Source organism: Mediterranea massiliensis (assembly GCF_900128475.1).
In the GTDB taxonomy this organism is placed as follows: Bacteria; Bacteroidota; Bacteroidia; order Bacteroidales; family Bacteroidaceae; genus Bacteroides; species Bacteroides massiliensis_E.
In genome coordinates, this window is sequence record NZ_LT635835.1 from 57,672 (window position 1) to 113,117 (window position 55,446).

A 55,446-nucleotide genomic window follows, 5' to 3' on the forward strand; every position below is an offset into this window, starting at 1 on the left:
ACTATAATGAAGCCAAAGCGATGGGTATGTCCGTCCGGGAGCATGAGCGGGGCGTGCCTTTCCTTTTCTACAACTGGAACAGATATGTCAACCGGAACAATCCGGAAGAGATCATCAGCCGCACAGCCTATCTCGGACTGGACGAACAGGACAGGAAACATTACAAAGGCGTGCATAACCGGGAAGTGCGCACCCTCTTCAACATAGACCAGACCACCCTGCAGGATGTGGACAGACCATCCTATGAAGCCGCACTGAGGCAATACGGCGGTGTGGCGGAAAGGGGCTATACGGAAGCGGACAACCGGAAGCTGCATATCCGCTTCAATGATTTTCTGCTGAAGATGAAAGACAGCCTTGTCCCCGTCCGTTACGACGGCAGCGGAATGCCCCATTACGAAACGGACAAGGATGCCGTCTATATGCCCCGGCAGCGGAATTTCGACCACTATCACGATTATATACAGGAAACCCTTCGGCAGATTGTCAGCGCCACCGGTCACCAGCAGCGTCTGGCACGTGAAGGCATGGTGATGAAAAACGGCATGGCACCCTCGGAGGACGCATTGAAACAGGAACGGCTGATTGTGGAAGTGGCTTCCGGCATCAAGATGCTGGAACTCGGCCTGCCGGCAAGACTGTCGGAAGAGAGTCTGAAGACGGTGGAATACTGGAACAGGGAACTTCAGGAGAATCCGCTCATGATGGCCGCCATCGAAAGCGACGTGAATAACGCCCTTGAAGTGATACGCAAGGCGGAACGCGGCGAGAAGATTGAATACGCCACCATCCGCAACCGGAAACAGACATCAGACATGAGGGCGGAACTTCCGAAACACCATGCCATAGCGGACGAAATAGCCCGACATCCGGACAAGGACAAGAAAACCATCATTGTGGTCAGGGACAACGCCGCGAAAACGGCGGATGTGGTTCTGCCGGCCGGTGCTTCGACGGAAGTGGACAACGAGGTGCCGGGAATGAACAAGAGCCGCATCGAAAGAGCCTTGCGTAAAGAGGGCTTCGAGCAGATACGGTTTTTCAATCCGGACGGGGCATTGGGATTCAGGCCCGACGACAGCTATTTCTCCGGCAAGGAGGTATCTCTGGCCCGGCTGAAAAACTGGGAGATACAGGAACTGTCCACGTTGGATGTAGCTCCTGCGGTGAAGCAGGCCTGCGAGGTAAGTTTCGACCGGGTGCAGATGATACAGGACGACAAGAACCGCTGGGCACTCTACATCAAGCCGGAGAACGAGAACGGTTACAGCGTCTATCCGGACAAGGAGGACGTGAACCGTTTTTTCTCCACCCTCAAACAGGCGATGAACAACATTGACAAAGTGCGCATGGAACTGGCACACAAGTATTACGCCCTTGCGGAAACAAAACCCGACCTGAAGGTTGACCTGTTCAGTTGCGGGGAGAAGGATATAGACATGAGCCGGATCCAGCGCGTCAGTGTGTTCAAGACGAAGCAGGACGGCATCCTGTGCGCGGCGACCATCGACGGGCGAAGGCCGGAACCGAGAAGCGTCACGCAACAGCAATGGCAGCGGATGTGGCTTGCCGAGGACAGGGACGATTACAAGCTGAACCTGGCAGCCGCTCTCTTTGCCGATGTGCTGCGCAAAGGACAGGCACGGGACAATTCCGTGGAAACAGCGGCATCAGCCGAAAGGCAGCCGGAACAGAGTGAACAGGAAGAACAGAAAACAGGAATGAAACGATGAAGATTTATAAGAAATGAGCAAAAATCAAGAATACGCAGAGAAATATGCCGGATACGCGATGGAACAGATGCGGCGGTACGGTATTCCCGCCTCCGTGACGCTGGCACAAGGCATACTGGAAAGCAGCAACGGCCAGAGCCAACTGGCACAGAACGAGAACAACCATTTCGGCATCAAGGCCACGCCGTCATGGATTGCCGAAGGAGGCCGGTATGCCCTGTATTCAGACGACCGTCCGAACGAAAAGTTCTGCAGCTATGACTCCGTAGGCGACTCCTACGAACACCACTCCCGTTTCCTGAAAGAAAACAGCCGCTATGCCGCCTGCTTCAATCTGTCGCCGGATGACTACAAGGGGTGGACGGAAGGCATCGCCCGGGCCGGATATGCCACGGGAAGCGGCTATGCCGCCAACCTGCAGAAAATCATCGAGCAGAACGGCCTTGACAGATATGACCGTCAGGTCATGCAGGAAATGGCGGCACAGGGACGGCATTTCGGCGTGGAGGAAAACCCTTTGGGAAAATCTGAAAACACGGCCTATTCCTTTCCGGTCGAAAGGAAGGATTTCCTTTTTGTCACCACCCCGTTCGGTGTGGACGACCGCACGGCCAACGGTGGCGAGAAAGTCCACAAGGGGCTGGACATCCGGTGTGCCGGGGATGCTGTCCTCGCCACGGAAAACGGAGGCAAGGTCGTCTCCGTGAAAGGAAGCGGTAGCGGGCAGTCCGTGACCGTGGAATACAGCCGGAAAGACGGCAGCAAGGTGCAGTGTACCTATATGCACCTCGGCGAAGTCTCCGTCAAGGCCGGGGATACAGTCAAGTCCGGGCAGCAGCTCGGAAAGACGGGCGGCGAACATCTGCATTTCGGGGTAAAAAACATCTATGCGGACGGCACGCAGCGGGACATCGACCCGGCGGCGTACCTCGCAGAGATCGCCCAGAAAGGCAGCATCCGGCAGCAGGTGCTGCACAACGGCAACGACTTGCTCGCCAGATACAGGAGTACGGAAAGCACCAGGGACGGAAAACCGCTCACCACCGAAGGATGGATGAAAAAACTGCTCTCCTCGGAGGACAGCGGCGTGGGCCTGTCCGGATGCAGCGATCCTGTCGTGGAGATGGCCATGACCGCCTTCACCTCCCTGATGCTGCTGGCCGTGCAGATTGACAACAAGGAAGAGGAAAGGCAGAAAGCGGAAGTGTCCGCTGCGATGGACAGTGGGAGAATCGACCTCAAATCCCTGTTGCCGGGTATGAAAAGCTGCACCCTGACCATCAACGAAAACGGCAAGGCCGTGCTTCATGCCGACAACGGAAACATGCAGATGTCGAGGGAGCTTTCCTCTGCCGAACTCAGCCGCCTGTCGGCCACGCTGAACAACTGTTCTCTCTCCGAAGAGACCAAGCGTATGCGCGTGAGTGGACTGCTCAACACGGTCATCCTCTCCGAGACGGCTTCCCGCAACTTCGAGATGGGAATGGAACAACTGCAGGGACAGACAGAAGGACTGAAAAGATAGCAATGAAAATATGAAAAGCGTGATGATGCAATTATGTGTTTATGTACTCGGATTGTCCTCGTGCGTGCTGCATACCGTCATGTACCTTAAGCTGTTCGGATGGGTGGCGGCGTTTGTCATCATCGGGATACAGGTGCTGCTTGCCGCATGGATAATCTACATCCGTATCAGGGCACCCGATTAGCAAAGGGAATTTCCGGTTCAACTTCAACAAGGCCGTTTCCGCTTTCCGGTGGAAATGTCACACATCAAAAAAAGACAAGCGATGATAAAATGCAATGTTACCCTATGCGGCACGATCAGCCGCGACGCCTCCGTCCGCACAGGCAAGGACGGCAAGGAGTTCGTAAGTTTTCCTCTCCAGGTCTCCATCCCCGGAAAGAACGGGAATGAGGGGAACATGGAAGTCAGTGTCAGCAAAGACGGCGGACAGGACACCGTCCATGAATACCGGTACGGCTCCCGTGCCAAGGTCACGGGCACCCTTTTGCTGAAACGCAGGGGCGAGAAGCTCTATTTCAACCTGTCGGCAGATTCCGTGGATCTTTCCGATGCCGGGAACACGGATTCCGTCAAGGGGCAGATGGTCTTCCGTGGAAAGACCGGCAAGCACATAGAGGAACGCAAGGACAAGACCGGCAAGCCGTACCTGATGTTCTCCGCGTTCAGCACGGAGAAGGTCAATGACGGGTTCGAGTACCAATGGGTGCGCTTCTTCTGTTTCGGCAAGGAAAAGGAGGAGTGGCTGCAGCCGGGTGTCAAGGTGGACGCGAAAGGAGAAATGTCCCTCTCCCTATACGACGGCAAGCCGGACATCTCCTGCCGTGTGGAAGAACTCAACCAGTATGTGCCGGAGGCCGGCAACGATAACAGATGACGGATATGGCCGGTTACAGACGACAGAACGCGGACGGGCCGAACAGCGAGGAAAAGGCTCTCGACCTGTTCGCCGAGATGATGATTGAAAAGATAGAAAGCATCAATGAGGACTGGCGCAAGCCCTGGTTCACGGAAGGCGCATTGCAGTGGCCGCGCAACCTGTCCGGACGCGAATACAACGGCATGAACGCCTTCATGTTGATGCTGCACTGCGAGAAAGAGGGATACAAAATACCCCGCTTCTGTACCTTCGACTGCGTGCAGCGGATGAACAAGCCGGGAAAGGACGGACAGGAACTGCCGAGGGTCTCCGTGCTGCGCGGCGAGAAATCCTTCCCGGTGATGCTCACCACTTTCACCTGCATACACAAGGAGACGAAGGAGAAAATCAAGTATGACGACTACAAGAATCTCTCCGAGGATGAGAAGAAGGAGTACAATGTCTATCCGAGGATGCAGGTTTTCAGGGTGTTCAACGTACAGCAGACCAACCTGCGGGAAGCGCGTCCGGAATTGTGGGAAAAGCTGGAAAAGGAAAACGGCCGTCCTGAAGTCAAGGCAGGCGAACAGTTCGACTTCGAGCCGGTGGACCGGATGATAAGCGAGAACCTGTGGATCTGTCCCATACGGCCCATGCATCAGGATAGTGCGTACTATTCCATTACGAAGAATGAAATCGTAGTGCCGGAAAAGAGGCAGTTCAAGGACGGGGAAGCGTTCTACGGCACCCTGTTCCACGAGATGACCCATTCCACCGGTGCGAAAGGCGTGCTCGACCGCCTCGAACCGACAGCCTTCGGTTCAAAGGAATATGCCAGGGAGGAACTGGTGGCCGAACTCGGCAGCGCATTGGTCTCACAGCGTTACGGCATGACCAAACACATCAAGGAAGACAGCTGCGCCTACCTCAAATCATGGCTCGACTCATTGAAAGAGTCCCCGCAGTTCATCAAGACAACCCTGATGGATGTAAAAAAGGCATCCTCTATAATCACGCAGAAGGTGGACAGGATTGCAAGGGGACTGGACGAAGACAATACGGAACGGATAGCAAACGGGACCTCTCCAAAGGGAAAGACATTCTATGCGTCCGTGGCTTACCTGCAAACCACCGATGACAGGAGCCAACTTGACGAACTGAGGGAAAAAGGAGACTATGAGGGGCTGCTGGCCTGCGCCAAGGAATATTATGACGGGAACGGCATGGATGAACAATACACCTACCAGACTCCCTTGCAGCATAGGGGTGATGACCTGCTTGTCGAAGACAAGGATTTTGCCGTCGTGTATAACGGGAGCGTGGGCGGCACCTATGAGGTGATGCTGAAATACTCGGAGCAGGAGGTACGCGACCACATCAACCGCTACGGCATTGACCGTGCGAGCGTGGATGTGAAAGAGCTTGCCAAGGATATGGTCGTTGAACAGTTTGCCAAACTGACGCATCAGAGAATGCCGGTATTCGAAATGCCGAACGGGGATATTCTGTATGCAGCGTACAACAGGGAGAAGGATGCGCTCGATGTGGGAGGTGTATGCAATGCGGGTCTTGCCGTGCGGCACAGCTTCCCATACGACTACAATTCGACGCTCGATGCCAACCTGCAGGCCGTAAACGAGAAGCTGAACGAACTCGACGAATACAGGGAGGAGCTACAAGAGGCAGAATATGGCGGCGGAATGCGGCGATAGACAAAAAGGAACACGGGGCCGGTGTGGATGCCAGCCCCGTGTCTTTGTCAGCTTTGTTGAAAATACTCCTGCCAATTTTCTTCATCAACGGTCAGTCTGCCCTTTTCCCAATCGTATTCTACTTCCGGCATATTAGCATAAGGGAAATACACGGTATAGCCTATCTGACCGTAAGAACTGTGCAAGGGTATAACACAAATCTCGTGGCCATAATAAGGCTGCGGCGTACAGTATTTCCGCCAGTCGAAACGACCTGCCGCAATATTGCAGCAAAGTAACTTTAGAGTCACTGTTTTTTTCCAACCTTGAAAATTGTTTTTACTTCTTCTTTCCATAATAATCTAATGAGCTATGTTATAATAAATTTCGGGTTCGCTTGATACATTATAAATCCAACTGCCGCACCGCACCAGAAGTGCATTCTTACCGTAGTACAGCCTTTTCATTCCGGCAATGCTCCCGGACTTGTGGAAATTAGGGAAACGGCTTATACCTATTCTCTCACCATCCCGCCTGTAAAGTGTCTTTGTTCTCATGTCAAAGCTGTTTTTAATGAGTTATAAAAATCTGTGAAAAGTCTTTTCGCCTCTTCCATCTCATCCACAATGTCCTTGATATGGTAAGGTGCACCACACTTGCCGTGCCCGTCATGGCCAATCCACCGATAGGCTTCATAGTCGGGGTCAAAGTCCTCGCAATACCGCTCCACATCCCCAAGAAACCCGCCAAATTTGTTTCCTGTCAGCTCGGCGCAAAATCCGTAATCCAGTCCATGCTTTGTGTAATAGCGGAAATCGAATACTACAGTGTCTTCTTCCTCGTCTGTGCTTACTGTCCAGCCGAAATCGAAGGCGATGCTTTTGATTAGTTCTACTGTTGTCATAGCTTTGTTTTTTATTTTCCCTTTGTTCCGAGTCTTCCGACCCGCCGCAGGGATTGTTTTTATGTGCGGTTTCCACGGCGAAGACAAGGATGGCAGGCAAGGAATCAGCGGTGAAATTTTATGAAAAGCCGCTATCTGTGATTACGGAAAGTTTCCGTCAAATTTTATCCTGATAGGCAATGCGGTCCTTGACCGGCTATCCGTTCGCCGTACCTTTGCCGCATAAAAACAGCCTGTGGGGGTGTTGGCGGTACATGGAAATGAGCTTTATCCATTATAAAAGGAGGGAGACCATGACCTATGGGCATGTTATAACAGGCTCGGCCAGTCCCGTTGTGAGGCAGCCACCACCGGCTGGGATACCGCCTCTGCCGATGATGGCTGTCTTGTCATTCAAATCATATCTTATTTACAATGTCCTCCAGATATTCAATCCGCCTATATACGGCGGATGCTTCAGGATAGCATTCCGTCAATTCCGCCCATTCGAGGGTCTTATGCAGTTCGTCAAAAGTCAGTCTCAATTCTGCAAGTCCCTCCCGTAATTTCCGTTTTAAATCAATTCTTTCCTGTTCGTTCATAATCTTTTAATTTAGAGTCAGAAATGATAATCAATGACGCCTCCGATGTAGAGCAGCGTGCCGGGTTCATACCCACAAACCTCGCGCATAAACTCGTAAGACTGTTCGGCATAGGATTGCGCACCCTCCGTATCCGTGTAAAACCAATAAGCTGTTTCAAGCGGGTTCTTCAAGTATTTTTCAAGCTGATAGACCGGGCCAATCCAATCCTGTACAGTGTCGGGAGTAACGGCTTCCACCTTGTTACGCAAACCTGCGACAAATTCTTCCTTCCACTTTTCCACCCCACCGATGTAGCGGATTGTATCTTCATCGACAAGCTCGAACATCCCTTTGGGCAGGATATGGTTTACCAATACGTCAATGTGGTACTTGCGCTCCTCCTCGTCAATTTTATCGCAATAGTCAAAATAACTGTTATCGCCCTGCATAAGCGTGTCCTCGTTCAGATAGCATTCCTTGTCCACCTTTGTCGTTGTGATTTGAAAAATTTTGCTGTGCATAATCTTGAAATTTAATTTGTTGAACATTCTTTTTTCTTCCCTTTTCTCGAAAGCCTTCTTCGGCTTCCTTGTCGGGAAAGATTTTACATGCAAGACAGACAGCGTGTAAAGAACAGGAAAGGCAAGGAAACCGTCAGGGATTTAACGGAATACCCAACCCTGCGGGGAACTGAAAGTTCATCTTCGATTTGGGAAGGCTGCCGCTCAATCCGTGAACCGGTTAGCGTAGCGGTACTTGACGGCTGGACGGACGCTGTACCTTTGCATGGGAAAATCACTCCGGCGGGGAATGCCGAAGCGGAGGAACGGTCGATGGCCCATGATAAAAGCGGACAGAAATCGCGGAATAAAAAGGCAGGACGGCAGGGACATACAAAAGGTTGCAGTGCCTTCCAAGGCATCCGGTTAAAACAGGGAGCAGGAACCGGAAAAAGGATTGTGATGACATGAAAAATCCCCCGAACTGACTTGCAGCCCGGGAGATATGCCCCTTTACCCGAGTCAACTTATCACCTCAAACTCATGCAGGTAGCAGAAAGCATCTTCGTACTTCTCACTCCATTCTGCATCAAGAGCTTCGACATCCTTTGCCGACCTTATTGGTTTCCCAGTCTCTTTCTCAATCCACTTGAACGCATCTTCCTGATTCTCGAAGTATTCGCTGATGTACTCTTCTTCGGGCGTACAGGCATCAAAAAAATACCTGTCGGGGAAATAGACACCCGAAATGTCGTTCGTTTCATAAATTCCCATGCCCGGCTCTTCCGCCTGAAAATAATAGTAAAGTGACGGATATTTTTCCCTCACAAGGTCAAACACCTCATTGCAGGGAGACCACGCCGTTTCGGTGTATAACCTTATCACTTCGCCGTCCATTTCAAGGCAGCTCCACTCACCACGACAGCTTACATCGTTCCAATCCTTGCCCAGGGCATCTACAAGGCATCCAAGCCATGTAGTCCCGAAGCCATTTTCCACTGAAGGCTTTTCCATGTTTTCCAATCCTTTCATTAATTCATAGAGGCTCTTGATTTCATTTGCATCGCCCTCTATTGCGTATGCACTACTGCACCAGTTTGGCATAACTCTAAATTTTTATTCGTTAAACTTTCTTTTTCCTCCCTCTTCTCGAAAGCCTTCTTCGGCTTCCTTGTCGGGAAAGATTTTACATGCAGGACAGACAGCGTGTAAAGAACAGGTAAGGCAAGGAAACTGTCAGGGATTTAACGGAATACCCAACCCTGCGGGGAACCGGCGGTTCATCTTCGATTTGGGAAGGCTGCCGCTCAATCCGTGAACCGGTTAGCGTAGCGGTACTTGACGGCTGGACGGACGCTGTACTTTTGCATGGGAAAATCACTCCGGCAGGGAATGCCAGAAAGCGGAGAGAGTGGCTATGAGGCAGATTAAAAGCGGACAGAACTTGCGGAGTATAAAAGTAAGCGTGATTACTGGATACAAAAGGATATCATACAAATACCCTTTTGGATAGGGAGATGAGTTCATACCTTAAGTGATGATACATCGCGGATAAAGTATTATCTCCCAAACACCACATATTGCTGAGTTTATACTTTATCTCGATTATTTTAGCAGATAAAGTATAAACTTATTCGTAAAAAGTTTGGCTATTACATTCAGATTAAGTACTTTTGCCCCAAATACAGAGTATCATGCAGGACAAACTGATTTCACGAAAGAAAGAATGTGAGGATTTACAACGTTGTCTGGATTCAGACCGTTCGGAATTTGTCATTATAAGCGGCCGCCGTCGTATAGGTAAGACATATCTTATAGACAAATTCTTCAACTACAAATACGATTTTACGTTCGTGGGTGAGCATAAGACTTCAGCAACGATTCAGATAAAGAACTTCATGCGGGCACTTCACCGCCAGTCCAAGAAACGCCAACCGAAAGCGGAGACATGGTATGATGCCTTCAATGCGCTTGAAGATTATCTTGAAACATTGCCCTCTGACAGAAAGAAGGTTATTTTCATTGATGAAATGCCGTGGATGGATACACAACGCTCGAACTTCGTCAGTGCATTGGAGAATTTTTGGAACGGATGGTGCAACAGGCGCACAGACATCATGCTTATCGCCACCGGTTCGGCGACATCATGGATGGCAGACAAAATAGTAGGAAATCAAGGCGGTCTCCATGCAAGAGTCACCTGCAACCTGCACCTGCCACCGTTCAATCTGCACGAAACGGAAGAATACCTGAGACAAAGGAACTGTCAATGGGACAGATACCAGATATTACAATGCTACATGATATTAGGAGGCGTACCATACTACTTGAGCCTTCTGAACATGTCAGATAGCCTTGTTCAGAATATAGACCGGCTGTTTTTCACCGAAGGAGCATTGCTGAGAAATGAGTTCGATGAACTATACAACGCCCTTTTTGCCAATGCGGACACTTATATATCTGTAGTCAAACTATTGTCAGAAAACAAGTCTGGGATGTTAAGGGAGGACATAGCCAAAGCCACCGGCTTGGAAGGTGCGTTTCTCAGCAAAATATTGAAGAATCTGGAGCGTTGCGATTTTATCACCCGGTTGTCACAATATGGGCAAAAAGTCCGAAACAACATATTCCGGCTTACGGATTTCTACACGCTCTTCTATTATAAGTTCATTGAAAACAACAACACCAAAGACGACAGGTGGTGGAGCAACAACATGAGTTCACGCAGTGTATCCGCATGGATGGGGCTGAGTTTTGAATTGGTGTGCCTGAATCACCATAAACAGATTAAAGGAGCACTTGGGATTGCCGGAGTGGGAACCGCCATATCCACATGGCGGAGCACGGCCGATCCTGAAAAAGGGATTCCCGGCTTTCAGATTGATCTGATAATCGAACGAGCAGACAGGATTATCCACTTGTGCGAAATGAAATTCAGCACGGACCAATATGGCATCACCGACAGCTATGAAAAAAAACTGAGGGAACGTATGGGACTGTTCCGAATGGCGACAAAAAACAAGAAATCGCTTGTTATCACTTTTGTGACGACATACGGTGTAGTAGGTGGAAAGCATAAAAGTATTGTCCATAGTGAGGTAACTATGGATGATCTTTTTCAGGCATAAGCGATAGTCAGAAGTAGATTCTAATAAAAAAGTGAGAGCCAATCCATCACGGACAGGCTCGCACAAAAAATGAAAAAGCAGTTTCCATTTATGAACAAAAAGACTACTTATCTGAAATAAAGTTCTACTTTCGTGTGTCTGTTGGCTTCGTTCGGCACATAATACGATATGCCGCCCTCGTATGTTCTGGTAATGCTTTCTGCCGATAAGCCACGCTTGATGAGTTCACCGGCAATGTAATCGGCTCTGGCTGTGCTCAACGCATTGTTGATAGAAGCTGTGCCGGTTGCGCTATCTGCCGCTCCCGTGACTTTTACGGACAGTCCATACTTCTTGGCTACATGAGCGAGCGCGTCAAGATTGACCTTTTGCAGAGAGTCCGTAAGGCGGGCTGCATTAAGGTCGAAGAAGAAATAGACCGGAGAACCTATACATTCGTCTCCATGCTGCATGAGGGCGAAATAACCGGCTGCGGAAACAGTGTCCGGGCGGTTGGTTGCCGCATTCCGTTTTCCGGGCAGGCTGTCCGTTCCCACTTTGCAGATGCTGTCCGTATTCATGCCCTGAATACTGTCTGTACCCGTTTCTGTTACAAGGGGCGAGTTGCCGTCCCAATGACGGTTCTTCAACCGGGCTCGGAGGGAGTTCAGTCCGCTGTAATTGTTTACGGGAAACCTCCTGTCATCGGCTTCCATGTCTTCAAACAGATGTCCGTAAGTGTCAAGCAGCCCTTCTATTTCGAGAATCTTCTTCAGCTCGTCCAAAGTCCTTCTTTCCTTGTCCAGCTTTCCGGCATATTGCCTGTTCCGTTCTGTCAGGGTGTTCGCATAGCCGGTCAGCCACTCGTTGCGTCTTTCATACGGGCGATGGTCAACAGCACGTTTCCAGCCGACCTTGCCGATGCTGAAAGAGAATCCCGCCGTCAGCGAGAGCATGTGGTCTCCGAGACGGTTCGCTTTCCCGTATCCATCGAAGTCCTGGAATGTGGTCGTCCCGGAAAGTTCCATCAGGACGCTTACTCTCCTGGATATGCGGTACTGGCCCTGTATGCCGTATGATATGGCAAGAGGGTTGTGTCCGTTGTCCGCATTGTGCAGCAGTCCGAGACCCGCATACGGGGAAAGCCCCCAGCGAACCTCGTCTTGTTTTGCATACCTGTTTCCGAGCAGATTCCACATCAGATCCGCATGGACATGATGATATTCCTGTGTGGACAGTTGACTGTCCTTGAAATGCAGCCCGCTGTAATTGACACGGACGCCGACCGACGGTGTGAACCATTTGCCCACACCTATAGTGTACGAAGGCTTGAGTCTCCCGAAAAGGTCTTCACAGCCGAGCGGCGTGCCGAGAAACGCCGATGCCCCTCCGGACAGGCTGACAAACCAGTTGCCGCTTTTGCGTGTCGGGACTACCACTCCGTCAAGATAAGAGGGCTGCATCGGGCGTAGCATTTCAATGCCGTTACTGAAACTTTCATATCGGACAGTATCGCTGTCCGACGGTGCAGCATTCGCATGGTTGTGCAGCGAACAAAGTGCCGCAAAGAACAAAATGATATGTTTCGTCATAATCTGATACTTTATTGGTTGATTCTTTTGATTTATGGGTCAGGGATGCCGGTCAACGCTTGGGCTTCCTGCCGATTGCAGGCTTCATCATGCGACTTGCCATCCTCATGCAGCGGAGAGCCCATGCACGGTTGTCCTCGTCTTCGTCCCGTCCCCATTTGAGGTCGCTCTTGCTTCCGCCTCCGCCATGTGTTTCGGCAAAGGTGGTGGCATCATCGACCATGCCCAGGAATAGCAAGGTGGCGCAGTGCATGACCTCTTTCCCTTGTTCCGCTATGGACTGTACAAGAGTGCCGTCAAACATCTGCCGTTCCGGCCCGGTCATCCGTGCCGAAAGGTCACGGAACTCATTCACCATATTTTCCAGCATCGCATCCTTGAGCAGACTGTCCACTTTGGAATGGACATCACGGGAGTATTTGTAGGCTTCTTCCTTGAGATGTTCTGTCCTCTCCTGAATGGCATCCATGTTCTCTTTGAGGTCGGACAGCTGTCGGTCAGCCAGCTTCAGCTTATCCTGTTTGTCTGCCAGTTTAAGCTGGATATAGGCAAGCTCCTTTTTCAGCTTGTCCGTCTCGGCGGATATGGCATCGGCATCGCCCTTGTGCTCTTTCAGTTCGTCTTCAAGAACAGCGAGCCTTGCTTCCTTCTCCGCCTGCTTCTTCTGGAGATTTTCCACCATAGAGGTCAATCCTTTGACCCTGCGTTCTGCCAGCCTGATGTCCGACCGGAGGTCCGAAAGGACTTCCTTATGACGGGCAATCTGCTCCTCGATGGTCGTACATTCCTCCGACAGCATACGGCGGTATTCCTCGGTCGTTCTGTGACGAGCGCCGGACTCTGAGACGCTGCTGCCTCTGGCAAGTCCCCACTTCCTGTTCACCTCGGCAAAGTCGCTGTGCAGCTGCTTCATTCTCGCGCTGTACTCGTATTTGTCCTTTCCGGCAAATATCTCCTTGTATGCAAACTTGCCGTCCTTTATTGGCAGTAGCGTACAATGTATATGGGGATTCTGTTCATCGAGATGTGCAACAAACGCCGCTATATTCTGCTCGCCATACTTGTCACAGATGAATCTATAGGCATCCTTTGCCCACTGCTCAATTTCCGGCTTTCTGACGATCCGGCTGTTGTCCGCTCCTTGCTCGAAATCTACATCCTGCTTTCCAAAGGCAAGCTGCCGCATCAGCTCGCGGGAGCCGCCGAGGATAATGTTGACCACCGTCCTGTACTTGGGCTCCACCAGTCCTTCGTTCGGGTCCTTAATACCCCGCAGACGGAGACTGTCGGCCATCCTATCCGGAATGCTCCGGCTTTTGTCCACAGGACGCACCTTGCCGTTTACTATCTCAAAGTTCAGATGTTCCCTTGTCGGGTCGTAGTTACCTTTCTTCATGGCATATTCCGCCGCCTTCTCACTGCGGTTACGCAGATGTTCGTTGCTTTGGGCGGTGGTGATTCCTTTGGAGACCTGAACGTCGAGAACCTGTTTTGCATTTGCCATACTGCTTCTTCTGTTGCATTGGATAATCTTTCATGTCCCAGCTTGCTGCCTGCCTGGACATCTCTCCCAATGGCTCCTGTCATTGGGGTATTAGGCTCCCCATCCCTTTGTTTGGTGGCAGACGGGCAAGCCCGGATGCCTGTTATAAACGGCAGGACGGCTACGCCGGCTGAAGGACGGATTATCCGTGGTTATACAATGGGGTTCGACAGTCCGCACCTGCGGATTTCTCCAGGGCTTTCGCCGCAGCCGACAGGAACGGGTCGTGAAGGTCGTCAAGGAGCAGCTGACGGTCGTCGTCGTGGTCGATGTCCTTTTCTTTCCCTGAGTTCAGAATTTGCTCTGCAAGGGTCTTTGACAGGTCAATGAATGACGGCCAGCTTGCTCCCAGATCAAAACAGAAGTATTGCATGAGCTTCATGCTTTCTTCCGGCTTCGACCGGCGCAACACTTTCCGCAGGGCAGCAAGGACGATGCACTCCACAGCGGTGGTGTGGATTTCCAGCACTCGCGCGTTCATTCTCTCCGGCAACTTCTGCAAGGTGACACGGCAGTCGTCTTCCGGCAGTTCATACTTGAGTCCGGCATCGGTGATGGCCTGGTGTACAATCTGACCACACGCAATACCAGCGTCATCGGAAGTGATGCTGCCGTTTATCCATTCGGACAGGATTCCGTTCAGTTGACGGACAATGCCTGCGGTTCCCTGTACAATATCGGGTACGGCATGGCTGCCATCATGCAGGTGCATGGTGATGACCATGCTTTTCGGCAGTTTCGTCCTTTCCAGCTGTCCGAATGATTCCAGCGTATCCAGAAAGGAACGGACAGTGGCCCTGTGCCACCGCCATTCGGTTGCGAGGTCTGAAACGGTCACATGGCACTGCCTCGGCCTGAGCTCGAAATCCTGATTTCTTAAAAAAGGGGAAACAAAGCCTGCCAGCGACTTGTCCAACAGGTCGCAATAGGCTTCCGTCCTTGTCTTGCGTTCACCGACCTTTTCCTTGAGGAAGTCGAACAGACCGATACATGTCGATATGGTTGCGGTCATTTCTTCTTTATTCTTCATCTTCATTCTGTTTTTTGTGATTGACTATTGTGCGGATAAGATAAGGCCGCTTCTGTCCGCATTATCATGGCAGCCTCGCGTGATGATTGCAATGGTAGATGTCGGACATCTCATCCGGATGTTCCGACAGGTAAAGTCTCTTGTCCCTATCCTCCCATTCGGCCAGAACTCTGCCGGAGGGATAGAACAGGGCTGCCAGAAGGATATATGAGACGGTAACGGACAGGGTGAACAACTGCGGCACGATACATACAGCCAGTGCGAAGACGCCGCAGGCGACAAATGCCTTCGGACGGTCGAGCAGCTTGCGGAGCCATCTGTCCGTCCTCCTGGCGGAGAACATGGCGGCACATACGATGGCAGACAATACCGTGCCGAACTGTCCGGGATGTCCGGTCGTATAGACATAATGGAAAAGGAGCAACAGGACCACAAGCACCTGCGTGTAGAATTTGCGGGCCTGGGCATTGTCTGTCATGGCACGGTAGAATGCTGCCATGAAGGAACGGCGGCTCCTGTACAACGCCATCGGCAGAATGACAAGCAGTGCTATGAATACAAATTGTAATAGAAGGCTGGTCATAGGTAGGATGGCTTTGATGTCAAATGTATGGGCTGTTCAAGCAGCTCCAAACGTACAATGCCGTGTGTGGCCAACAGTATGATGGCTTCTGCATCTGGAGCCGTGAGATACATGGCGGCTTTCTTGATTCGCTGACGGAACTGCCTGTCCTGCTTGCGCAATGTGGCCAACGCCCTGTCCAAATCGTGTTCGGGAATGTTCCACACGGTGCCTTCGGCACAGCCTCCGTTCGGCTTGAATGCCCGTAGGACCAGCGTGCGGGAAACGAGGTAGTCTGTCCTGTCGCTCCTTGCGATGACGTGCTCCCTGTAAAGGCTGGCATCGGCCACCTCAATCCATGTCCTGTGTGCATTGATCCAGTACACCATCTGTCGGTACAATGTATTTCTCATATAAAATCCATCAATAAGTCTTCCTTGTTCCTCCTGTATTTCAATGTGCCACTTTTCGAATGCAGTTTGAGATCAAGGCAAAGGTCGCCGTACATCAGATCGAGCGAATCGTAAATAGTGGCGAAAACGCAGCTGACCCTGCCATCGGCATCGGTCTTGGCGTTCATCTTGAACATCTGCCCGAATGCGGGATTGGAGTACGCACAGGTACTGTGCCCGTACTGCTCCGTCGGCATCGGGATATGGTGGTACAGCGTAATCAGTTCCATGTCGTCCTCGAACATGTCCATTACCTCTTCCAACTCGTAGGTGTCGCGTAGAGGAAATGTAAGCAGTACATAGTCTCCGTAGAACTGCGGTTCCTCCATTGTCGTCACATCGAGAAGCTGCGGCAACTGCAACGGGACGAAAGAAAGGAAATCGTTCAGAAAATGTCGTAGCATATTCATGTCTGTTTGTGTTTCGTTCATAATGTCCGGATGTATATCCCCATCAGCGTGCCGGGCAGTTCCGCCAGTCCGTTATTGTCCGACTGCAGAACATCTCCCAGCCGGGTAAAAGCCGCAGGCGTCTGTTCCGCAATGTGGCGCAACTTCTCTTTTTCGTATCCGGAAAGCAAGGCCATACAAATGCCGTCCATCGAGATGTAGGGCTGCAGTATCATGCACGCATATCCGAATGCCTGCGCCTTGGATTTTACTTTGTCCTCGCGGATGTCATCAAGGCAGGCAACCGCATTCTGTATAATCCGGCGGTTGGTACGCATGGCCATGTATATCATCGCATCCCGGTAGGATATTTCCTTTTTCTCCGCAGCGAGGAAAACCAACGAACAGCACCGTTCCGTGTCTTTTGTCAAATCCGACACATCCTCTTCGGTCTGACCGTCAAGGTGCGCAAGAAAGGTGCGGAACATGACATCCTCGTCCCTGATGAATGTTTTCAAGTCGGTAAGATTGTGTATTCCGCCCTGCAATGTCCCGGCAAGCAACCGGCGGTACGCCGAACGAATGCCGTTGCCGTCAATGGCAAGGGGCGGGATACTGTCAAGAGAACAGAAGAACGGCCTTATACTGTCTGCCGCATCCGTTAGTTCCTTGTCGCCGCAATAGGGAGAAGTCCTTTCCATGAGCGTGAACACGTCCTGATAGGAACGCGGTGCTGACCCTGCCAGACGGGTGAACTCCGTGTGGAGAGAATCGTGAACCTCGTTGCATTTACCGTACAGGTCGGAATGGGGATTGCCGGAAGTGTCCTGTGTCGCATAGAAAAAGACGGAATCCTTGAGGGACTGCCACCGGTTGATACTAATTGCCAGCTCTTCCGTCGAGAGGCTGTCCATGTTTCTGATTTCACTTAGGAACTTTCCGTATGTTCCGGCAGGATCTTCTTTCATTGACGATTCGGCACTGCCATTTCCGTTACTACAAGATACGGACAGGAACATGGCTACCGATGCGGCAACCAACCCGGCCAAAAGAGACCTTGATTTTGAATATGATTTTGTATCTATCATCTTGCAATTTCAGACTAAAAACGACACAAAACTATACAATATTTGCCATAAAACGCGATATAAAACCGCATTTTGATAATTATTTTTATTCATATTCAACAGTATGATTTCCAATGAAAACAAGTGAAAGAAAAAGTAAGTTCAGAATACGATTTTTAGAATAAATATATCGGAGTATGATTTCAGACAAACAAAAAACATTATCTTTGCATCGGTTATTATTTTCAGCATAAGACAATGGCAAAAGTTGGATACATATTCAAGGCTAATCACTATGACTCATACGAGGCCGATAAGGAATGGATGTTGAAATTCGGCTGTGTACAGGTGATTGAGGAAGAGACTGACCATGAGCTGATGCGTCCGCAATGGAAACAGCTCATGAATGCCCTTGACCGGGGCGACGAGCTTGTGGTATCGAAGTTCAGTAACGCGGTTCGCGGAGTGCGGGAACTTGCCTTCTGCATAGAGATGTGCAGAATCAAGGTCGTGCGCCTGATTTCCATTCATGACCGAATTGACAGCTGTAATGAACTGTTCAAGGAAACTACGGCGGCGGAGGTTCTTGAAATGATTGGAGCCCTTCCGGAAGAAATAGCCGCATTGCGGAAGTCTTCCAGCCATATCATGCTGTTCCAAAAGAACATCAAATCTCCGGCCAAGACGGTGAAGGCTTTATCCCGGACTGAACGGGAAAGAACCATCGTGGATATGTACAATGCCGGTTATTCTATGGACGACATTGCCAATGTAAGCGGATTCAGCAGCATGAGTTCGATATTCCGTATTTTGAACAAATACAATGTCAATTTGAACAGAGGACGGACCAAAGGACCGAGACGGAAAAAGGGAACAGAAGAAACGGAGTGAAATTAAAGTTTTAACAATGGATAAAGAGATAGTTACAGAGCGACTTATATTGCGTCCCTGGCAAGAGTCGGATGCAGAATCCTTATATAAATACGCCCGGGATCCCGAAATCGGCCCTATTGCGGGCTGGCCTCCTCATACTTCTGTGGAAGACAGCCTGAATGTGATCCGGACTGTGTTTTCCGCTCCGGAGACCTATGCTGTGGTCCTGAAAGAGACAGGCGAGCCTGTCGGGAGCGCAGGAATCATGGACGGAGAAGGTCTGCACACTCAAATGCAGGCAGGCGAGGCTGAAATAGGCTACTGGATAGGCAGGCCGTTCTGGGGACAGGGTCTTATACCAGAGGCCGTGCGCCGCCTGCTGCGAAGGTGTTTTGAGGATTTGGGAATGACCGCCGTCTGGTGCGGGTATTATGACGGCAATACGAAATCCTGCCGGGTGATGGAGAAATGCGGTTTCCGTTTCCATCATACGGAAGAAGGCAAGACCTCCCCGCTTGGCGATGTCCGCACGGAGCATTTCATGCGGATGACGAAGGAGGAATGGGAAAAATAATAAAAGAATATGAACGTCCTAAAATCTCTTCCCGTCTGGCTCTGTTTTATTCCCGTAGCCATCCTCAATGGCGGGCTGAGGGAATATGTATTGGTGGAAGCTATCGGAGAGGAATGGGCATTGCCTGTCAGCGGAATCATTTTAAGCGTGTGTATTTTCCTGATAACTTGGATGCTATTGCCTCGAATGATAAAAGCCTTTACCTCCAAAGATGGCTGGTTGATTGGGGTAGGCTGGGCATTGTTGACGATTGCTTTTGAATTTGCCGCAGGACTGGCGGGAGGCAGTACCGTTTCGGAACTTTTAGCCGCTTACAATCCGTTGTCCGGCAATTTATGGCTGTTGGTTCTGGCGACTACTTTATTATCACCAATCGTGATGAAGAAATGCAGATTAGCTTAAAAAGAAATAGATATGAAAGACGAAATAATTCAATTCCTGAAGGAAAATATCATTGGCAAGAATTTGTTTACGGATGATGTAGTCTATCAACTTGACAACGGAAAGTTAGAAGGCGTGTATAGCGACAAGATAGTGTTTTCCGATTTGGCAAAAACCGAAAACGGCTTCGGCTTCAATATGACCACAGTCACGCATGAACTGATTTATAATATAGATGGGAAAGGCTCAAGAATGACCGTTGCCAAAGATTATACCGGAACGAGTGTGTTTCGCTATGAATTGGCTATGCGGAAAAGCACCAATCAACTGACCGGCTATATGCGTTGTATCTCAACAACAGTCCAAAATCAGACGATGGAAGCCGTGGTCTGCGGAATATTCGATGTGAACTTTGACGGCAAAGAACTGAAATGGCAAGAAAACCAGTTGTTGTATAGAGACAACCCTATAGGAGATGACAACTATAAGCCTGTTGCGTTCGATGCCAAAGTCCGTTTCCACCTTGATAAGGGGAAAGCCGTGTTTGAATATATTCCTACGCTTTGGGAGGTAAATCCGGACACGTTAGCGAAAAGTTTGTCTAAAGACGATTACCCTGCTTATATATCAAAAGAAAGATAACAGTTTGACTACTTAAAATAGCAATTTATGGATTTGGCTGATTGGTTCAAAGGTTTTGAGAAAGGAATTGCCAAACTTGCAGCGGAACAAAGGGAGCAATTCTTTTCGGAATGCGGAAAGCATTGCGTACAGTGCGGAACGCTTCAGGTTTATAAAGACCTGTATGAACAGGCAAAAGGAAATATGGACGATTTTTTCTCTAAGGCCAATGAATTGCCGGGTGTAAGATGCGAAACGATAGAGAAAGGTTCTGTTTATAACCTGTATTTCCTGGAATGCACCTGTGGGCTTCATAAACAAGGTTATGTTTCAACACCTTTGCTCTGTGAGTGCTCCAGGCAAAGCATCCTTTACGTCCTGCATTCATTATGGAAAGACAGGACTTTTCGGGTAACTATTTGTGAATCCATCTTACGGGGAGACCAACATTGCAAAATGCAAATTGAAACAATAGACGACAATGGAAATTCATAATTTATTGGATGCCAAATCAAGAGCCGAACTGCGTGAATGGCTATTACAAAACCATAAAACAGAAAAAGAATGCTGGGTAGTTGTGAAACGTGGCAGACCTACAGATGACAATACTTTCTGGTATATTGATGCTGTAGAAGAAGCCCTATGCTTCGGCTGGATAGACAGTACAACTAAGAAAATAGCAGATGATGTAACAGCCCAGAAACTTTGTCCCAGAAAACCGAGAAGCAATTGGTCCGAGCTTAACAAGGAAAGATGCCGTAGGATGGAGCGGTTAGGACTGATGACTGATGCCGGAAGAGCCGTTCTGCCGGATATGTCACCTAATGGTTTTATCATTGACAAGGATATATTGCAGAGACTACAATCCGATCCGGTAGTGTGGAATAACTTCTGCCAATTCCCTGACTTATATAAGCGAATCAGGATTGATACTATCCAAATCAAGAAGAATCAGCCCGAACTTTTTGAAAGTCGCCTGAACAAATTCATAGAAAATACCCGAAAAGGACTTCTCTACGGAGAATGGAATGATAACGGAAGATTATAAAAAATACAGAAATAGTATCAATCCATTTCTATTTTTACTACTTTTGTATTTGGATATTAAAAACAAAGATTGTTCAACCCGTATGAAATGGCAAGTGTGCATATAGCTGCGCTCAACGGATAGCATTTTAATCAAGCTATTCAGCAACGGACAGGCTTATAACAGGTTTGTCCTTTTTTGTTTTGCCATTATTCCAAATTTATAACCATGCGATGTGTCATGCCGCCTTATGCAGCGGGACTTGTCGCACCATGTCAAGTTGAACAATGAACTATACATATAAACATATTTGGCTCATCAACTTTCCTGTAATGATGAGCATCCTTATCGAACAACTTATCAATATCACTGATGCCATTTTCCTGGGGCATGTGGGAGAAATAGAATTGGGCGCATCCGCCCTTGCCGGGATTTGGTATCTGGCTGTCTATATGCTCGGCTTCGGTTTCAGTCTGGGCTTGCAGGTCGTTATCGCACGGCGCAACGGCGAACAACACTATTCCGAAACAGGGAAGACGTTCTTTCAAGGATTGTTTTTCCTGTCGGGACTTGCTGTCCTTTTGTGTTTGTTCTCCAAGCTGTTTTCCCCGATGATTCTAAGTAGGCTGATAACTTCTGCGGAAGTCTATCATGCCGTGATTGATTATTTGGACGGACGAATATGGGGACTGCTGTTCTCCTTTCCGTTCCTTGCCTTACGCTCGTTTCTGGTCGGCATTACCCGTACAAAAGCCTTGAACGTGGCGGCCCTGACAGCCGTATTGGTGAACATTCCGGGCAACTGGCTGCTCATATTCCATTGGGACATGGGGATAGCGGGTGCAGCCGTCGCATCGTCTTTTGCCGAAGCGTGTTCATTGGCTGTGCTGACAATTCATGTCTTACGGAAAATGGACAGACGGCTTTATGGTTTGTATTGGAACTTTGATAAAGGTTTGTTACATCATGTTTGTCGTGTGTCCGTATGGAGCATGTTCCATTCGTTTATCGGAGTGGCCTCGTGGCTTGCTTTCTTCGTAGCTGTCGAGCATTTGGGAGAAATGGAACTGGCAGCTACCAATGTCATACGCAGTGTCTCGACGGTGTTCTTTGTCATCGTCAATTCGCTGGCGGCTACTACCGGTTCGCTGGTAAGCAATTTGTTGGGAGCCGGACAAAAGAGACAGGTTATCCCGCTATGTAACTGTGTTGTCCGTTTGGGATATGCCATCGGCTTTCCGCTGGTCATCCTTGCCGTGATTTTCTATCGTCCGATTATCGGTATTTATACGGAAAGCACAGCTCTGATGCAGATTGCCCATTTGCCGTTTGTAGTCATGTTGCTGAACTACATCTTTGCCTTGCCCGGCTATGTCTATATGAACAGCGTAACAGGTACGGGGGCGACACGCATGACGTTTATCTTCCAACTGATAACTATCGTGGCTTATCAAATTTATTTGTGGAGCATAAGCAGTTTCAGCACGTCATTGTCCGTTTATTGGACAGCAGAATATCTGTATGTGATATTACTCGGCTTGCTTTCTGTCATTTATCTGAAATATAAACACTATTAAAAACAGAACGTCATAATGAAAAAGATATATCCACGCGCAGGCGACACGCAGACCGTGTACCTGAATGCCGTCGTGAAAGACCCGTCTATCGAGGTGGGAGACTATACCATCTATAATGATTTTGTGTCCGACCCGTTGCTTTTCGAGCAAAATAATGTGCTTTACCATTACCCTATCAACCACGAGCGGCTGATAATCGGCAAGTTCTGTTCCATTGCCTGCGGCGCGAAATTCCTGTTCAACTGTGCCAACCATACCTTAAAATCCCTATCCACTTACACCTTCCCGCTCTTTTATAAAGACTGGGATTTGGAGAAATCGGACGTGGCAACGGCTTGGGACAACAAAGGTGACATCGTGATAGGCAACGATGTGTGGATAGGCTATGAAGCGGTGATTATGGCTGGTGTTCACATCGGCAATGGGGCAATCATAGCCGCCCGTGCCGTTGTTACGAAAGACGTGCCGCCCTATACGATAGTCGGCGGTGTTCCTGCCCGACCGATAAGGAAGCGTTTCGATGAAGAAGTGATACAGGAACTTGAAACGCTGCAATGGTGGAATTGGTCTGCCGAGAAGATACGGAGATGCTTGGCTTATATCGGGAATGGTGATGTGAACGGATTGCTTCAAATGCAAGGTGGTAAGTAGGAGCTGAATTACTACAACCTTGTTGAAAAGCCTTCAGACGGGAATGACTTCTATTGTGTGATTATATAATTATATAGTTATATAATTATATATATAATGAATTCAATCACCTTATATTCATTCTTGTACAATTTCACTATATGACATTCTTCATATTTGATATACAAATAGATACGAAATAGATACAACTATATAATTATATAAATATATAAAATCATAAATATATAATTATTAACTGTCTTTCCTTTGCTGTGAGCCGATAATTTTGTATCTTTGTAGGTGAATTATATAGCATAAATTCGCATGGGCATGAAAAACAAGATTGTCATATTCAGCAACATCAAAGGAGGCGTTGGCAAGACGACCCTCTGTGCCTTGTTTGCAAATCATCTTATAGAGCATGGCTTCCCCTCATTTGTGATAGATGCGGACCTTCAGGCATCGCTGTTCCGTCACCGCCAACGTGAAAAGGACGCCGCACCGGACGCGCAGATTCCGTGGAACGTGGAGATGCTTGACACGTCCGACCATAAGCGGCTCGTGCAGGTAATGGGCAAACTGAAAGAAGTGCCGGGTATCGTACTGATAGACTGTCCGGGAAACCTGAACGACCGCAACCTGGCATACATCTACCAATCAGCGGATACGGCAATAGTACCCATATCATTCGACGCGGACACTGTGGACGCCACAGGCATATTCGTCAAGGCTTTGAAGTCTGTGTCATCAGCCGGCCTGATTTTCATCCCCAACCGAATCAACGCGGCCGAGAGGAAGGCGGAAGAGATACGGCAACGGGAACAGACCATCGGGTATCTCGGGCTGATCGGCACCGTTACACCGATGGTGAGGCAGAGCGTGGCCATAAAGAGATATTCCACGCTGTACCCATTGGAGAAAAACCAGACGGAACTGCTTGAACCGGCTTTCAATAAAATCATCGAGGAACTTGAACTTAAAAAATAAAGGCTATGGCAAAGAACAGCAGACCGGAAATAGACAACCCGCTTGCGAACATGGGACTGGACGACATCGTGCGGGGCATAACGACACCAGGCAAGGATAAAGAACCCGTCGTGGATGCGAACGGCGACCCTGCCGCAGAAAGGGAGACAAAACGCCGCAAGAGAGGCAAGAAAGCCTTTGAGGAAAACCTCGCAAAATATACCGGCATAAGCGAGCAGGGATTTGCCATCTGGCTTCCCAAAGAGGTAAAGAAACGGCTTGAACTAATCCGCCTCAATGCACACCGTAATATTCCTTTGAGGTCGCTTGCAGCCGCAATAATAATGACTTACATTGAGGAGAATGAGGAGAGCCTCAATGAGTTATAGAATTGATATTGTTATAATATATAATTATATAAAATCATAATTATATAAGTGCATAATTATATGGTTATATAAAAAGAGAAGAGTATGGAAATTCTGGTGATTATAGCCGTGTTCTGGGTAGTAGGCAAAATCCTTAAAGGGCTGTGGGGCGGATTCAGGAAGTCTGATTACCGGAGAGACCGATAACCCGTTGGCAAGACAGACATGCAGGACACATGCAGGACACAGGCAGGACATACATAGCTATTGACCTGAAGTCGTTCTACGCCTCGGTCGAGTGTGTGGAACGTGGGCTTGACCCGCTCACGACCAATCTCGTCGTGGCCGACAGGAGCCGGACGGAAAAGACCATCTGCCTTGCCGTCAGTCCTTCGCTAAAAGCATACGGCATTCCCGGCCGGGCCCGGCTGTTCGAGGTTGAGCAGAAATTAAGGGAAGTCAATGCCGGGCGCAGAAGAAACTCAAGGGGATACAGGCTGACAGGAAAATCTGTGTCGGACATTGATCTGAAAGCTCATCCGGACTGGGAGGTGGACTATATCGCCGCTACGCCCCGCATGGCTTATTACATCGAGCACAGCACGCGCATCTACAAGATATATCTCAACTATATTGCCCCGGAGGACATCCATGTATATTCAATAGACGAAGTGTTCATGGACGTAACGGATTATCTGTCCACCTACGGAGTCACGGCGCACGAATTGGCAAGAAGAATGATCGGCGATGTACTGCGGCAGACTGGCATCACGGCAACCGCAGGGATTGGCACCAATCTGTACCTCTGCAAAGTAGCAATGGACATCGAGGCCAAGCATATCCCAGCGGACAAGGACGGTGTGCGCATAGCGGAACTGGATGAGATGACATACCGCAGGAAGCTGTGGACGCACCGACCGCTGACGGATTTCTGGCGTGTGGGAAAAGGCATAGCCAGCAAACTGGAGCAATACGGCATCTACACGATGGGAGACATCGCAAGGCAGTCCGTCAGGAACGAGGAGGTGCTGTATCAGCTGTTTGGCGTCAATGCAGAGCTGCTGATAGACCATGCCTGGGGATGGGAGCCTTGCACGATGGAATTTATAAAAGCCTATAAGCCGGCAACGAACTCGTTCAGCAGCGGGCAGGTGCTCCAGGAGCCATACACGGTACGGAAAGCCCGTGTGGTAGTCCGGGAAATGGCGGAAAGCGCCGCTCTCGACCTGCTTGACAAAAGGATGGTTACAGACCAGCTCGTGCTGACCATCGGCTATGATACAGCCAGTCTGTCCAATGAAGATGCACGGACAACATATAAGGGTGAAGTAAAGACCGACTACTATGGCCGGAAAGTCCCGAAGCACGCACATGGCACGGCCAACCTTGAAAGCCCGACATCATCCGCCCGGCTCATATCAGAAGCCGTCATGGAACTTTTCGACCGGATTGTCAATCCCAAGCTGCTGGTGAGACGCATCAACCTGACCACGAACCATGTCGTCGATGAAGAAACGGCAGCCAAGAATCCGTCTCCGGTGCAGTATGACCTGTTCACAGACTATGAAGCGCTGGAAAGGAAACAGAGGGAAGAAAAGGAAAGGCTTGCCAAGGAGCGCCAAATACAGACGGCCATTCTGAACATCAAGAAACAGTTCGGTAAGAACGCCATTCTGAAAGGACTGAATTATGAAGAGGGCGCCACTGCCAAGGAACGTAATGAACAGATAGGAGGGCACAAAGCATGAATCACCCATACGACGACATCATCAACCTGCCGCACCATGTTTCCGAAAGACATCCGCAGATGTCCATGTATAACCGTGCTGCCCAGTTTGCTCCCTTTGCCGCATTGACCGGACATGATTCGGCCATCACAGAGGCCGCAAGGCTGACGGAGGCGGAAGAGGAACTGTCCGAAAGTGATGCTGAAGTGCTGAACAGGAAGCTGGCTTATCTGCAATCATTGGATGAAAAGCCGACTATTAGTGTTACTTATTTTGTGCCTGATGATAAGAAAGAGGGTGGAAGTTATCATACGGCGACCGGGATTGTCAAGAGTGTAGAGCCGGACAAAGGGGTTCTACAGTTCGAGGATGGCACGGGTATTCCTGTCATCCGTATTAAAGACATTGATGGGGAATGTTTTTTGACCGAATAGAAAATGTATTGTCAAATTATAAACGTGCAATGTTGCAATAAAAAACAGTAAAATGGATTACATAGACAAATATTCGATAAGTGTATGTACGAAAAAGCAGATTACGGCACAGGAGGTGTACGACATGATTTTCTCCGACTATCCTCCTCTTGTAAGGTTGCTTTTCAATATCCGGAATAAAATTGTAAAAAGGTTCGGGCTGAAAGCCAGTAACGGCTTTAACGACCTTATAACGGAAAACTCCACCAATCACATACAAATTGAAAAAGACGACAGGCATCTATTTCTTGAAATCAAGATTGAGTGTGGCGAGCTGGTAAAATCGGAGCAGGCAATCAGTATCTGCACATCCGTTAAATTTCACAATGCTTTGGGACGGATATACTTCTTTTTCATAAAACCTTTTCATAAATTATTATGCCGCATGGCATTGAATAAAATAAAAATGTCAGAAGTGAATGTCGGTGGCCGATAAAAAAGGAGTTGGGATAGACCTCAGCAAATGCCGCAGCCGCCACCATCAGGACGGCTGCAGCTACTTTTCGCATCAGGCGACAGGCTCAAGCATTCTCTTTTGATAGTCGATAATTTCATCCATTGTCAGCCATTGCGGTTTCTCATCCTCCTTGAAACTGTCATGCAACAGTATCATGTACTCGATTTGTCGCTGTTCATCGCCAGCCCACAGGCGTTTTGGATTCCTGTTGCCATAGTTCAGATAATACTCGCAATCTGACTGCATTCGGGACAGGAGCATATAGCGAAACTTCTTGTCATGCTGTAAAACTTCTTCTTTTGTCATATCTTTTCTATTTTAATATCTGTTTAATCCGTTACTTCAAAAAAATAATTCAACTCGTCATCTTTCAGATTTTCGACCGCGTATAGGTCTGCCTGCTTCCATAGGTCATTGTAAAGTGCTGCGACTTCGGGGTGGCTCTTGTGATGCTGCCAAATCTTGTGATTGAGAACCAATACCAATTCGGTCAGAAACTTGTAGTTCTCATTCCACTCCTTGAAAGCACGGTTGTATGTGTCCCGGATAGCCGAAAGCCCAAATCGGTCGGCTATTGTGAAATCTTCCCAAAAGGTTGTCTGTACCGTGTAGCCGTTCTCGCTCATAAATTCTCTGAATGTCATAATGCTTCAATTTTAAGTTTGATTTTTTTCCCTCTGATACAATCCTGTACCGGAAGGCTGTTTATTTTTCTGCCCGAGGATTGGCGACCAGTCCAAGAACAAGGATGCTGCGAAAAATACGCTCGCCAGCGGAGACGGTGAGGAAGATTTTTCGCCAGCAAACAAGGAGGTCCTTGAGCGGACTGACAGGCGGCAATCGAAATTTGCAGAAACAATAGACGGCTTACGGTCCGGATTATAGAGGTAGGTGTACAGAGAATAATAGAAAAGGGAAAGATATATAAAGGTTAGTCCGGATGAGTCAGAACAGGTTGCCCGGCCCGCAAAAGGGTCTTTCATGCAGAATGAAAGGAATATGCCGCAACACATCCCATAGACGGCTGCGGCATTCATTGCCATGTTTGTCATTCTCACGCGGACTTTTTACGGTTTCTGGTCTTCCAGCCGTAAACATCGGCGACATACGGATAGAGGGAGCGGGTTCTCCGGCGAAAGCCTTCCTCGTCGATTTCCCCACTGTAGATTTTGGCGGCAATGCGTTCCGCTTCGTCCCTGTCTTTGGCTATACGGTACAAAACATAGTTTGTTCCGTCATGGTGAATCATGCGCCCCCGAATGTTGTAACCATCACCGTACCACTCGGCTTCATCACATTGGGAGTGCAATATGTCGGCGATATTGCTGCCCAGTATTTGGTAGCCTTGCCTCCGGCCATACCACAGCCCTAAATCGGCAAACACCATGATAACGCCGTCAATGTGCTTGTTCAAGTTATGCCGTTCGTCATCCAAATAGCCGTACACCTCGTCCGCCCATTCTTCTTCACTGACAATGTAAGTGTTGTCATCTTGCACCTCACGCTGAAATTCCTGGTATCTTTCTCTTGCATTATCATCCAACCTGTCCTCGCTCGACCAAATAATCTGTTTCATGTCTTTTAATTTTATAAGTTAATATTCTTCCTGTGCGGCTCAATTTTAACGAAGTCCCTATAGACACATTCGTGCTCTTTCCGGCAAAGCAAGCCGTTGGGTAGAATGTCATTGCCGTATACACAAACATGCACCGCTATTCTACTCTCTGTGTCAAGTAGTTGGCAAAACTCTTTCCAGTGTTCAAATTGCGCTTTCGCCATTTCAACCAGAGTCTTTTTCCCTATATTGCCGACCCCATTTTCTTCCAACTGACACAGAACTTCTGCGTTTTCATTGTCGATGATTGCTTTTACCCATCCTTTGAAGCTGTAAATTCTCTCCATTTGATATGATTTTAATTGTTTGTTTTTCTTCCCTCTCTTCAGAGGTTTCGCCTCTTCCGACGGGATTTGATTTTATGTGCAGGATACAAGCCGGAAAGGAGGGAACAAGGCAAGGAGGAAGCGGACAGTCCATGACGATTGCATTTGTGTTCAAGAAGTATTGACGAGCCTGCGAGTTGATGGTTGTTAACCACAAATGTAGCCGCGCCTTGACGGTTCCCGCCCGGCTTAACTTTGCACAGGAAAATCAATGGACGGCGGGACCGGCATGGATACAGTATAAAAGGAACAGGCTCGAGGAGAATAACAATGAGCATAAGAAAAGCGACCCGAAGGCCGCTTTTGACCGGGAAGCAGGAGGTTATTTTTTGCCCCGTTTCGGTTTCGCTGCCGGCTCCGCAGGGGCTTCCTCCTTTTCCGCTGCCGGGTAGAACTTGACGGCTACCATCGTGATGCTATTATGCTCGATGCCGTCTTTGTCTGTCCATCTTTCGGGCTTGAAATAGCCCTCCACGGTAAGCAGGGTGCCTTTGGCCAGGTAGTCGAAAGACCCTTTGTTCTCGTTTTTGCGCCACGCCTCAAAATTCAGGAAAGCGGACACCCGGCTGGTCTGATCGCCGGACTTCTCCTGACGGCCTACGGCCAGGGAGAAACGTGCTACACTTGCGCTGGTGAAACTGCGGATTTCAGCGTCCTTACCTACGAAACCTGTCACTGTGAATGTGTTCTCAATCTTTTTCATAATTCAATGCTTTTAGAAGTTAAACAAATCAATTTTACGATGCCCAAAAAAGTAGGTGTCGCAAAGGGATGCACCAAGGACTGCCAGCAAATACTCTTTATTTTTGGTCCCCCAAAACCGCAGGCCCGATAAAGGAAGATTTGTACAGCTGTGCATTGGTCAAGGCTTGTCAAGCCGCTCCCGACCGCATACTATCTTTGCGGCGGAAAATGATTGTGACTTCGGCCAAAAGCAGTAGTGAAAAAGTAGAACACGAAGCGACGGGCTTCGGAAGGACGTGTCCGCAAGGCGCAAGCAGGCATATTCTCCCCGTAGTGCCGGCATGAAGTCGGCAGGCCAGCCACACCCGCTTGACATTGAAGCGGCAAAAAGGAGTCAATGGCGGGCCAAAAAGCCCTGCGTGGAGGGCCATGACCGGAAGTTCAACAGCCGGCTTTGCGCAAAGCATCCGTCAGGCGTCTGTTCCGGCTGCAATGGGAAGCAGGAGGCAGGCAGGAAAGCGGGCAGGAATGCCCCCTGCGGGCAAAAGCATGAGGGTCGCTCCGCAGCGAATGGAATGTGCAATAAAAGGGTGTGGTGCAGCCAAAAGAAAATAAAAAAGGAATCCCTGCCCCCGGAAAATAGCCATGATAAAAAAAGTATCGAAGGTACATATTCTCAATACGGCGTATTGAGAATATGACCTTGAATAATCCAGAAAATGCAATCTATACATATACAGCAAGGTCAGAAACGGGCAATCATGATGCGATGCTCGAAGACCTTGTTTTTATCGCTCGGTTTCCTCTGGCATAGCCACAGATGATGTGCCTCATAACCGAATATGAAATACTCGTCAAGCCTGGTCTCTTTCTTTAGACGTTCCATACTTGTGCGAAGTTCAGCTTCATTACACGAAAAGAGAATCGTATTCATAATTCTAAAATACAGGTTTATCACTTCCTCGCAATAGGGACAGAAGATATGTTCTATCGTTACATTCATGACAATCTATTTTGATTAAGCCTTTTCAGGAGCATTGTTTATAATAACTTTTCCAACAGAGTTATATACCTCGATTGTCGGACTGCCACCGTTTTCATCGGGGGACATACATTCCGATGTATCGGGTAACGCACGCCATTCGTCGTAGCACAAACGGCTGTCAATGATATTCGAAACATCTTCACATTTCCATGAACGGACAATGGCTTCCGCATCTTCGTAGCTTTCAGCTTCCACAGTGAAATAATCACGTTCCCAGGCTGTAACCTTACAGTCTTGATAAAACTGATATTTTCCCATATACCTGTCTTAATTTAATTCTACAATGTCATCTATTCTGCCGTACAATATTGACCTTAATGCAGTCTTGTCAATGGCATAATACTCACAGATGAACCCATGTTGTTTCACAAAATACCGCTTAAGGACATCCGAGAAATCGAAGTGATAGCCATTTAAGGCAATTCCTCGCTTGAAATAAACGCTTTCCTTCACGCTGCGGGTTATCCAATTTTTATCTTCACGGCTCAACTTGCCTCCATTATTGAGGCTCTCACGAAGTTTGTACGCACGGCTATTCCGCAATGTCTCCAGTGCAGGCACTTCCCACTGGACAAATTTGTTTGCTATCGGTGTCATAAGTATATTCTTATTATTCATAAATGATTACTTCATCTCGGTATTCGGATATTTCTTTTCCGCTGGTTAGGGAGACAATGATTCTGTCCCCATAGTCGCCGACAACAGTTCCCTCTGTATAACCCTTGTACGGGGTAAGCAAGGTGCAGCTCTTACCTATAATGTCGGACTGTTCTTCATTCTCGTACATAAACCTGTCTTTATTTGATGTTCCAAACTCCATTTGAAAACGTCCTGAAGCTCACATACTCATTCGCAAGCTCATAAGAATGTATGCGAATGTAAATTCGCTTAGGTGCTTCCAGCAAGGCAATCAATTCATCCATTTCTTTTTGAGGACATTCCCATTTAGAGTAAAATTCACTCTCGACACATTGTCCATGTCTCGCAATGTTGCTATCACAGAAATTCTCTTCTATGAACTGCTCAATCGTAATAAGGTCTTTTTCGTTCTCTGTCTGTGCAAAGAAATTGTTTGTTGCGTAATTTGCCATAATCTCAATATTTTAAGTTTTTTTCTTCCCTCTGGTAGCATCCGCTACTTTCGGGCTTGATAAAATTTTGGCGCAACAAAAGGTGTCATGGAACATTCCGGCAAGGTTTCGCAGCAAAATACAACCTCAGTGAAACCGAGGTGGAGATTTTGGTGAGAATCGGCAGACTTGACCTTGTGAACAATGGGGCATGACATATACCTTCGCGACATAATTCTTATCAGGAAGGTCGAAAGTCGGTGTGCGGAGTATCGGAAGATGCTTCCCGTATAAAAGAGGGGTGCAGCGAAAAAATAAAAAGGGGGGAAGAGAGTTTTTCGGTGATTTGATCAAGGCATCGAAATTCAGTTTAGTTTGGTTTATTAGCTCTATATATAGGCTAAATTAAACTAAACTGTATTTAGGCAGGAAAATGTGACTGCCTATTGATGAAAAATTGTATCTTTGCATTATCCTGTCGCCATTGAACCATATAATGTGTTTTTTCTTTTGGCTGCAAAATTAGATATTGGGAAAGTCAGACGATTTTGCAAGGGGATATTTGAGCCAGAAGTCTACTTGTTGAGACACTCAAATGTTACCAAGTGCAAAGAATGAAATCAAATGAAAAGAAAAAAACACAGAATTATAAAAAAAGACAGTTTTGTTTCTAATTTGTTCCTTAAAAGCAATATGGATTTTGTATAGTGCTGATTTTGAATATATTACAAAGGATGTATAGAAATTTCCCAGATTCATGTCATCCCGCACTCGATGCGGGATCCATTACGTACACAGTGTCATGCGCTGGGTGAGAGACAGGCCGGACGCACCGGGGTGCGTCCCTACATTCAGACATCTGCTTTTTCCTCTTCCCCTTGCATGCCGGATGGTGCAGAAAAAAATCTTGATATTGGCCACGTTGCGATATTGGATAGAGAAGGTATGTCACAACCAAATTGTCTGAAGCTCTCCTTCTTCAGGAAAGTCGTTTTCCCCGTTATTTCACAGGCAATTTGAATCTGCTTTTTATCAGGATGTTGCTTTGTGCCAGCTTCTTGTATTGCGGCGATAGCGGTAAGATTTTGCATCTTCCCGAAGGTATCCAGTAGAATGTGTTGTCAGACTCCAATGCATTCAAGGCTGGAGCTTTCGTATTCAGCCAGTTCTTCAGCCAATTCGCTTTGCTGATCATTTCACTTACATTGCTTGTGTCAGCCGAATGTATTTCAACAAAGTATGCTTTTTTGTCATATCCTATGGCATAGTCCCATCGTGCGTCTTCAGGATAAGCGTCACGCGTGCAGGCATCGATGTCCACACTTCCTTCCAGTAGTAGGGTATTCTCTGTATCTATCAGCCCCCTTTCTCCATCCTTCAGTGCCTGTAGTCCGGCCCGATATCCTCCACTTATTTCCGGTGTACTCTCTACCGCTTTCTTGAAGGCATTGCTTCCCGTGTTCTTTCTTCTTCTTCTATTGTACCCCATAGCGACTGACGATTTCCGATGATTTTCCGGCAAAACTGGAGAGGCCTCCCCATTCCGACACATCCGTGTCTTCGCTCAGTGCGTCCAGCGTAGATATGTCCGCAAAGGTCACTCCTTTGGTCGTTGAATGTTTGGCCGAATAGAATGTTCTTATATCTTTTTCTTTCAATTTATCAAACAGATTGGCTGCAGTTGAGTAGATGGATATGTTGAACATTTTGCTCATGGCTGTTTTGAAATCTTCTTCTTCCAGTCCCCGCAGGTTGTTGAAGGCCCATACGAATTCCGGGAATATCGTCGAGTGCGTCGATACGATTACCTTGTATCCGTTCTTCATCAGCTCGATGATTTCCAGCAATACCGATTGGATGGCCCGTGGATGCAGTCCCATTTCAGGCTCTTCAATGATTACCCATTCATAATCCTCTTTTTTTACCACCTGTGTAGGAGGTCCCGACAGACAGTAGATACCCAGCAGCAACGGCATGAATTCCTTTTGTCCTGCACTCCAGGCCATGAAGGGTATTCTCAAGTTGTCTATCTCCAGTTTCATTTTTCGTTGGTCTCCAGTTTTGTCGACAACCACCTTACCATTATGGAAGATGGTTTGGTTGATAGAATTTTTTACCGCTCCCTTCAATCTGTTTCTCATGGGGAAGATAGTATCCGGATTGCCCAATCCTCCTTGCATGAATACTCTTAGAGTTTCGCTGAATCTACGTAATACATACGGATTTGAAGTATCATATTCCATAAAGTTCTTGGGGCGTCCGTCAGCGATGCTCAATATCCTTTGGGCTGGTACGTAGAATACAGATTCTTTGGGCATTTCCGAAGCTTTCTGTCTTGATAATGTTTTCAGCAACTCTTGGGGTGAAAAGTTTTCATTGCCCCAATATATTTCAGTTTCCTCTTTGAACAGCTTCGACAATCCTTCTCCGAAGTATCCTTCCAGAATGTTGGTTGCATCTTTTTTGTTCAGTATATAGTTGTAGTTCCGGAGGGTTGAGATGATGTGCTGTCTGTCAATGATCAGTTTCAGCAGTTCCAACGACAGGCTTTTCCCGCTGGCCTGAGGTCCGATGAGGAAAGTCAGGTCACCGAAATCTATCTGTGCGTCCTTGATCGGTCCGAAGTTGCGTATCGTCAGTTCCATGATAAAGCAGATTGGTTATTCCTATTGGCAAAAATACTTAAAAGGTTCGGGATAGTCAAATGAATGCCCTTATTTTTCATTTGACTATCCCGAACCACCTAAAAAGTATTGGGAAATTACTTCCTCCTGCCTCCCGCACCGTGGCAGGGATGAAATATCTGATATTTAATATTTTATATTTTATATTTGATATTTGATATTTAATATTTCATATTTTATATTTGATTTCAGTCCCTCTGGAACAAATCCCTCGTATACACCTTCTCCCTCACATCGTCCAGGCAGGCGTCGTAGCGGTTCGCGATGATGGCGTGCGACTGCCGCTTGAAGGCCTCCAGGTCGTTCACCACCAGCGAGCCGAAGAACGTCGTCCCGTCCTCCAGCGTCGGTTCGTAGATGATTACCGTCGCCCCCTTCGCCTTGATGCGCTTCATCACCCCCTGTATCGAGCTTTGGCGGAAGTTGTCACTGTTCGATTTCATCGTCAGGCGGAACACCCCGATGGTGCACGGCTGCTCCTTCTTCGGGTCAAAGTCCCCCCGGTTGTAGTAGTCATAATACCCCGCCTTGTGCAGCACCTGGTCCGCGATGAAGTCCTTGCGCGTGCGGTTGCTCTCCACGATGGCGTGAATCAGGTTCTCCGGCACGTCCTGGTAGTTGGCCAGCAGCTGCTTCGTGTCCTTGGGCAGGCAGTATCCCCCGTAGCCGAAGCTCGGGTTGTTGTAGTGCGTCCCGATGCGTGGGTCCAGGCAGATGCCGTCGATGATGGCCTTCGTGTCCAGTCCCTTCACCTCCGCATACGTGTCCAGCTCGTTGAAGTAGCTCACGCGCAGCGCCAGGTACGTGTTCGCGAAGAGCTTCACCGCCTCCGCCTCCTTCATCCCCATGAAGAGCGTCGGGATGTTCTCCTTGATGGCCCCCTCCTGCAGCAGCGCCGCAAACTCCCGTGCCTTCTCCTCCAGGTGCTCCCCGGCAACGGCGCGGATGGCCTCGTTCTCCTCGTCGCGTCCCTCTATCTGCTTCGGATAGCCCACGATGATGCGGCTCGGATATAGGTTGTCATACAGCGCCTTGCTCTCCCTGAGGAATTCCGGCGAGAACAGCAGATTGAACCGCTTCCCTTGCAGGGCCGGTGTCTCCTTGAACACCTGCGCATACTTCACGTACAGGCTCCGGCAGTATCCCACCGGTATCGTGCTCTTGATCACCATCGTCGCGTCCGGGTTCACCTCCAGCACCAGGTCTATCACCTCCTCCACGTGGCTCGTGTCGAAGTAGTTCTTCACCGGGTCATAGTTCGTCGGTGCCGCTATCACCACGAAGTCCGCGTCGCCGTACGCCTTCCGTCCGTCCAGTGTTGCCGTCAGGTTCAGTTCCTTTTCTGCCAGATACTTCTCGATGTACTCGTCCTGTATCGGGCTGATTCGCCGGTTTATCTTCTCCACCTTTTCGGGGATCACGTCCACCGCCGTCACCGGGTGATGCTGTGCCAGCAGCGTCGCGATCGACAGTCCCACGTAGCCCGTTCCGGCTACTGCAATCTTATAGTCCTTCATATCAGTATTACAATAGTTTCAGAATAGAATCCAAATTAAATTTTCCTTGTTCCGCATTACGGTTCACTTTGACATGAAATGTTGGGAGCTCGTCAAAGAATAAATGATCCTTGATGGGCAATTTGTATAATTGGGAATACATTCGATTGACGGGGAAGTTAGCCGGTTCCATTTTGGAGAATTTCAGGCATTGCCTTTCAAATCTGGACAAAGCTCCCCGTTTCGTATTCATCTTTTTCTGAATGAGTGTTAGTCTTTCAGTTTCGATGGGATGTGATACAATAATGCCACATGTTTTGTATCGGTCGTATGGCATTTCGTCCAGGGTGGACAATAGGAACATCGTGCGGAAGTAGCTTGCTGATAATTGCTTTTCTGCTTTGGAAATGTTTCCTTCCGTATATCCCGATTTCAGTTCAACGAATACGATGAATCTTTCTTCTCTGCGTTCAATGACCAGTACGGCATCACAACCATGTTTTAATGGGGGCATTCCTCTTTCCGTATCAGCATCATCCTTATATAGGAAATCTGTTTTGTTGAATATATCTTTGTGTATGCTCATGAGCTGTCCGTGATATTCAAATACGATTTCTTTTACAGACGCGCCTGCCTCTTGCTCCTTGACACAGAAAGTCCCTCCATCGTATTTTAACAGGAACCATCGGGTATCGAAAACCTTAGTCAGTTTGTCATACAAAATCATCTTTCTGTATCTTCTAAAAGGTCATTCCATTCAATTTGTTCCTGTACCGCTTTCACAAAGGTTGCGAAGGGAATTCCATTTTCACTGTTCATTCTTTCCACCTTGATTGTCTGTCCGGCATCATCGGCATGAAAATAATACGCGCCTACCAGAGATCCGTCCAATGTCAGGTTCCTGTCCCATCCGTTTTTTTCGCAAAAACTCTCAAAAGTTTCCGGTATGTTCCGTTTCACCTTATCCAGTCTGATCAGCTGGTTCAGTCTGGCCAGGAAATAGTCGCTGTGCGTTGTGATTTGCATCAATGCGCCTTCGTTGATACAGCTGGCCAGTAAGTCAGCAATACTATATTGCATTTCCGGGTGTGCATGAGCTTCCGGTTCTTCGATACACATGGAGTCCTTGCTTAGATCGTTAGTCTGCATCCAAAGGATTACCGGACTTAATTCTCTGATGGATGAAGCGGCTGCGCTCAGGGGCAATTCCGTCTGTTCGTTTATTTTAAGTACAAGACCTTCCTTCTTGTTGTTCACCTCTCCATTGATCATCTCCCTTATTTTCACCGTTTTGGCATCTGTCGCCTGCCTGATCGTCTTTTGCATGTCCTTCATCCGTCGGTTGTTGATCAGGTCGAAATCCTTCAGAAAGATGTCATACATACCTATTTTGCTCGACTGCGCCTGCGTAGAATAGCTTTCATTCAGGAGCGAGGCTCGTCCCGGCGGCAACAGATAGGCGTGACTGATTTCCCTGCCCAATAACTTCTTGCATAAATATTTGGACGTTAAAAAGCAAATTTCCTGTATTTTATCTTTTGATTGGAGAACGTATATATAATGATCTTCATTGTTTATGCTGACCATCGCTAAGTCCAGCCCTTTGGGTACCTCTTTTACGATACCCGAAACATCCTGTGTATATCTCACAGCAAATTCATTTTCCGTACATTCTGTAGGGTTAAATTGAATGCGGCAAGGGATATCCGGATAGTTCAGCAGATACACGAAGAACCTCCTGACATCTTCCTCCATCCATGCTTTCAGTTCGCTTATCGTAAAAGAAAAGTTAAATTCCTTTAGTCTCTCTGTATCCTCTGTTATTTTAGTCCGGATAAAGTCCTTTAACCTGTCGCCGGAAAACAGGTTGAAGATATAGTAAGTCAGGAAGTTCGTGTAACTTTTCCCTAAATTGGAAGCTCCTGTGAAAATCATGACAGGTGCCAATGTGATATCAGCGTCTGTGATGGGGCCAAGTTCTTCGATATGTATTCTAAAATCCTTCATTGTTCGTCTTTGTAATGTATATAGTTATAGCAAAGATAAGATAAACAATCTGAAGTACAAAGTAAACAGAAATATTTTAGGCCTTATCCCTTCGTTGCCACATTCCACAGGAACAGCATGTTTCCTATGACGTATCGCCTCCACATCCTCCGTGGTTCCTTTATCAGCCGGTACAGCCATTCCAGGCTATGCTCCTGCCACCACAGCGGCGCCCGTTCCATCGTCCCCGCGAAGAAGTCGAACACCGCCCCGATGGTCCCGCAGTGACAGTGGATGTCCAGCTCCTTCCAGTGGCTGTACGCCCATTTCTCCTGCTTCGGTGCCGTCATCCCTATCCACAGCAGGTCCGGCTGTACCTGGTTGATGGCGTCCACGATGGCCCGGTTCTCCTCTTTGCTGAATGCCGGCTTGTAGGGTGGCGAGTACGTCTCGATGCGGATGTTCGGATACACCTTTGCCGCCTTCTCCCGTATCAGGGCCAGCACCTTCTCGCTGCTCCCCATGAAGAAGCACGTGCCCCCCCGTCGGTTCAGTCGTTCCATTTCGTACGTGAAGAGGTCCCATCCCGCGATGCGTTCCTGTGGCTGGCATTTCGCCTTCAGCCAGCGGCACGCCATCACGATGCTTGCCCCGTCCGGTATCAGCGCATCCCCCTTCATCAGCGCTTCCGCAAATAGCGAATCTTTCAGTGCCGTGTTATACGAGTGCGCGTTGATGGTGTTGATGAGGAGCTTGCCTTCCGGCAGGCGTTCCAGTTCTTGGCGGTTGGTGATGATTTGTATGTCTTTCAGTCTCAGTTTTGTCTGCACGATATTTGTATTTCGTGTCATTGATTATTGGGCTTTATTGATAATGATTATCAATTCATTAAACAAATGATCCTTTTCTGCCAGGAAGCGTGCAAGAGTATTCTGTGAATTTGCGTTAAGAGAAAATTGTGCATTATTTCTGAATGCGTTTACAAAATTCTCATCATACGTAATCATAATATTCAAGTCCAGTTGATATGGCAGAAGAAAATCTCTGTTTACACAATTATTAAACTGGGCATTTGTCAGACTTATCAAGTCTGTAACTCTTGCACTGAGTAGCCGTAGCTGCCTTTTCACATCACGAGGTCTGTATTCGCCATTGATGGTTTTTTTTATCATCTCTCTGTAAAGCCCCCGGATATCGACAATTTCATTTATCAGGTGGTCCTTTATAGAACGTAAATTATCGATTTTTTTCTGTATGGAGTTCACTACCCATATTGCAACTCCGGCTCCGGCGATGATCCCAATGAAATCAATAACCACAGAAACAATGGCAATTATATCTGTACAATTCATCCGTTTCTATAGTTGTCAGTTCCACACTCTACATTCTAACTTCCCATTCACGAGCCTGTACCATGCAGGATGTTTTGCTGTTTGCTTGGGTGGTTGATTGTTTTTCCTTCTTTGTTCCCATTCCGGATAGGTACGGGTTTCCAGCATCGTTTTCCACTGTGATTCTCTCTCTGACACGATTGTCACTAACCGCCTCACATTTTCCTCTCCAAAGTCATACACAAGATTTCCCAATGCTTCGTCCAGGAAGGAGGGAGCATATCCATCCTTGCTGCCGTCAAGCACAAGAACCAATTGTTCATTCTGTTCGAAGGCTTTTTTAAAAGCCTCATTCAACTTCTTGTGATAAAAATCCTCGCCAGAGTAATCACTGGTTTCACAATGGCGTATACCCGTATAAGGAGAATAATCTTTTGATATATTAAAAATCATAAAACATTTATTTTATACACGTTTCATCTATTTCAAATAGATATAAAGTACCCATGAAAGCCGTTTTGCTATCCGCAAAAGTAAGTTTTTTGCCGCTATTATCAAACGCCAGACACACATTATTTGTCACCACCGATAATTTTTTGATGATTCCCTCTTCGCTTGCTTTCTTAATACTTGGAAGTCCTTTGTTCCTGTTTGTGTCGTGTGAAGCCGATTCATATTTTCTGTCAAAAGCCCTTTCCAGTATCTGCCAATCCTCTTTCTGTGTAAAAAAATCCTTCAGTTTTTCAGCGTATTTTCTGTACAGAGTGTTTAGAATCCCTTGTCCCAAGTCCACAGCCACTAATATCACTTTTCCTTCTTCAAATTTCGCGGCCATACTCCATTGGCGTTTGTATGCATCTCCCCATTCTACAGAGTTTCCGCATATTTCTTTTAGCAAAGTTATCAAGTTCAAGTTTTCTTCTTCTTTCCTTGACAGATGCGCCGATATGTGTAGTGCCAGGTTACTGATATTCTTCAGATCCTCCAATCGCAATCTCTCCTGTCCTCGTTCCAAGGACATGAATTCCGTTTTGCTCTGCAGCGTGTAGAGGTGGCTGAACTCATCATATTTTTGATTGAGGAATCCGGAATCAATCAAATACTTGCGACAATCGTTGTCTTTCGGAAAATTTCCATTCACGTGTATTTTCTCACAACGAAGTTCCTCGCAGATAGCTGCCAATGTCATCACTGCGGCAAAATCAATCTGTGCCACATGCTTTAGGTTGATTGTCATCATCCTTCGGTTGTTCCGCAGATGATAGTTACGTTTTGTTCGGATTTTCTGGAAGAAGTCTGCACACTCTGCCGTATTGTTCAGAAAACGAAAGTCTGCTGGAGCCTTCATGGCATCATGGTAAAACCGCTCCATCTTTCGTAGCCTTTTTCTCTGCATGTTTCGGTATGCTTCCCTTTTCGGCGCAGACATTCGCCGCAACACGTGCAAAGAACGTTGCTTGTTGAATCTTTTGTATTTTTGTGTCGAGTAGAGCTTTTTCATTTTTATATTTGATATTTGCCCTCAGTCCCTCTGGAACAAATCCCTCGTATACACCTTCTCCCTCACGTCGTCCAGGCAGGCGTCGTAGCGGTTGGCGATGATGGCCTGTGCCTGCTGCTTGAAAGCCTCCAGGTTGTTCACCACCTTCGAGCCGAAGAACGAAGAGCCGTCCTCCAGCGTCGGTTCGTAGATGATGACCTCCGCCCCTTTGGCCTTCACGCGCTTCATCACCCCCTGTATCGAGCTTTGGCGGAAGTTGTCACTGTTCGATTTCATGGTCAGGCGGAACACCCCGATGATGCATGGCTGCTCCTTCTGCGGGTCGAAAGTCCCACGTAGCCCGTTCCGGCTACCGCTATTCTGTAACCCTGTTAGGAGCTACATTTTTCCTTTAGGACATTCCACAGAAACAGCATGTTCCCGATGATATACCGTCTCCACATCCTCCGTGGCTCCTTTATCAGCCGGTACAGCCATTCCAGACTGTGCTCCTGCCACCACAGCGGCGCCCGTTCCATTGTTCCGGCAAAGAAGTCGAACACCGCCCCGATGGTTCCGCAGTGGCAGTGGATGTCCAGTTCCTCCCAGTGGCTGTACGCCCATTTCTCCTGCTTCGGCGCCGTCATCCCTATCCACAGCAAGTCCGGGTTGGCCTGGTTGATGGCGTTGACGATGGCCCGGTTCTCCTCCTCGCTGAATGCCGGCTTGTAGGGTGGCGAGTACGTCTCGATGTGGATGTTCGGATACACCTTTGCCCCCTTCTCCCGTATCAGGCCCAGCACCTTCTCGCTGCTCCCCATGAAGAAGCACGTGCCCCCTCGCCGGTTCAGCCGTTCCATTTCGTACGCGAAGAGGTCCCATCCCGCGATGCGTTCCTGTGGCTGGCATTTCGCCTTCAGCCAGCGGCACGCCATCACGATGCTTGCCCCGTCCGGTATCAGCGCATCCCCCTTCATCAGCGCTTCCGCAAACAGCGGGTCCTTCAGTGCTGTGTTATACGAGTGCGCGTTGATGGTGTTGATGAGGAACTTGCCTTCCGGCAGGCGTTCCAGCTCTTTGCGGCTGGTGACAAGCCGTATATCTTTCAGTCTCAATTTATTTGTATCCACGTAATATCTTAATATTTAATATTTGATATTTCATCTTTCATATTTGAACCCCAATCGTCAGCACCCTCGTTTCCTTCACCGCCTCCAGCCGATGCCTCTCCCCGCACTTCACCAGTACAAAGTCCCCTTCGTGGCAAGTAACGGTTTTTCCTTCAATGATCAGCTTCGCTTCCCCGTTGAGAAAGAAGAAACACTCCTCCATGGTCGGGTGGGAGTGTTCTTCCGCCGCTTCTCCTGCTTGCAGGGTAGTGACGGCTATTTGTGTCAGGTTCGTATCCGTTTCTGCTTGGCTGAGTAGGACGCGTTTTTGTCCAACGCCGTGGGCGGTAGGCTGGGGGAGAATATCGGATAGGTGTTTCAGCATTTAGGATGACAAGTCTTAGCGTAAATCTTGTTTAATTTGTCAATATATATTAGGGGATTAAAAGTCCTGATGATGTATTCTTTAGAATGATTTGACAATTTTGATAACAACATTCTGTCTCTTTCTAATCTGTCAATTTGCTGGATGATTGACTGAGAATCTTTTATGTTGATGAATAAGCCATTATCTCCATCATTTATTATTTCTCCGATTGAACCGACATGTGTAGTCACCGGAACAACTCCGAAACTCATACATTCGATTAAAGACATAGGGAGACCTTCGAAAAAGGATGGTAAGACAAATACATCCAGACTTTTTAAGAATTTATTTTTTGTTTCTCCGGATACGACCCCTTCATAAATAAAATGATCCCCCAATTCTTTTTGGAAAGTTGGTATATATTTACCTTTGATTTCCTCTTTGCCGGCTATTCTCAGAAAAAAAGGTATTCCCGTTTTTTTCATTTGTATGCATGCGTCCAGGAGGTAATCCATTCCTTTTGTTTCCGCTATTCTTCCAAGATATCCGATGGTTAAAGGGTTATGGACATTCGGTTCTCTTTCAAATTCCTCAGCATCTTTTAAATCAATGCAATTGGGAAGAACATTAATGTCGGTACAGTTAAATCGTTCTTGAATGAGTTTTTTTTCAAGTTCACTGAGAACGATAAAAGGAACAGATAGTGCAAATACTTTTTTAAGTAATACATTTAAGTAAAAAGGAATGTGAGGAGCTGTTAGAAAATTCCCACCATGCAGGTGTATCACCATTTTACGTTTTCTGATTCTGGCAATTCCTATGAATAGTGGATCTCTCAGTATTGATGCCTTTGATAATGGAAAATTATAATGGATAATTGCTTGCGGATATCTGGATAATGTCTTCCACCATAAGAATAGGCATTTAAGGATAGAGCCTATTCTATAAATTCCTCCTCGTTCATTATCTTTTTTACCTAATTCGAAATGGACGTATTTGATTTTTTTATTATTTTGAATAATGAATTGTGTAACAGAAGAAATGCCACTTACATTCTGTTTAGGATCTAATGAAGGAGATGTAATAATGATTTCCATTTTCATTTATTTCTTTTTCTATTATACCATAATAAAATTTTTTGAGGTATAATTTTTCTAAGTATATTTTTAGTAGATTCTAAAAAATTAGTTTCTTGCCATGATGCCATATAGTGATGAATAGTCCGTGTGTTTTTTGTTATATGCATTTTTTTTGTAATGATATTGATGGGACAGAAGTATTCTGATGGATAGATATAAATATCTCCGATTTTTTGAATACCAGATATACATGATAATCCATCTTGGATTAATAAATTGGTAGTATATTCAACAATAGTTTTCAGATTTAGCGTGTCATCTTTATTTCGAAAATGTAGAGTAGCGTAAAAATCTAAAATTTTTTTATACTGGCCAAGGCCAGGGTTACAACCTAGGCCAAGGCCAGGGGCGACTGTGCAATATTGCATAGTCGCCCCTATTTCATAATCTCTCTCCAATCCCATAAAGGCTCCTCGATCTATAATATCGTCTAATGGTTTGATAACTTCAACATCTGTGTCAAAATAGAGTCCTCCATAATGATAGAGTATCCAAAATCGGGTATAATCACTCACAAAGGCGTATTTCTTCGCTTCGTATGCCTCTTTTGTATAAGGAATGATATTGACATCGAAATTATCTTCATTCCATTCTTTTATTTCATAGTCGGGAAGATACTTTTTCCATGATGCAATACATTTAATAGCCAATGGTGGAAGTGGATTTCTTCCAAACCAACAATAATGAATAGTTTTAGGAATCATACTTATGTTTATTTCACTTGTGTATTTAGTATGTTGTATTTAATTTTTAGGAAGATAGCTAGACTAATTCTGAATAGATTCCCTAATCTTAGATGATATATTATTTTATATACAGGCTTAGTGGTTGGTAAATCAGTTGTGATAATCCTCTGCGCCTTTTTGTAATCCTCTAATAAAAGAAGATTTTCAAGAAGACTTTGGTAATTTTGATATAGTTTGTCTGTATAACCATATTTTTTCAAGTCATTGCCATACCATTGGATATATAATTCTGTAGCAATTACTTTTCGAGTTATAATATCCTTATTTGTCCTAATGGTAGTGCGTGTTACACTGTCTTTACGGCTCCTTTCTCGGATTGTTATAATTTTATTTGTGAATAAAATGTTTTGTGCTTCTCGATAGAACCTTAAGAAAAATACACCTTCATATATACGAAGATATTCATCAAAGGGAAATGCCTGGAGTATATTGGTCTCTATTACATGTATGAAATCTCCTGAAACTTTTCCTGTGAGGAAATCTTGATATGTAATGACTTGCTCTATTTTGTTCTTCAGTAAGGGATTCTTTTGATATGCATCTAACATATCATTGGGTACAAATAGATAATGTCGGTATGTTGGATGCGCCTGAATGGTTGTGGCTATGTCCTTAATAGCTGTGTTTGTGAAATAATCATCACTATCCAAAATAATACAGTATTCTCCTGTTGCATTCTTTATAGCTGCATTCCTTGCTGCATTTGTGCCTTTATTTTGAGAGAATTTTATGAACTTAATGTGTTTGGTATTGGAAATATAGGAACGGATATATTCTTCAGTTCGGTCTGCAGAACCGTCATCTACAATGATATGTTCAATAGGAATTCCCCATTGCAAATTTCTTGTGATGCTATCAATGCATCTACAAATCGTATCTTCACGATTGTATACTGGAGTTATAATTGAGAATTTCATTGCTCATAGTTGATTTTTAGTTCTTCTATGCCAGATGTTCCTTTCAGTACAATATATTCAGGATATTGTTGGAATTCTGTTGGGTGTTCAGGTATAGGGTAAATTAAGTGTTTCCCGTGCAGGAGATATTCATTTAAAAGCGTCTCAGATACTCCTAGTGATTTGTTGTTGACTATTGTTTGAACCATGTTGATAGGGTAACTCAATAGACAGGGATTGATTCCAGTTTTCCCTTTATTGAGAAGATTGTGTGTGTGTACATAGTTATGGAGATGTGCTTCTAATGTAGATGGATTGTTAAAAATAATATTCTTTATCAATTTTATCATTAATTGTTTGCTGTAAATATGTCCATCAACAGAAAAACGATATCCCCAATTATTAGATTTATCGTAGTCTGAATAATTCCAGCTTATGATGTTACTTATAGGAGGGGGTAATTGTTTTTGTGGCGTATTGATGGATTTACCTAAACGTAAGGAAAAAGAGTTTTGATTGGAGTCTTGATTTATCCATTCTAGTATTTCATCGTTCAGTTCAATTTTTCGGATAAATATTGAATCATCCGTAAGAAACATTATCTGTTTACAGGAACTTTTTGTAACAATTTCAATTAGTAAATCTCTGAAGTTGGATTTTTGCCACCTGCAATGTTTGTATCTTATTAATTTCTTTAGGTTGAAGAATGATAGATAGTCTTTACATGGATAGCGATGTTTTCCATTGGTCTCTTTGATGAATTGATATTGGGGATATCTCCTCTCCAATATATTATACCCGGCTTGGTATTCATCGTTTGATGTGTTATACAAAACGGCTAATTGATGTGCGGTTTTACTCCAATGTTGCTGGACACTTGCGAGCAATGCGTCTAATTGTAGGGCGCGGTTGAATGAGAATACGATAATATGAATCATTTAGATGTATTTATTGATAAATGGTGAAAGAATATTATTTTTCGCAGTAGTTGAATGCTTGAATTTCTCTGCTGTGTTATTGTATTTGATGACATTTCGGGATTGTTTTTACAGTTCATATTGCATGTAGGCATATTGACGCGCTCTTTCTTTGTCTTGCGGGGAAAGATAATCTGTACCTATGCTTTTTTTGCCTTTGAATACGGTTTCAAATAGTTCTTCCAGTTCTTCTCGTTTCATCCGTTCGCTTTCAGGATAAAGCTTTTTTTCATGTTCTATAATTTGCTCCAATGTGAACTTGGAGGCGATGATTTTTGCCGGACTTCCTACGACGACTGCATACGGAGGAATTTCTTTATTCACTAATGAATTGGCACCTACGACAACTCCACGCTTTAGATGTGTTCCTCCCAATAAGGTAACGTTTGCACCACACCAGCAGTCTTCATCAATATACACACCTTTCTCGTTGTCATTGATATGTAGGCGTCCAATGATTCGTTGGTTTAATCCTACCGTAGGTATATGGTTACCAGTAACAATCATGCCATTGCATGAGATGGATGAGTATTTTTTTATTACGAATTTCCCGGGGGGAGTAATGATAATCGTACAGTTTGGTTGGATGAGTGTATAGTCATCCAAATAAACATTTTGCGGAAATCCGCAATGGCAGGGCTGCAAGATGTTATTGTCTCTTCCACAAAAGCCGAGTTTCTTCTTGAGTTGTTTTTCTTTGTACTTGTTATATAAATATCCAAAATACATGATATGGTAATATTTTGTGATTTCCACTATACTGTATGAGTTGTGTTGATACGAAAGCTGGGCGAGCACGTAATCTTATCAGGATTCGTGTTGAGCCATGCCCCCCACCAACCAAATGAACTATTTGTGATAATCTGATGTTTGCATTGCGCCATAAGTTGCATATCGCGGAAACTTTCATTTCCTTTATTCCAGTCTATGAAAGTGATAGCGTCTTTTGCACCGTCTAAACCTAGGATGTTGAAATTCTCTTTGGCCCATTGTACACTTCCTGGGTCGCAAAAGATGTAAAACATAGGACGAGGTACATGTTTCCGTATAAGCTTGACAGCTCTTTTGAAGTAGCCAGTCACGTAACAGGGATAATTGAATCCCAGCATATCTCCTCTCCTGGCATGGATGGCAACTGAATTGGTTGCTGTTATTTGTTTAAAAACTAACAGATTTCGATCATCGGTTATGGGTGGAAAAATAAAAGTCTTGCGTATTTTATTTTCAATGTGTTCTATTCCGCTACCTTTGTATTTGAAAAGCAGTTTTTGGCCCGCAAATAACGGCTGATTAGTTTTGGGGAACAAGGTTGTTGTACAGTCCAACTTGTCTGCCGGAACTTTACGTCGCGCTTTCCACATCTGTAGGTGGCAATAAGGCAAAGTGTGTTTAAGTTTTCGCTTGAGATGTGATTTAAAATCACTTTTTCTTAACTGGTCTCCCCAAAATTGCGGTTCCTCAAAGTTCCCGAATGTGTTGACCAAGTCAATACCAATGTTTCGGAAAGCCTGTGTGAAATAGACCGGGTAGTTCATGTTCTTCTTCCAAAATTTACTTTCTCGGATTTCGTTCATCAATCTGGCCCAATCTTCCGGTGCGATTCTGTCTTTGATGTCCGGGGCTTCAATATTGAATATGCGCCCTAACTCATATCCGTTCCATTGGCAAGTTACCTGGTTGCATTCAGGAATATCATAGATAATAGTTTCGATGTATAAATCATCTGCCGGATTCGCTTCCTGCATGGCCAAATACTCGCAATAGGAGAGCATTTGATTGCCCAGACCGGATTCTATGTGAATTAGTTTCATGTTGTTGCTGGTATTTCTTTTTTATGGATAAATAGATAGGTATGAAGATGAAATAAATACTGAATGTTTGTGGTTGCGAAAAAGCGCTTCCAGAGAAAGATGATATTAACATTATGATTGTAGCTGCGGAACATACGGTATATACAGGGTGTATTTTTCTGTTTTTGAAGAAGAAAACTGTCAAATGGACAAAAAATACGATGTAAATAATCAGTCCGGCAAATCCCAAGTTTACTAACAGATTACCGTATGCAATATCCGGTGTGGATAACTGGTTGATATGACCTGTTTCTCCATTGTATAGTCCGATATTAAAATGGTATAATTGGTGTGTACGTTTTTGCGATTCGGAAATAAGCCCAAGACCGAAAATCTGTTCGCATATAGGTCTATGTATCATATAATTGCCTCTTTCATACACCCATGCAAAACGGTAAGTCATAGTAGCATCGCTACTTTCATAATTCTTGCCAAAATCACCCCGTAGGATTTGCTGCAAATCGTTTTGAGTATTTCCCTTTTCAAAACGGTTGCTCAGGGTACCCCAAAACGGGATAAGCATAATGCCAATAAGTATGGCATACTTGCTGATATTGGAAAACTTTCCGGTCATGGCAAGCGAAAGGAATACCATCATGATGCCAGTAAAGATGCCGGTACGTCCCAATGTGCACATCAAGGCTGTAAAGAATAATAATCGGTAAACTATGATTTTCCCTTTAAAATATTGTGGGGCAATAAATGATAGCGTTAAATAGAAGCTTAAATTAGCGGGCGAATTGTAAAGTCGGATTAATCCGACTGTCTGATCCAAGCTCCCCTCACCGGCATAAGGCATAATGGGACGTCCGAAAACGATTTGCAAAATATACAGGCCGCTTGTTATTACAGCCACCAAGATTAATAGCTGGAGGAGTTTGTAAAGTTCTGTATATTTAATTTGTGTTAAGATTGGTAAAGAAGCCAACAACAAATAACTTCTTCCTCCCTGCAATACTTGGTAAGGCGAGAATTCATAATATGTCAGAGAGAAAAGTACACATGCAATGATAAATAATACCAGTAGCTTATAATATTTGATCCATGGAAGATTTGGTAAATGGAATTTACCGCTGGCTATCAAATAGATATTTATCGCAAATGTATATACTATAGCAATATCTTTATTCTGAATTTGTAGTACACTATCTGTCCATAAACCGAAACCTCCATTATAACCCATCATGAAACTGAGGTATAGAAAATATGATATATATTTGTATTTTGGTTGGAAGTATAGTATTAAGGATATTGTTAAAAGGAGTATTCCTAACATAAGAGTTATTATTTATTTATTTATTCCAAATTCCCATGGCATTATTCGAAATAATTTTTTTTAGTTGAATTTTCCCGGTGGTACTTTGTGTAGCAAATATGATAATAGGGAGAATTAGAATTCCTTCTATCCCCCACATCTTACAACAGATATACATTATCGGTACTGAAATCAGAGCAAATGTTAAATAAATAATTAACTGCAGGCGTACTTTTCCGATTCCATTAATGAGATACATATATATGTTACCATAGCTTTGTGCAAATGAATAGGTTGCCATGGTAATTGTTAGAGATAAAGGAATGTGGATACTTTCACCAATCCAAAATTTATAAAAAGTAGATGATATAATAATCATCAAAGTATAAATAGGGATACATATCAATGATAATTTTTCCAGTTTGTGTTGAGTCGATTTCATCCATGCAAAGTCTTTTTGTGTATATGCTTCTGTAAAAGCAGACCAAAATGGAGTAAGTATAATAGATATTCCCATGTTGATTACATTAAAATATTTGTATGCTATATTGTATTGTGTTACTGCTTCCGGTCCTTGGATTCTTGATAACATGATATTGATAAATTGGAAGATAACCAGCATGGAAATCATTATAATAAAGAATTGACTTCCTAAGCCAATGATATTTCGTGATAAACCAAATTGCACATGCGAGATAGAAGGGCGTATTTCTTTGTATTTTTTTCTACTGAAAGTTATGATAGAAATTACGACCAACAATATGCAAGGTACACCAGAGAATATAAATGCTAATTTTGTGAGACTACCTTCTGTGGTATGTGTCAGTATAAGAATTGATACAAAAGCAAGTACCTGGCCACAGGTTTGAATTAAGGCAGCTAATGCAGGTCTTTGATCTGCAGCTAACATCGTAGTAAAAATGCTTGCTACAATATTTATACAAAAAAAACATGACAAAATGGCAAATACAATTTTAAGTTCCTCATTATAAGATATATCTATATTCAAAATAGAACTCCAATTTAAATAACGATTTACAACAAAAATAATGAGAAATACAAATGAAAACAATATGGACAAGATGGCATATGTCGTGCTGACATAGCATTTTACCATCTTCATATCACCAATGGCTTTAGCCTCTGCAAACTTGTTCCGAAATCCATTTGCAAAACCTAAATCAAAATAAGAAATCCATGCGACAATGGAACTTAATGTTAGCCAAATACCATACTGAGTGGGATTAATATAATTAATAGTAATAGGTACGATTTGTAATGATACCAATATACTAATAGCTCTTAATCCTATCGAGGCTGCAATATTCTTTTTTGCTTTTATTGTTCGAGGATTTCCTTTTTGAAAAAAGTTTTTTATTAACGTCATGAAAATCAAATGGCTATATTAATCAATGTTTTTTATAGATGTAAAATTTATTGATTTGTTTAAGTTTTTATATGCTTAAATGTTTGACTATTTTTATCCTTTCCAATCAATACCACTTTTCAATTTTAAATTATTACCTCCATAAATGGAATGAGTATCAGGGAGTGTTTTCGTAATAATTGCTCCAGCAGCAATCACTGAATGATCTGCAACTTGTACACCTTTTAAGATGGTACTTCTACATCCAATCCATACGTGATTGCCTATGCGGATGGGAGAGGGAGCATTTATGGTTTCGCCCTGCGAGTTGAGTATTTTATGAAAATCAGAGTCCATTACTAGAATGTCCCATGAAAGCAGGCAATCATTCCCAAAGCTGATATTCTTCTGACAGACGATACTACTATTTCCCGTCATGGAAAAATTGTCTCCAAACCGTAATACGGCATCAGAGGCAACGCTAATCCTGCTGCCCGAGCCTAAACTGACTTTTCCGTCCAAGATGACTTCTCCACGTACTTCCCAAATGCTTCTGACGTTCTTATGATCCAATGTACCGATATTTCGTTTCCCAATTGCTAAAAGTCCACTCCGAACCGATGCGTTAATTGTTATTTTTCCCGCTATCCGGCTTAATTTAACATTTCTATAAATCAATATGGGAAACTTGAGAGCCGTACTAAAAGGGAAGTAGTAGAAGTTTACGTATAAAGTCTTTACAATGTTCAGAGAGAATAGCTTTTTTAATTTGTCGGGTATCATATTAATTAAGCTCTTTGATTATATCATCTATAGTAACTTCTTCTAAAATAGGATTAGGTTCCATATCTCTATATTCTTTTTTAAGTTTTGCTTTATATTGTTCTCTTGCTGTTTTCTTAAAACAGAAGATGTAGGCTTTTCTGATATAAATATGGTCTATAAGTGGTCTTATGAAAGGAATAATAATCATAACTATAGCTGAAATTGTACTAATCCATTTTACTTTATTAAAAAAAGAACATGTAATGAGTACAACAACAACCAAAGAATATAAAAGAACAATTGTTAAGCATTTATTTTTTTCCTTTTTATACTCAGAGGCAATCCACTTTGATTCTCTAATATCGTATTCTTGTTTTTTTTGCTCGTAAGTTTCTTTTAGTACTTGGTTTCTCTCTTCTGCTAACTTATAGGCCATCATTTGTATTTTTTGTTTGTGTTGAGAATTTAATGACTCGAGCTCTGTTATTTTGCCTTTTAATTGTTCTGTGTCTTTACGTTGTTTTTCAGCCGCTTGTTGTTTTTCTGCAATATATCTGTCAATTTCATCAATATCAATGATATTAATGTAAGTGTCTTCGTTTGATTGGTTTATGTCTTCAGGCTTAATGGCGAGTTGACGTAATGCAGCTATTTTTCGTTTGAGTTCTTCGGTATTAATCTCCCCAGCGGTCATTTCTTTTGTCAATTCATCATAATAAACTCCTACTGCGTCATTTACTAATGCAGAAAGTGCGATTTGGGCTTTAGTAATAATATCAAATGAATGTAAGTTCATTTCGTTGCTAAGCCCCTTGTTTAGTAAAAGCCAGAAGCGATTGGTTAAGAAGTCCAAATCTGTTGCTAAAGGGACGCAACCTGCTTGGTGGATACTTTTATGGTGCGACAATTTGAAAGTCAGTTTATTTGCAGAAACTAATATGTGACCTATATTGTGAAATATCTTCTGACTTTTACTTCCTCTCTTTATGCTAATATAGTTCAATAGCTTTAGTTTCTTAAAGAGGTCATCCTCATTATATTCATTCCTAAGTTCCTCTAATGCTGTGTTGTGTTCAATAGAGAATTGCATGTTTTCTTTGTCATAATAAGACTCTTGTGCATCTAATAATATATTATGGGATTTTAACTTTTCATAAAAATCAACTAACATTTCTTGTACTTGAAAAGCAGATTTACAGGATGTAACGATATATGTCATGGCCTGCTTGGATGGGTCTAACTGCTGCTTATGGTTTACTATATCTTCTGCTGCAGAAAAGTAGTTTTCAATTTCTATTTTAGTTTCTGTGAAATAACGGAAGTGAATAGGCGCTTTGTGGGAGCGTTTATTGATTTGCAGAGCTAAATCAAAGAATTCATCGAATAGTGTTTGGTACAGTGTGCCATTGTAGCCTGCCATACTGAATAGGATTTCTGTGTCGAAATAAATATAGAGCGGCATGTCCATTTGATCAATGACATGGTAATCTGTATTATATGTAAGTCCGACATAAATTATCATTCCTTGTCTAATTTTGTTAAGCTGGTTCATTAATCTATTATCGTTATTAATGGAAACGATGAACCCGCTTATGACTGCTCCATATTCAGGTGAAACGGCTTTTTCATCTATCACAAAAGAATAGAATGCTTTTTTTAGTTCTTCTTCATAGTTGGTTTTTTCTAATAAATTCGCATGCTTTGTTTTTACATAATATAATAGAGATTCAATAAGATGGCCATTCTCACTTTGGGCTTCAGATAGTTTGTTTTGTATGTCTTGGCATTCCTTACCATTTAATTGGGTTGTTACAGTATATTGTGTTCTGTTTTTATCCAAAAAGTTCAGGCGGTTGGTGGCTCGTTTGACTACAGCTTCTGGTAATTTGAATCCATATTCTGTACAAATCCATCCAATCATTTCCTGTAATTCAAAATGAACAATATTCTTATTGGCGATGATGAGTTTGATGAATTCTGAGATAATAGTATAGATGTCCTTTTTGCCATTATATAAAACGCGAAAAACAGCTAAAGACGCCATGCATTTCTTTTTATCTGATATTCTATCCATGTTGGGTGTTTATTGATTTAATATGGAATATTAATCATGAGGTTGACTATGAACCATCTTTATTTAGTAAAAATATATCGGTTTATTCGATAATATAATTCACAATATAATTGACGATGTTCTTTTTGAATGGAGTATTAAATGTGCTTATCACTTTCCTAAATTTCAACTCAATTATTGTAGTTGTCTCCGTTTGGGGTACGCTACGCGTTCGCCCCTCCCAACGCTTTCGGGCGAGACGAACCAAGGATTTGTTTGTTTGACGGGGCAAAGGTACAAATAAATGAAGAATGAAGAACAATTTAAATGAAGAATTATGAATGAAGAATGAAGAATTTTTTTGTGGCCAATTTCGTTAATTGAAAATTGAGAATTGATAATTGAAAATGAAAAATGAGATCCCTCGACTGGGCTCGGGATGACAAGTGTAATGGTGAATTGATATGGCAGGAGGCTATATTGATTCTATAGCTGTTTCAGCAGAGGGGTCAAATCAATCGTTTCGCCATTGGCCGTAACGGACTTGTGAAAGACGGGCATTTCTTGAAACTGGATGTCGGGGTGGAAGGTAGCTTGGAACAAGGTGATGTTTCCTGCCTTTCGCATAATCGCTTGCAATGCTCCTGTACGTTCGGGAGACAACGATTTATTATACGGGCACAAGCTGATAGGGATTGGCTATCGTTTTACGCCCGTATATCTTTAGGAGCGTAGTAATTGCCTGATTTTCTGTGTCTTTAGACAACTGCAATTGGGCTTTACTTGGAATACGTGAAACAAAGAATGGCCATAACTCATTGGACGTATATTCCTTGTTGACAGTAGGGAAATTCACTAATGGCAGTATTTCTTTTTGGCTTTTGAACTCTTCCGAATAAGAGAAAAACCATGTGTCATCGGTAAAGGACAAAATACCAATCTCCAGCTTATCAAACTTTAAAATAAAGTCAACAGGCTTATCCTCAGTAGTATTGTTTTTCCCTTCACTATTTATAAACCATGAAAATTTCTTGCTTATCTTATGCATCATTGTAACAACTTGCAAATTTCGTTATACCGATATTCAATACAGTCTTTTATTAGCAAAATCCGCTGCTTGCAGAATAAATGAGAGAAATTAACATCTATAGTTGCAAACATCCTTTCTAAAATTGTTGGCAAAAATAATTCTTTTATTTCTGTTTTTGAAATATAGAATTGATAATCGATTGCTTTTTCTACAAATTGCAATGTGAATAAGTCACGCGAGAGTTGTTGCTCCTCGATTTGTTCAACCAATTCTTTGTCACCCAAATAACCTGCAAATATATCAGCTCCATGTACCAATTCTTCCCATCGGGTAGTGAGAAAGTACTTACTGAGGAAACGAAGTTGTCCCCCAATCATGGCTATGGATGATTCGGCCATATTCAAGCCGAAATCTTTTCCTAACAAATTTAACAGATATTCTGTCATGGATTCTATCGGATACCATTTGTGACCTGTTTTGGCAATATAAATACTCCATCGATGCTTGTTTTTCTTAAAATAATGCCTTTGATTGGGATAGTGTATTCGAATGATGGCTTTAGGGGCATCACCTGTAACTGAAATATTGTGTATGGTTGTGTAGTTGCAATTTTTGATGATTGGAACTCCTTTGACATAAACGCTCTTTTTATTGGAGAAGTTTTGTATGGAATGACGGGGGATTTGAGACATTTTCTTAGTAATTGATTGGTAGTACATCAAATTGAAACAAAGATAGCACAAGACGGGAAAAGTGCAAAATTTCGGGTGGGGAAACTTGTTAAATGAAGAACATTTTAAATGAAGAACATTTTAAATGAAGAATGAAGAATGATGAATGAAGAACAATTTAAATGAAGAATTATGAATGAAGATTATTCCTTAGTGAAAAAAATCAGAAGTGGTTTTGAGCCTGTCATCCCGCACTGGATGCGGGATCCATGTCGTTGCGGGGGGGGAGTGGATCCCGGCTCGAGGCCGGGATG

67 protein-coding genes and 1 pseudogene (1 of these 68 cut by a window edge) are annotated in these 55,446 nt (G+C 45.1%); 20 read left to right on the forward strand and 48 right to left on the reverse strand.

The annotated features are described in order from the left end of the window. The 5 genes from BQ7483_RS02465 to BQ7483_RS02480 form a co-directional block, all read left to right on the forward strand. On the forward strand, nt 1-1,733 hold the 3' portion of the coding sequence (locus BQ7483_RS02465; protein ID WP_072544718.1) for a zincin-like metallopeptidase domain-containing protein. The gene continues 223 nt to the left of window position 1, outside the view; 1,733 of the gene's 1,956 nt are visible here — the last part of the coding sequence; the start codon falls outside the window, past its left edge; its stop codon occupies nt 1,731-1,733. 13 nt (nt 1,734-1,746) lie between these two features. Beyond that, on the forward strand, nt 1,747-3,258 hold the full coding sequence (locus BQ7483_RS02470; protein ID WP_072544719.1) for a glucosaminidase domain-containing protein: 1,512 nt from the start codon (nt 1,747-1,749) through the stop codon (nt 3,256-3,258). A gap of 22 nt (nt 3,259-3,280) precedes the next feature. Continuing rightward, the gene (locus tag BQ7483_RS17670; protein ID WP_154673563.1) at nt 3,281-3,442 is read left to right on the forward strand and encodes a hypothetical protein; all 162 of its coding nucleotides are present in this window, start codon (nt 3,281-3,283) and stop codon (nt 3,440-3,442) included. Nucleotides 3,443-3,523: 81 nt separating this feature from the next. Next, nucleotides 3,524-4,135: a hypothetical protein gene (locus BQ7483_RS02475; RefSeq protein ID WP_072544720.1), complete on the forward strand. Its 612-nt coding sequence runs from the start codon at nt 3,524-3,526 to the stop codon at nt 4,133-4,135. Nucleotides 4,136-4,140: 5 nt separating this feature from the next. After that, nucleotides 4,141-5,829 (forward strand): zincin-like metallopeptidase domain-containing protein, encoded by a 1,689-nt coding sequence (locus BQ7483_RS02480; RefSeq protein ID WP_072544957.1) that lies wholly within the window; start codon nt 4,141-4,143, stop codon nt 5,827-5,829. Between the two features lie 47 nt (nt 5,830-5,876). Here BQ7483_RS02480 and BQ7483_RS02485 read toward each other — a convergent pair whose 3' ends face one another. The 5 genes from BQ7483_RS02485 to BQ7483_RS02505 form a co-directional block, all read right to left on the reverse strand. Next, nucleotides 5,877-6,164 (reverse strand): hypothetical protein, encoded by a 288-nt coding sequence (locus BQ7483_RS02485; protein WP_072544721.1) that lies wholly within the window; start codon nt 6,162-6,164, stop codon nt 5,877-5,879. A gap of 6 nt (nt 6,165-6,170) precedes the next feature. Next, nucleotides 6,171-6,365, reverse strand: coding sequence for a hypothetical protein (locus tag BQ7483_RS02490; protein WP_072544722.1), 195 nt, complete (start codon nt 6,363-6,365; stop codon nt 6,171-6,173). Further along, the gene (locus tag BQ7483_RS02495; protein ID WP_013616460.1) at nt 6,362-6,712 is read right to left on the reverse strand and encodes a hypothetical protein; all 351 of its coding nucleotides are present in this window, start codon (nt 6,710-6,712) and stop codon (nt 6,362-6,364) included. Before BQ7483_RS02495 ends, BQ7483_RS02490 begins: the two co-directional genes overlap by 4 nt. Before the next feature lie 398 nt (nt 6,713-7,110). Then, nucleotides 7,111-7,293: a hypothetical protein gene (locus BQ7483_RS02500; protein WP_072544723.1), complete on the reverse strand. Its 183-nt coding sequence runs from the start codon at nt 7,291-7,293 to the stop codon at nt 7,111-7,113. A gap of 17 nt (nt 7,294-7,310) precedes the next feature. Further along, on the reverse strand, nt 7,311-7,796 hold the full coding sequence (locus BQ7483_RS02505) for a hypothetical protein (protein ID WP_072544959.1): 486 nt from the start codon (nt 7,794-7,796) through the stop codon (nt 7,311-7,313). An 87-nt stretch (nt 7,797-7,883) separates the two neighbouring features. On the opposite strand from BQ7483_RS02505, the gene BQ7483_RS17675 reads away from it, so the two are divergent. Continuing rightward, nucleotides 7,884-8,246, forward strand: coding sequence for a hypothetical protein (locus BQ7483_RS17675; protein ID WP_072544724.1), 363 nt, complete (start codon nt 7,884-7,886; stop codon nt 8,244-8,246). A 51-nt stretch (nt 8,247-8,297) separates the two neighbouring features. Here the strand turns inward: BQ7483_RS17675 and BQ7483_RS02515 are convergent, their stop codons facing one another. Continuing rightward, the gene (locus tag BQ7483_RS02515) at nt 8,298-8,879 is read right to left on the reverse strand and encodes a hypothetical protein (RefSeq protein WP_072544725.1); all 582 of its coding nucleotides are present in this window, start codon (nt 8,877-8,879) and stop codon (nt 8,298-8,300) included. 590 nt (nt 8,880-9,469) lie between these two features. On the opposite strand from BQ7483_RS02515, the gene BQ7483_RS02520 reads away from it, so the two are divergent. Next, the gene (locus tag BQ7483_RS02520; RefSeq protein ID WP_072544961.1) at nt 9,470-10,903 is read left to right on the forward strand and encodes an AAA family ATPase; all 1,434 of its coding nucleotides are present in this window, start codon (nt 9,470-9,472) and stop codon (nt 10,901-10,903) included. A 107-nt stretch (nt 10,904-11,010) separates the two neighbouring features. Here BQ7483_RS02520 and BQ7483_RS02525 read toward each other — a convergent pair whose 3' ends face one another. The 7 genes from BQ7483_RS02525 to BQ7483_RS02555 form a co-directional block, all read right to left on the reverse strand. Further along, nucleotides 11,011-12,474, reverse strand: coding sequence for an OmpA family protein (locus BQ7483_RS02525; protein WP_072544726.1), 1,464 nt, complete (start codon nt 12,472-12,474; stop codon nt 11,011-11,013). A gap of 52 nt (nt 12,475-12,526) precedes the next feature. Continuing rightward, complete coding sequence (gene mobV / locus BQ7483_RS02530; protein ID WP_072544727.1) at nt 12,527-13,978, reverse strand: MobV family relaxase; 1,452 nt, start codon at nt 13,976-13,978, stop codon at nt 12,527-12,529. A 181-nt stretch (nt 13,979-14,159) separates the two neighbouring features. Continuing rightward, nucleotides 14,160-15,047, reverse strand: a complete 888-nt coding sequence (locus BQ7483_RS02535; RefSeq protein WP_072544963.1) for a hypothetical protein — start codon at nt 15,045-15,047, stop codon at nt 14,160-14,162. 64 nt (nt 15,048-15,111) lie between these two features. Continuing rightward, nucleotides 15,112-15,630 carry a hypothetical protein gene (locus BQ7483_RS02540; RefSeq protein ID WP_204245997.1) on the reverse strand — a complete coding sequence of 173 codons (519 nt, stop codon included), beginning with the start codon at nt 15,628-15,630 and terminating at the stop codon, nt 15,112-15,114. Next, nucleotides 15,627-16,022, reverse strand: coding sequence for a hypothetical protein (locus BQ7483_RS02545; RefSeq protein ID WP_013616450.1), 396 nt, complete (start codon nt 16,020-16,022; stop codon nt 15,627-15,629). The genes BQ7483_RS02540 and BQ7483_RS02545 overlap by 4 nt, the downstream gene beginning before the upstream one ends. Beyond that, on the reverse strand, nt 16,019-16,471 hold the full coding sequence (locus BQ7483_RS02550) for a hypothetical protein (protein WP_072544728.1): 453 nt from the start codon (nt 16,469-16,471) through the stop codon (nt 16,019-16,021). The genes BQ7483_RS02545 and BQ7483_RS02550 overlap by 4 nt, the downstream gene beginning before the upstream one ends. Nucleotides 16,472-16,488: 17 nt before the next feature. Continuing rightward, a complete protein-coding gene (locus tag BQ7483_RS02555; RefSeq protein ID WP_235847291.1) occupies nt 16,489-17,418 on the reverse strand; it encodes a hypothetical protein in 930 nt (309 codons plus the stop codon). Between the two features lie 357 nt (nt 17,419-17,775). Between BQ7483_RS02555 and BQ7483_RS02560 the strand changes: the two genes are divergently transcribed. From BQ7483_RS02560 to BQ7483_RS02620, 13 genes are all read left to right on the forward strand, one after another. Further along, complete coding sequence (locus BQ7483_RS02560; protein WP_072544730.1) at nt 17,776-18,408, forward strand: recombinase family protein; 633 nt, start codon at nt 17,776-17,778, stop codon at nt 18,406-18,408. A 16-nt stretch (nt 18,409-18,424) separates the two neighbouring features. Next, a complete protein-coding gene (locus BQ7483_RS02565; RefSeq protein ID WP_072544731.1) occupies nt 18,425-18,964 on the forward strand; it encodes a GNAT family N-acetyltransferase in 540 nt (179 codons plus the stop codon). 9 nt (nt 18,965-18,973) lie between these two features. Next, a complete protein-coding gene (locus BQ7483_RS02570; protein WP_072544732.1) occupies nt 18,974-19,366 on the forward strand; it encodes a hypothetical protein in 393 nt (130 codons plus the stop codon). A gap of 12 nt (nt 19,367-19,378) precedes the next feature. Further along, nucleotides 19,379-19,987 (forward strand): hypothetical protein, encoded by a 609-nt coding sequence (locus tag BQ7483_RS02575; RefSeq protein WP_072544733.1) that lies wholly within the window; start codon nt 19,379-19,381, stop codon nt 19,985-19,987. Between the two features lie 27 nt (nt 19,988-20,014). After that, nucleotides 20,015-20,461: a hypothetical protein gene (locus BQ7483_RS02580; RefSeq protein ID WP_072544734.1), complete on the forward strand. Its 447-nt coding sequence runs from the start codon at nt 20,015-20,017 to the stop codon at nt 20,459-20,461. Next, nucleotides 20,448-21,014, forward strand: a complete 567-nt coding sequence (locus BQ7483_RS02585; RefSeq protein WP_072544735.1) for a YdeI/OmpD-associated family protein — start codon at nt 20,448-20,450, stop codon at nt 21,012-21,014. The genes BQ7483_RS02580 and BQ7483_RS02585 overlap by 14 nt, the downstream gene beginning before the upstream one ends. A 266-nt stretch (nt 21,015-21,280) precedes the next feature. Beyond that, nucleotides 21,281-22,570, forward strand: coding sequence for an MATE family efflux transporter (locus BQ7483_RS02590; RefSeq protein WP_072544736.1), 1,290 nt, complete (start codon nt 21,281-21,283; stop codon nt 22,568-22,570). Between the two features lie 15 nt (nt 22,571-22,585). After that, nucleotides 22,586-23,221: a CatB-related O-acetyltransferase gene (locus BQ7483_RS02595; RefSeq protein WP_072544737.1), complete on the forward strand. Its 636-nt coding sequence runs from the start codon at nt 22,586-22,588 to the stop codon at nt 23,219-23,221. 309 nt (nt 23,222-23,530) lie between these two features. Further along, the gene (locus BQ7483_RS02600; RefSeq protein ID WP_072544965.1) at nt 23,531-24,187 is read left to right on the forward strand and encodes a ParA family protein; all 657 of its coding nucleotides are present in this window, start codon (nt 23,531-23,533) and stop codon (nt 24,185-24,187) included. A gap of 5 nt (nt 24,188-24,192) precedes the next feature. Then, on the forward strand, nt 24,193-24,555 hold the full coding sequence (locus tag BQ7483_RS02605) for a hypothetical protein (RefSeq protein WP_013616438.1): 363 nt from the start codon (nt 24,193-24,195) through the stop codon (nt 24,553-24,555). A 215-nt stretch (nt 24,556-24,770) separates the two neighbouring features. Continuing rightward, nucleotides 24,771-26,282, forward strand: a complete 1,512-nt coding sequence (locus BQ7483_RS02610; protein WP_072544738.1) for a Y-family DNA polymerase — start codon at nt 24,771-24,773, stop codon at nt 26,280-26,282. After that, complete coding sequence (locus BQ7483_RS02615; protein WP_013616435.1) at nt 26,279-26,695, forward strand: hypothetical protein; 417 nt, start codon at nt 26,279-26,281, stop codon at nt 26,693-26,695. The genes BQ7483_RS02610 and BQ7483_RS02615 overlap by 4 nt, the downstream gene beginning before the upstream one ends. Nucleotides 26,696-26,747: 52 nt before the next feature. Beyond that, entirely contained in the window at nt 26,748-27,170 is a 423-nt protein-coding gene (locus BQ7483_RS02620; RefSeq protein WP_013616434.1) for a DUF2867 domain-containing protein, read from the forward strand. Nucleotides 27,171-27,242: 72 nt separating this feature from the next. On the opposite strand, the gene BQ7483_RS02625 is transcribed toward BQ7483_RS02620, so the two are convergent. The 35 genes and pseudogenes from BQ7483_RS02625 to BQ7483_RS02795 all read right to left on the reverse strand — a co-directional run bounded on the left by BQ7483_RS02625 (nt 27,243) and on the right by BQ7483_RS02795 (nt 55,153). Then, nucleotides 27,243-27,497: an LPD11 domain-containing protein gene (locus BQ7483_RS02625; RefSeq protein WP_013616433.1), complete on the reverse strand. Its 255-nt coding sequence runs from the start codon at nt 27,495-27,497 to the stop codon at nt 27,243-27,245. Nucleotides 27,498-27,520: 23 nt separating this feature from the next. Then, nucleotides 27,521-27,835, reverse strand: a complete 315-nt coding sequence (locus tag BQ7483_RS02630) for a hypothetical protein (RefSeq protein WP_072544739.1) — start codon at nt 27,833-27,835, stop codon at nt 27,521-27,523. A gap of 410 nt (nt 27,836-28,245) precedes the next feature. Next, the gene (locus BQ7483_RS02635) at nt 28,246-28,767 is read right to left on the reverse strand and encodes a hypothetical protein (protein WP_013616431.1); all 522 of its coding nucleotides are present in this window, start codon (nt 28,765-28,767) and stop codon (nt 28,246-28,248) included. Between the two features lie 11 nt (nt 28,768-28,778). Continuing rightward, a complete protein-coding gene (locus BQ7483_RS02640; RefSeq protein ID WP_013616430.1) occupies nt 28,779-29,093 on the reverse strand; it encodes a hypothetical protein in 315 nt (104 codons plus the stop codon). A gap of 361 nt (nt 29,094-29,454) precedes the next feature. Beyond that, entirely contained in the window at nt 29,455-29,835 is a 381-nt protein-coding gene (locus BQ7483_RS02645) for a single-stranded DNA-binding protein (RefSeq protein WP_013616429.1), read from the reverse strand. Nucleotides 29,836-30,561: 726 nt separating this feature from the next. Then, a complete protein-coding gene (locus BQ7483_RS17810) occupies nt 30,562-30,819 on the reverse strand; it encodes a hypothetical protein (protein WP_072544741.1) in 258 nt (85 codons plus the stop codon). 15 nt (nt 30,820-30,834) lie between these two features. After that, nucleotides 30,835-31,119: a hypothetical protein gene (locus BQ7483_RS02660; protein WP_013616427.1), complete on the reverse strand. Its 285-nt coding sequence runs from the start codon at nt 31,117-31,119 to the stop codon at nt 30,835-30,837. Between the two features lie 9 nt (nt 31,120-31,128). Beyond that, on the reverse strand, nt 31,129-31,458 hold the full coding sequence (locus BQ7483_RS02665; protein ID WP_013616426.1) for a hypothetical protein: 330 nt from the start codon (nt 31,456-31,458) through the stop codon (nt 31,129-31,131). 13 nt (nt 31,459-31,471) lie between these two features. Further along, nucleotides 31,472-31,648 carry a hypothetical protein gene (locus BQ7483_RS02670; RefSeq protein ID WP_013616425.1) on the reverse strand — a complete coding sequence of 59 codons (177 nt, stop codon included), beginning with the start codon at nt 31,646-31,648 and terminating at the stop codon, nt 31,472-31,474. Nucleotides 31,649-31,658: 10 nt separating this feature from the next. Continuing rightward, nucleotides 31,659-31,952: a hypothetical protein gene (locus BQ7483_RS02675; RefSeq protein WP_013616424.1), complete on the reverse strand. Its 294-nt coding sequence runs from the start codon at nt 31,950-31,952 to the stop codon at nt 31,659-31,661. 979 nt (nt 31,953-32,931) lie between these two features. After that, complete coding sequence (locus BQ7483_RS02680) at nt 32,932-33,420, reverse strand: hypothetical protein (RefSeq protein ID WP_083535629.1); 489 nt, start codon at nt 33,418-33,420, stop codon at nt 32,932-32,934. Then, nucleotides 33,407-34,576, reverse strand: coding sequence for an AAA family ATPase (locus BQ7483_RS02685; RefSeq protein ID WP_072544742.1), 1,170 nt, complete (start codon nt 34,574-34,576; stop codon nt 33,407-33,409). The genes BQ7483_RS02680 and BQ7483_RS02685 overlap by 14 nt, the downstream gene beginning before the upstream one ends. 227 nt (nt 34,577-34,803) lie before the next feature. Beyond that, nucleotides 34,804-36,132 carry a UDP binding domain-containing protein gene (locus BQ7483_RS02690; protein WP_072544743.1) on the reverse strand — a complete coding sequence of 443 codons (1,329 nt, stop codon included), beginning with the start codon at nt 36,130-36,132 and terminating at the stop codon, nt 34,804-34,806. 7 nt (nt 36,133-36,139) lie between these two features. Beyond that, a complete protein-coding gene (locus BQ7483_RS02695; RefSeq protein ID WP_139247510.1) occupies nt 36,140-36,838 on the reverse strand; it encodes a hypothetical protein in 699 nt (232 codons plus the stop codon). After that, nucleotides 36,835-38,118: an AAA family ATPase gene (locus BQ7483_RS02700; protein ID WP_072544745.1), complete on the reverse strand. Its 1,284-nt coding sequence runs from the start codon at nt 38,116-38,118 to the stop codon at nt 36,835-36,837. Before BQ7483_RS02700 ends, BQ7483_RS02695 begins: the two co-directional genes overlap by 4 nt. An 83-nt stretch (nt 38,119-38,201) precedes the next feature. Next, entirely contained in the window at nt 38,202-38,948 is a 747-nt protein-coding gene (locus BQ7483_RS02705) for a WecB/TagA/CpsF family glycosyltransferase (protein WP_072544746.1), read from the reverse strand. 3 nt (nt 38,949-38,951) lie between these two features. After that, nucleotides 38,952-39,449, reverse strand: a complete 498-nt coding sequence (locus BQ7483_RS02710; RefSeq protein ID WP_072544747.1) for a hypothetical protein — start codon at nt 39,447-39,449, stop codon at nt 38,952-38,954. 15 nt (nt 39,450-39,464) lie between these two features. After that, nucleotides 39,465-39,881 carry an STAS-like domain-containing protein gene (locus tag BQ7483_RS02715; RefSeq protein WP_072544748.1) on the reverse strand — a complete coding sequence of 139 codons (417 nt, stop codon included), beginning with the start codon at nt 39,879-39,881 and terminating at the stop codon, nt 39,465-39,467. A gap of 7 nt (nt 39,882-39,888) precedes the next feature. Further along, entirely contained in the window at nt 39,889-40,929 is a 1,041-nt protein-coding gene (locus BQ7483_RS02720) for a hypothetical protein (RefSeq protein WP_139247511.1), read from the reverse strand. Nucleotides 40,930-40,950: 21 nt separating this feature from the next. Beyond that, nucleotides 40,951-41,265: pseudogene (locus BQ7483_RS02725) on the reverse strand (UDP binding domain-containing protein); the annotation flags it as partial. Between the two features lie 35 nt (nt 41,266-41,300). Beyond that, nucleotides 41,301-42,023 (reverse strand): WecB/TagA/CpsF family glycosyltransferase, encoded by a 723-nt coding sequence (locus BQ7483_RS02730; protein WP_072544750.1) that lies wholly within the window; start codon nt 42,021-42,023, stop codon nt 41,301-41,303. A gap of 52 nt (nt 42,024-42,075) precedes the next feature. Further along, a complete protein-coding gene (locus tag BQ7483_RS02735) occupies nt 42,076-42,402 on the reverse strand; it encodes a cupin domain-containing protein (RefSeq protein ID WP_072544751.1) in 327 nt (108 codons plus the stop codon). Continuing rightward, entirely contained in the window at nt 42,396-43,487 is a 1,092-nt protein-coding gene (locus BQ7483_RS02740) for a glycosyltransferase family 4 protein (protein WP_235847292.1), read from the reverse strand. Before BQ7483_RS02740 ends, BQ7483_RS02735 begins: the two co-directional genes overlap by 7 nt. Then, nucleotides 43,484-44,227, reverse strand: coding sequence for a glycosyltransferase family 32 protein (locus BQ7483_RS02745; RefSeq protein WP_072544752.1), 744 nt, complete (start codon nt 44,225-44,227; stop codon nt 43,484-43,486). The genes BQ7483_RS02740 and BQ7483_RS02745 overlap by 4 nt, the downstream gene beginning before the upstream one ends. Nucleotides 44,228-44,235: 8 nt before the next feature. Beyond that, nucleotides 44,236-45,186, reverse strand: a complete 951-nt coding sequence (locus BQ7483_RS02750) for a glycosyltransferase family 2 protein (RefSeq protein WP_072544753.1) — start codon at nt 45,184-45,186, stop codon at nt 44,236-44,238. After that, complete coding sequence (locus BQ7483_RS02755; protein WP_072544754.1) at nt 45,183-46,103, reverse strand: hypothetical protein; 921 nt, start codon at nt 46,101-46,103, stop codon at nt 45,183-45,185. Before BQ7483_RS02755 ends, BQ7483_RS02750 begins: the two co-directional genes overlap by 4 nt. Nucleotides 46,104-46,211: 108 nt before the next feature. After that, entirely contained in the window at nt 46,212-46,871 is a 660-nt protein-coding gene (locus BQ7483_RS02760; protein WP_072544970.1) for an acyltransferase, read from the reverse strand. A gap of 26 nt (nt 46,872-46,897) precedes the next feature. Next, nucleotides 46,898-47,953: an alpha-1,2-fucosyltransferase gene (locus tag BQ7483_RS02765; RefSeq protein ID WP_235847293.1), complete on the reverse strand. Its 1,056-nt coding sequence runs from the start codon at nt 47,951-47,953 to the stop codon at nt 46,898-46,900. Beyond that, a complete protein-coding gene (locus BQ7483_RS02770; RefSeq protein WP_139247512.1) occupies nt 47,862-49,178 on the reverse strand; it encodes an oligosaccharide repeat unit polymerase in 1,317 nt (438 codons plus the stop codon). The genes BQ7483_RS02765 and BQ7483_RS02770 overlap by 92 nt, the downstream gene beginning before the upstream one ends. 106 nt (nt 49,179-49,284) lie before the next feature. After that, nucleotides 49,285-50,634 (reverse strand): lipopolysaccharide biosynthesis protein, encoded by a 1,350-nt coding sequence (locus BQ7483_RS02775; RefSeq protein ID WP_072544972.1) that lies wholly within the window; start codon nt 50,632-50,634, stop codon nt 49,285-49,287. A gap of 93 nt (nt 50,635-50,727) precedes the next feature. Beyond that, complete coding sequence (locus BQ7483_RS02780) at nt 50,728-51,396, reverse strand: acyltransferase (RefSeq protein WP_072544757.1); 669 nt, start codon at nt 51,394-51,396, stop codon at nt 50,728-50,730. A gap of 1 nt (nt 51,397) precedes the next feature. Beyond that, nucleotides 51,398-53,452 carry a hypothetical protein gene (locus BQ7483_RS02785; protein ID WP_139247513.1) on the reverse strand — a complete coding sequence of 685 codons (2,055 nt, stop codon included), beginning with the start codon at nt 53,450-53,452 and terminating at the stop codon, nt 51,398-51,400. A gap of 465 nt (nt 53,453-53,917) precedes the next feature. Then, entirely contained in the window at nt 53,918-54,058 is a 141-nt protein-coding gene (locus BQ7483_RS17680) for a hypothetical protein (RefSeq protein WP_154673564.1), read from the reverse strand. A 43-nt stretch (nt 54,059-54,101) separates the two neighbouring features. Next, nucleotides 54,102-54,482: a HipA N-terminal domain-containing protein gene (locus BQ7483_RS02790; RefSeq protein ID WP_022020686.1), complete on the reverse strand. Its 381-nt coding sequence runs from the start codon at nt 54,480-54,482 to the stop codon at nt 54,102-54,104. After that, nucleotides 54,479-55,153, reverse strand: a complete 675-nt coding sequence (locus BQ7483_RS02795) for a hypothetical protein (RefSeq protein ID WP_022020685.1) — start codon at nt 55,151-55,153, stop codon at nt 54,479-54,481. The genes BQ7483_RS02790 and BQ7483_RS02795 overlap by 4 nt, the downstream gene beginning before the upstream one ends. Nucleotides 55,154-55,446: the final 293 nt, after the last annotated feature.

Excerpts from the sequence above, each read along its gene's own strand:
- BQ7483_RS02500 (WP_072544723.1), bottom strand. The coding sequence starts at position 7,293 with ATGAACGAACAGGAAAGAATTGATTTAAAACGGAAATTACGGGAGGGA.
- BQ7483_RS02560 (WP_072544730.1), top strand. The coding sequence starts at position 17,776 with ATGGCAAAAGTTGGATACATATTCAAGGCTAATCACTATGACTCATAC.
- BQ7483_RS17680 (WP_154673564.1), bottom strand. The coding sequence starts at position 54,058 with ATGCGAAAGGCAGGAAACATCACCTTGTTCCAAGCTACCTTCCACCCC.
- BQ7483_RS02480 (WP_072544957.1), top strand. The coding sequence starts at position 4,141 with ATGGCCGGTTACAGACGACAGAACGCGGACGGGCCGAACAGCGAGGAA.
- BQ7483_RS02790 (WP_022020686.1), bottom strand. The coding sequence starts at position 54,482 with ATGATGCATAAGATAAGCAAGAAATTTTCATGGTTTATAAATAGTGAA.
- BQ7483_RS17670 (WP_154673563.1), top strand. The coding sequence starts at position 3,281 with ATGATGCAATTATGTGTTTATGTACTCGGATTGTCCTCGTGCGTGCTG.
- BQ7483_RS02745 (WP_072544752.1), bottom strand. The coding sequence starts at position 44,227 with ATGATTCCTAAAACTATTCATTATTGTTGGTTTGGAAGAAATCCACTT.
- BQ7483_RS02785 (WP_139247513.1), bottom strand. The coding sequence starts at position 53,452 with ATGGATAGAATATCAGATAAAAAGAAATGCATGGCGTCTTTAGCTGTT.
- BQ7483_RS02615 (WP_013616435.1), top strand. The coding sequence starts at position 26,279 with ATGAATCACCCATACGACGACATCATCAACCTGCCGCACCATGTTTCC.
- BQ7483_RS02775 (WP_072544972.1), bottom strand. The coding sequence starts at position 50,634 with ATGACGTTAATAAAAAACTTTTTTCAAAAAGGAAATCCTCGAACAATA.
- BQ7483_RS02525 (WP_072544726.1), bottom strand. The coding sequence starts at position 12,474 with ATGACGAAACATATCATTTTGTTCTTTGCGGCACTTTGTTCGCTGCAC.
- BQ7483_RS02690 (WP_072544743.1), bottom strand. The coding sequence starts at position 36,132 with ATGAAGGACTATAAGATTGCAGTAGCCGGAACGGGCTACGTGGGACTG.
- BQ7483_RS02520 (WP_072544961.1), top strand. The coding sequence starts at position 9,470 with ATGCAGGACAAACTGATTTCACGAAAGAAAGAATGTGAGGATTTACAA.
- BQ7483_RS02575 (WP_072544733.1), top strand. The coding sequence starts at position 19,379 with ATGAAAGACGAAATAATTCAATTCCTGAAGGAAAATATCATTGGCAAG.
- BQ7483_RS02705 (WP_072544746.1), bottom strand. The coding sequence starts at position 38,948 with ATGACACGAAATACAAATATCGTGCAGACAAAACTGAGACTGAAAGAC.
- BQ7483_RS02765 (WP_235847293.1), bottom strand. The coding sequence starts at position 47,953 with ATGAAACTAATTCACATAGAATCCGGTCTGGGCAATCAAATGCTCTCC.
- BQ7483_RS02695 (WP_139247510.1), bottom strand. The coding sequence starts at position 36,838 with ATGATTTTGTATGACAAACTGACTAAGGTTTTCGATACCCGATGGTTC.
- mobV (WP_072544727.1), bottom strand. The coding sequence starts at position 13,978 with ATGGCAAATGCAAAACAGGTTCTCGACGTTCAGGTCTCCAAAGGAATC.
- BQ7483_RS02720 (WP_139247511.1), bottom strand. The coding sequence starts at position 40,929 with ATGAAAAAGCTCTACTCGACACAAAAATACAAAAGATTCAACAAGCAA.
- BQ7483_RS02600 (WP_072544965.1), top strand. The coding sequence starts at position 23,531 with ATGAAAAACAAGATTGTCATATTCAGCAACATCAAAGGAGGCGTTGGC.
- BQ7483_RS02640 (WP_013616430.1), bottom strand. The coding sequence starts at position 29,093 with ATGGAGAGAATTTACAGCTTCAAAGGATGGGTAAAAGCAATCATCGAC.
- BQ7483_RS02605 (WP_013616438.1), top strand. The coding sequence starts at position 24,193 with ATGGCAAAGAACAGCAGACCGGAAATAGACAACCCGCTTGCGAACATG.
- BQ7483_RS02585 (WP_072544735.1), top strand. The coding sequence starts at position 20,448 with ATGGAAATTCATAATTTATTGGATGCCAAATCAAGAGCCGAACTGCGT.
- BQ7483_RS02675 (WP_013616424.1), bottom strand. The coding sequence starts at position 31,952 with ATGGCAAATTACGCAACAAACAATTTCTTTGCACAGACAGAGAACGAA.
- BQ7483_RS17810 (WP_072544741.1), bottom strand. The coding sequence starts at position 30,819 with ATGAATGTAACGATAGAACATATCTTCTGTCCCTATTGCGAGGAAGTG.
- BQ7483_RS02660 (WP_013616427.1), bottom strand. The coding sequence starts at position 31,119 with ATGGGAAAATATCAGTTTTATCAAGACTGTAAGGTTACAGCCTGGGAA.
- BQ7483_RS02740 (WP_235847292.1), bottom strand. The coding sequence starts at position 43,487 with ATGAAAATGGAAATCATTATTACATCTCCTTCATTAGATCCTAAACAG.
- BQ7483_RS02795 (WP_022020685.1), bottom strand. The coding sequence starts at position 55,153 with ATGTCTCAAATCCCCCGTCATTCCATACAAAACTTCTCCAATAAAAAG.
- BQ7483_RS02535 (WP_072544963.1), bottom strand. The coding sequence starts at position 15,047 with ATGAAGAATAAAGAAGAAATGACCGCAACCATATCGACATGTATCGGT.
- BQ7483_RS02750 (WP_072544753.1), bottom strand. The coding sequence starts at position 45,186 with ATGAAATTCTCAATTATAACTCCAGTATACAATCGTGAAGATACGATT.
- BQ7483_RS02515 (WP_072544725.1), bottom strand. The coding sequence starts at position 8,879 with ATGCCAAACTGGTGCAGTAGTGCATACGCAATAGAGGGCGATGCAAAT.
- BQ7483_RS02495 (WP_013616460.1), bottom strand. The coding sequence starts at position 6,712 with ATGACAACAGTAGAACTAATCAAAAGCATCGCCTTCGATTTCGGCTGG.
- BQ7483_RS02475 (WP_072544720.1), top strand. The coding sequence starts at position 3,524 with ATGATAAAATGCAATGTTACCCTATGCGGCACGATCAGCCGCGACGCC.
- BQ7483_RS02625 (WP_013616433.1), bottom strand. The coding sequence starts at position 27,497 with ATGACAAAAGAAGAAGTTTTACAGCATGACAAGAAGTTTCGCTATATG.
- BQ7483_RS02685 (WP_072544742.1), bottom strand. The coding sequence starts at position 34,576 with ATGGAACTGACGATACGCAACTTCGGACCGATCAAGGACGCACAGATA.
- BQ7483_RS02700 (WP_072544745.1), bottom strand. The coding sequence starts at position 38,118 with ATGAAGGATTTTAGAATACATATCGAAGAACTTGGCCCCATCACAGAC.
- BQ7483_RS02590 (WP_072544736.1), top strand. The coding sequence starts at position 21,281 with ATGAACTATACATATAAACATATTTGGCTCATCAACTTTCCTGTAATG.
- BQ7483_RS02540 (WP_204245997.1), bottom strand. The coding sequence starts at position 15,630 with ATGACCAGCCTTCTATTACAATTTGTATTCATAGCACTGCTTGTCATT.
- BQ7483_RS02545 (WP_013616450.1), bottom strand. The coding sequence starts at position 16,022 with ATGAGAAATACATTGTACCGACAGATGGTGTACTGGATCAATGCACAC.
- BQ7483_RS02710 (WP_072544747.1), bottom strand. The coding sequence starts at position 39,449 with ATGAATTGTACAGATATAATTGCCATTGTTTCTGTGGTTATTGATTTC.
- BQ7483_RS02735 (WP_072544751.1), bottom strand. The coding sequence starts at position 42,402 with ATGCTGAAACACCTATCCGATATTCTCCCCCAGCCTACCGCCCACGGC.
- BQ7483_RS02715 (WP_072544748.1), bottom strand. The coding sequence starts at position 39,881 with ATGATTTTTAATATATCAAAAGATTATTCTCCTTATACGGGTATACGC.
- BQ7483_RS02760 (WP_072544970.1), bottom strand. The coding sequence starts at position 46,871 with ATGTATTTTGGATATTTATATAACAAGTACAAAGAAAAACAACTCAAG.
- BQ7483_RS02680 (WP_083535629.1), bottom strand. The coding sequence starts at position 33,420 with ATGGGGTACAATAGAAGAAGAAGAAAGAACACGGGAAGCAATGCCTTC.
- BQ7483_RS02555 (WP_235847291.1), bottom strand. The coding sequence starts at position 17,418 with ATGAAAGAAGATCCTGCCGGAACATACGGAAAGTTCCTAAGTGAAATC.
- BQ7483_RS17675 (WP_072544724.1), top strand. The coding sequence starts at position 7,884 with ATGCAAGACAGACAGCGTGTAAAGAACAGGAAAGGCAAGGAAACCGTC.
- BQ7483_RS02635 (WP_013616431.1), bottom strand. The coding sequence starts at position 28,767 with ATGAAACAGATTATTTGGTCGAGCGAGGACAGGTTGGATGATAATGCA.
- BQ7483_RS02470 (WP_072544719.1), top strand. The coding sequence starts at position 1,747 with ATGAGCAAAAATCAAGAATACGCAGAGAAATATGCCGGATACGCGATG.
- BQ7483_RS02610 (WP_072544738.1), top strand. The coding sequence starts at position 24,771 with ATGCAGGACACAGGCAGGACATACATAGCTATTGACCTGAAGTCGTTC.
- BQ7483_RS02565 (WP_072544731.1), top strand. The coding sequence starts at position 18,425 with ATGGATAAAGAGATAGTTACAGAGCGACTTATATTGCGTCCCTGGCAA.
- BQ7483_RS02580 (WP_072544734.1), top strand. The coding sequence starts at position 20,015 with ATGGATTTGGCTGATTGGTTCAAAGGTTTTGAGAAAGGAATTGCCAAA.
- BQ7483_RS02630 (WP_072544739.1), bottom strand. The coding sequence starts at position 27,835 with ATGACATTCAGAGAATTTATGAGCGAGAACGGCTACACGGTACAGACA.
- BQ7483_RS02755 (WP_072544754.1), bottom strand. The coding sequence starts at position 46,103 with ATGATTCATATTATCGTATTCTCATTCAACCGCGCCCTACAATTAGAC.
- BQ7483_RS02550 (WP_072544728.1), bottom strand. The coding sequence starts at position 16,471 with ATGAATATGCTACGACATTTTCTGAACGATTTCCTTTCTTTCGTCCCG.
- BQ7483_RS02670 (WP_013616425.1), bottom strand. The coding sequence starts at position 31,648 with ATGTACGAGAATGAAGAACAGTCCGACATTATAGGTAAGAGCTGCACC.
- BQ7483_RS02620 (WP_013616434.1), top strand. The coding sequence starts at position 26,748 with ATGGATTACATAGACAAATATTCGATAAGTGTATGTACGAAAAAGCAG.
- BQ7483_RS02780 (WP_072544757.1), bottom strand. The coding sequence starts at position 51,396 with ATGATACCCGACAAATTAAAAAAGCTATTCTCTCTGAACATTGTAAAG.
- BQ7483_RS02485 (WP_072544721.1), bottom strand. The coding sequence starts at position 6,164 with ATGGAAAGAAGAAGTAAAAACAATTTTCAAGGTTGGAAAAAAACAGTG.
- BQ7483_RS02505 (WP_072544959.1), bottom strand. The coding sequence starts at position 7,796 with ATGCACAGCAAAATTTTTCAAATCACAACGACAAAGGTGGACAAGGAA.
- BQ7483_RS02665 (WP_013616426.1), bottom strand. The coding sequence starts at position 31,458 with ATGACACCGATAGCAAACAAATTTGTCCAGTGGGAAGTGCCTGCACTG.
- BQ7483_RS02645 (WP_013616429.1), bottom strand. The coding sequence starts at position 29,835 with ATGAAAAAGATTGAGAACACATTCACAGTGACAGGTTTCGTAGGTAAG.
- BQ7483_RS02770 (WP_139247512.1), bottom strand. The coding sequence starts at position 49,178 with ATGATGGGTTATAATGGAGGTTTCGGTTTATGGACAGATAGTGTACTA.
- BQ7483_RS02490 (WP_072544722.1), bottom strand. The coding sequence starts at position 6,365 with ATGAGAACAAAGACACTTTACAGGCGGGATGGTGAGAGAATAGGTATA.
- BQ7483_RS02595 (WP_072544737.1), top strand. The coding sequence starts at position 22,586 with ATGAAAAAGATATATCCACGCGCAGGCGACACGCAGACCGTGTACCTG.
- BQ7483_RS02570 (WP_072544732.1), top strand. The coding sequence starts at position 18,974 with ATGAACGTCCTAAAATCTCTTCCCGTCTGGCTCTGTTTTATTCCCGTA.